Origin of the sequence: Mycoplasmopsis adleri (genome assembly GCF_045276205.1) — a bacterium.
Classification (GTDB): Bacteria; Bacillota_I; Bacilli_A; order Mycoplasmatales; family Metamycoplasmataceae; genus Mycoplasmopsis; species Mycoplasmopsis adleri.
In genome coordinates, this window is the sequence record NZ_CP174162.1 from 922743 (window position 1) to 980413 (window position 57671).

47 protein-coding genes, 2 tRNA genes, 1 rRNA gene and 1 pseudogene (2 of these 51 cut by a window edge) are annotated in these 57671 nt (G+C 27.3%); 27 read left to right on the forward strand and 24 right to left on the reverse strand.

The annotated features are described in order from the left end of the window. The 8 genes from ACJA22_RS03885 to ACJA22_RS03920 all read right to left on the reverse strand — a co-directional run. Positions 1-958, reverse strand: the 5' portion of a protein-coding gene (locus ACJA22_RS03885; RefSeq protein ID WP_406616948.1) for a DNA replication protein DnaD. 8 nt of this gene lie to the left of the window's left edge; the window shows 958 of its 966 coding nt (coding positions 1-958); its start codon is at positions 956-958; its stop codon lies off the left edge, out of view. A 51-nt stretch (positions 959-1009) separates the two neighbouring features. Further along, complete coding sequence (locus ACJA22_RS03890) at positions 1010-1582, reverse strand: dephospho-CoA kinase (protein WP_406616949.1); 573 nt, start codon at positions 1580-1582, stop codon at positions 1010-1012. A 112-nt stretch (positions 1583-1694) separates the two neighbouring features. Next, positions 1695-2072 (reverse strand): IMPACT family protein, encoded by a 378-nt coding sequence (locus ACJA22_RS03895; protein WP_406616950.1) that lies wholly within the window; start codon positions 2070-2072, stop codon positions 1695-1697. Between the two features lie 41 nt (positions 2073-2113). Then, complete coding sequence (locus ACJA22_RS03900; RefSeq protein WP_406616951.1) at positions 2114-3022, reverse strand: phosphatidate cytidylyltransferase; 909 nt, start codon at positions 3020-3022, stop codon at positions 2114-2116. 120 nt (positions 3023-3142) lie between these two features. Beyond that, positions 3143-3823: a hypothetical protein gene (locus ACJA22_RS03905; protein WP_406616952.1), complete on the reverse strand. Its 681-nt coding sequence runs from the start codon at positions 3821-3823 to the stop codon at positions 3143-3145. A 61-nt stretch (positions 3824-3884) separates the two neighbouring features. Next, positions 3885-4334 carry an MHO_1590 family protein gene (locus tag ACJA22_RS03910; protein WP_406616953.1) on the reverse strand — a complete coding sequence of 150 codons (450 nt, stop codon included), beginning with the start codon at positions 4332-4334 and terminating at the stop codon, positions 3885-3887. Next, positions 4327-5724, reverse strand: coding sequence for an MHO_1580 family protein (locus tag ACJA22_RS03915; protein ID WP_406616954.1), 1398 nt, complete (start codon positions 5722-5724; stop codon positions 4327-4329). Before ACJA22_RS03915 ends, ACJA22_RS03910 begins: the two co-directional genes overlap by 8 nt. After that, a complete protein-coding gene (locus ACJA22_RS03920; RefSeq protein WP_406616955.1) occupies positions 5717-6073 on the reverse strand; it encodes an MG284/MPN403 family protein in 357 nt (118 codons plus the stop codon). The genes ACJA22_RS03915 and ACJA22_RS03920 overlap by 8 nt, the downstream gene beginning before the upstream one ends. A gap of 263 nt (positions 6074-6336) precedes the next feature. Here ACJA22_RS03920 and rrf point away from each other — a divergent pair. The 5 genes and pseudogenes from rrf (at position 6337) to ACJA22_RS03945 (ending at position 14671) form a co-directional block, all read left to right on the forward strand. Continuing rightward, positions 6337-6442, forward strand: a 5S ribosomal RNA gene (rrf, locus tag ACJA22_RS03925). A gap of 589 nt (positions 6443-7031) precedes the next feature. Then, on the forward strand, positions 7032-12143 hold the full coding sequence (locus tag ACJA22_RS03930; RefSeq protein ID WP_406616956.1) for a hypothetical protein: 5112 nt from the start codon (positions 7032-7034) through the stop codon (positions 12141-12143). Between the two features lie 439 nt (positions 12144-12582). Continuing rightward, positions 12583-12882 (forward strand): 50S ribosomal protein L21, encoded by a 300-nt coding sequence (gene rplU, locus ACJA22_RS03935; RefSeq protein ID WP_406616957.1) that lies wholly within the window; start codon positions 12583-12585, stop codon positions 12880-12882. Positions 12883-12889: 7 nt separating this feature from the next. After that, positions 12890-13165 (forward strand): annotated as a pseudogene (rpmA, locus tag ACJA22_RS03940) (50S ribosomal protein L27); the annotation flags it as partial. Between the two features lie 225 nt (positions 13166-13390). Beyond that, the gene (locus ACJA22_RS03945) at positions 13391-14671 is read left to right on the forward strand and encodes an amidohydrolase (protein ID WP_406616958.1); all 1281 of its coding nucleotides are present in this window, start codon (positions 13391-13393) and stop codon (positions 14669-14671) included. Positions 14672-14710: 39 nt separating this feature from the next. Here the strand turns inward: ACJA22_RS03945 and ACJA22_RS03950 are convergent. The 4 genes from ACJA22_RS03950 to ACJA22_RS03965 all read right to left on the reverse strand — a co-directional run bounded on the left by ACJA22_RS03950 (position 14711) and on the right by ACJA22_RS03965 (position 17523). Beyond that, positions 14711-14794, reverse strand: a tRNA-Leu gene (locus ACJA22_RS03950). Between the two features lie 81 nt (positions 14795-14875). After that, a complete protein-coding gene (locus tag ACJA22_RS03955) occupies positions 14876-15325 on the reverse strand; it encodes a hypothetical protein (protein WP_406616959.1) in 450 nt (149 codons plus the stop codon). A gap of 138 nt (positions 15326-15463) precedes the next feature. Then, positions 15464-16483 carry an aquaporin gene (locus ACJA22_RS03960; RefSeq protein ID WP_406616960.1) on the reverse strand — a complete coding sequence of 340 codons (1020 nt, stop codon included), beginning with the start codon at positions 16481-16483 and terminating at the stop codon, positions 15464-15466. A gap of 2 nt (positions 16484-16485) precedes the next feature. Then, positions 16486-17523 carry a 2-hydroxyacid dehydrogenase gene (locus tag ACJA22_RS03965; RefSeq protein ID WP_406616961.1) on the reverse strand — a complete coding sequence of 346 codons (1038 nt, stop codon included), beginning with the start codon at positions 17521-17523 and terminating at the stop codon, positions 16486-16488. A gap of 214 nt (positions 17524-17737) precedes the next feature. On the opposite strand from ACJA22_RS03965, the gene ACJA22_RS03970 reads away from it, so the two are divergent. The 5 genes from ACJA22_RS03970 to ACJA22_RS03990 all read left to right on the forward strand — a co-directional run bounded on the left by ACJA22_RS03970 (position 17738) and on the right by ACJA22_RS03990 (position 22996). Then, positions 17738-18604 (forward strand): glucose PTS transporter subunit IIA, encoded by an 867-nt coding sequence (locus tag ACJA22_RS03970; protein WP_406616962.1) that lies wholly within the window; start codon positions 17738-17740, stop codon positions 18602-18604. A gap of 162 nt (positions 18605-18766) precedes the next feature. Continuing rightward, positions 18767-18898 (forward strand): hypothetical protein, encoded by a 132-nt coding sequence (locus ACJA22_RS03975; protein WP_406616963.1) that lies wholly within the window; start codon positions 18767-18769, stop codon positions 18896-18898. Positions 18899-18951: 53 nt separating this feature from the next. Next, a complete protein-coding gene (locus ACJA22_RS03980) occupies positions 18952-20604 on the forward strand; it encodes an IS1634 family transposase (protein WP_406616757.1) in 1653 nt (550 codons plus the stop codon). Positions 20605-20709: 105 nt separating this feature from the next. After that, the gene (locus tag ACJA22_RS03985) at positions 20710-21885 is read left to right on the forward strand and encodes an IS30 family transposase (protein ID WP_406616729.1); all 1176 of its coding nucleotides are present in this window, start codon (positions 20710-20712) and stop codon (positions 21883-21885) included. 322 nt (positions 21886-22207) lie between these two features. Next, entirely contained in the window at positions 22208-22996 is a 789-nt protein-coding gene (locus ACJA22_RS03990; protein ID WP_406616964.1) for a hypothetical protein, read from the forward strand. Positions 22997-23094: 98 nt separating this feature from the next. Here ACJA22_RS03990 and ACJA22_RS03995 read toward each other — a convergent pair. The 6 genes from ACJA22_RS03995 to ACJA22_RS04020 form a co-directional block, all read right to left on the reverse strand. Then, a tRNA-Gly gene (locus ACJA22_RS03995) sits at positions 23095-23168 on the reverse strand. Between the two features lie 259 nt (positions 23169-23427). Continuing rightward, positions 23428-24618 (reverse strand): restriction endonuclease subunit S, encoded by a 1191-nt coding sequence (locus ACJA22_RS04000; RefSeq protein WP_406616965.1) that lies wholly within the window; start codon positions 24616-24618, stop codon positions 23428-23430. 1 nt (position 24619) lies between these two features. Beyond that, on the reverse strand, positions 24620-26218 hold the full coding sequence (locus tag ACJA22_RS04005) for a type I restriction-modification system subunit M (protein ID WP_406616966.1): 1599 nt from the start codon (positions 26216-26218) through the stop codon (positions 24620-24622). A gap of 361 nt (positions 26219-26579) precedes the next feature. Beyond that, positions 26580-28340: a hypothetical protein gene (locus tag ACJA22_RS04010; RefSeq protein ID WP_406616967.1), complete on the reverse strand. Its 1761-nt coding sequence runs from the start codon at positions 28338-28340 to the stop codon at positions 26580-26582. A 174-nt stretch (positions 28341-28514) separates the two neighbouring features. Further along, on the reverse strand, positions 28515-29342 hold the full coding sequence (locus ACJA22_RS04015) for a glycosyltransferase (protein WP_406616969.1): 828 nt from the start codon (positions 29340-29342) through the stop codon (positions 28515-28517). Further along, a complete protein-coding gene (locus tag ACJA22_RS04020) occupies positions 29305-29841 on the reverse strand; it encodes a glycosyltransferase family 2 protein (RefSeq protein ID WP_406616970.1) in 537 nt (178 codons plus the stop codon). Before ACJA22_RS04020 ends, ACJA22_RS04015 begins: the two co-directional genes overlap by 38 nt. 230 nt (positions 29842-30071) lie before the next feature. On the opposite strand from ACJA22_RS04020, the gene galE reads away from it, so the two are divergent. Then, positions 30072-31073, forward strand: a complete 1002-nt coding sequence (gene galE / locus ACJA22_RS04025) for a UDP-glucose 4-epimerase GalE (RefSeq protein WP_406616971.1) — start codon at positions 30072-30074, stop codon at positions 31071-31073. 65 nt (positions 31074-31138) lie between these two features. Beyond that, positions 31139-32314: a UDP-galactopyranose mutase gene (gene glf, locus ACJA22_RS04030; RefSeq protein ID WP_406616972.1), complete on the forward strand. Its 1176-nt coding sequence runs from the start codon at positions 31139-31141 to the stop codon at positions 32312-32314. Between the two features lie 29 nt (positions 32315-32343). On the opposite strand, the gene ACJA22_RS04035 is transcribed toward glf, so the two are convergent. After that, positions 32344-33276, reverse strand: coding sequence for a glycosyltransferase family 2 protein (locus tag ACJA22_RS04035; protein ID WP_406616973.1), 933 nt, complete (start codon positions 33274-33276; stop codon positions 32344-32346). Positions 33277-33652: 376 nt separating this feature from the next. On the opposite strand from ACJA22_RS04035, the gene dnaK reads away from it, so the two are divergent. The 15 genes from dnaK (at position 33653) to ACJA22_RS04110 (ending at position 54230) form a co-directional block, all read left to right on the forward strand. Then, positions 33653-35506 (forward strand): molecular chaperone DnaK, encoded by a 1854-nt coding sequence (gene dnaK / locus ACJA22_RS04040; RefSeq protein ID WP_406616974.1) that lies wholly within the window; start codon positions 33653-33655, stop codon positions 35504-35506. Between the two features lie 153 nt (positions 35507-35659). Further along, on the forward strand, positions 35660-36880 hold the full coding sequence (locus ACJA22_RS04045) for an AAA family ATPase (protein WP_406616975.1): 1221 nt from the start codon (positions 35660-35662) through the stop codon (positions 36878-36880). Continuing rightward, positions 36873-37838, forward strand: a complete 966-nt coding sequence (gene pheS / locus ACJA22_RS04050; protein WP_406616976.1) for a phenylalanine--tRNA ligase subunit alpha — start codon at positions 36873-36875, stop codon at positions 37836-37838. Before ACJA22_RS04045 ends, pheS begins: the two co-directional genes overlap by 8 nt. Beyond that, positions 37828-38502 carry a uracil-DNA glycosylase gene (locus tag ACJA22_RS04055; RefSeq protein ID WP_406616977.1) on the forward strand — a complete coding sequence of 225 codons (675 nt, stop codon included), beginning with the start codon at positions 37828-37830 and terminating at the stop codon, positions 38500-38502. Before pheS ends, ACJA22_RS04055 begins: the two co-directional genes overlap by 11 nt. 2 nt (positions 38503-38504) lie before the next feature. Next, on the forward strand, positions 38505-40685 hold the full coding sequence (locus tag ACJA22_RS04060) for a phenylalanine--tRNA ligase subunit beta (protein ID WP_406616978.1): 2181 nt from the start codon (positions 38505-38507) through the stop codon (positions 40683-40685). Positions 40686-40699: 14 nt separating this feature from the next. Then, positions 40700-41965, forward strand: coding sequence for a serine hydroxymethyltransferase (glyA, locus tag ACJA22_RS04065; RefSeq protein WP_406616979.1), 1266 nt, complete (start codon positions 40700-40702; stop codon positions 41963-41965). Between the two features lie 14 nt (positions 41966-41979). Next, a complete protein-coding gene (pip, locus tag ACJA22_RS04070) occupies positions 41980-42948 on the forward strand; it encodes a prolyl aminopeptidase (RefSeq protein WP_406616981.1) in 969 nt (322 codons plus the stop codon). A 15-nt stretch (positions 42949-42963) separates the two neighbouring features. Then, complete coding sequence (locus tag ACJA22_RS04075; RefSeq protein ID WP_406616982.1) at positions 42964-44115, forward strand: aminotransferase class V-fold PLP-dependent enzyme; 1152 nt, start codon at positions 42964-42966, stop codon at positions 44113-44115. Then, the gene (locus tag ACJA22_RS04080; protein WP_406616983.1) at positions 44096-44533 is read left to right on the forward strand and encodes an iron-sulfur cluster assembly scaffold protein; all 438 of its coding nucleotides are present in this window, start codon (positions 44096-44098) and stop codon (positions 44531-44533) included. Before ACJA22_RS04075 ends, ACJA22_RS04080 begins: the two co-directional genes overlap by 20 nt. Further along, positions 44523-45770 (forward strand): Y-family DNA polymerase, encoded by a 1248-nt coding sequence (locus tag ACJA22_RS04085; protein ID WP_406616984.1) that lies wholly within the window; start codon positions 44523-44525, stop codon positions 45768-45770. Before ACJA22_RS04080 ends, ACJA22_RS04085 begins: the two co-directional genes overlap by 11 nt. Before the next feature lie 11 nt (positions 45771-45781). After that, a complete protein-coding gene (locus ACJA22_RS04090; RefSeq protein ID WP_406616985.1) occupies positions 45782-46876 on the forward strand; it encodes a nicotinate-nucleotide adenylyltransferase in 1095 nt (364 codons plus the stop codon). Beyond that, positions 46864-47613, forward strand: a complete 750-nt coding sequence (locus tag ACJA22_RS04095; protein WP_406616986.1) for a pseudouridine synthase — start codon at positions 46864-46866, stop codon at positions 47611-47613. The genes ACJA22_RS04090 and ACJA22_RS04095 overlap by 13 nt, the downstream gene beginning before the upstream one ends. A 518-nt stretch (positions 47614-48131) precedes the next feature. Beyond that, positions 48132-49274: an MAG0770 family lipoprotein gene (locus ACJA22_RS04100; protein ID WP_406616987.1), complete on the forward strand. Its 1143-nt coding sequence runs from the start codon at positions 48132-48134 to the stop codon at positions 49272-49274. Between the two features lie 1426 nt (positions 49275-50700). Next, positions 50701-52422 (forward strand): YbhN family protein, encoded by a 1722-nt coding sequence (locus ACJA22_RS04105; RefSeq protein WP_406616988.1) that lies wholly within the window; start codon positions 50701-50703, stop codon positions 52420-52422. A gap of 155 nt (positions 52423-52577) precedes the next feature. Next, a complete protein-coding gene (locus ACJA22_RS04110; protein ID WP_406616989.1) occupies positions 52578-54230 on the forward strand; it encodes an IS1634 family transposase in 1653 nt (550 codons plus the stop codon). Positions 54231-54384: 154 nt separating this feature from the next. Here ACJA22_RS04110 and ACJA22_RS04115 read toward each other — a convergent pair whose 3' ends face one another. From ACJA22_RS04115 to proS, 5 genes are all read right to left on the reverse strand, one after another. Further along, complete coding sequence (locus ACJA22_RS04115; protein WP_406616990.1) at positions 54385-55125, reverse strand: ribonuclease HIII; 741 nt, start codon at positions 55123-55125, stop codon at positions 54385-54387. Positions 55126-55128: 3 nt separating this feature from the next. Further along, a complete protein-coding gene (locus tag ACJA22_RS04120) occupies positions 55129-56055 on the reverse strand; it encodes a Cof-type HAD-IIB family hydrolase (RefSeq protein WP_406616991.1) in 927 nt (308 codons plus the stop codon). A gap of 52 nt (positions 56056-56107) precedes the next feature. Next, entirely contained in the window at positions 56108-56626 is a 519-nt protein-coding gene (locus ACJA22_RS04125) for a metallophosphoesterase family protein (RefSeq protein WP_406616992.1), read from the reverse strand. Between the two features lie 168 nt (positions 56627-56794). After that, positions 56795-57175: an MG284/MPN403 family protein gene (locus ACJA22_RS04130; RefSeq protein ID WP_406616993.1), complete on the reverse strand. Its 381-nt coding sequence runs from the start codon at positions 57173-57175 to the stop codon at positions 56795-56797. Positions 57176-57214: 39 nt separating this feature from the next. Further along, on the reverse strand, positions 57215-57671 hold the 3' end of the coding sequence (proS, locus tag ACJA22_RS04135) for a proline--tRNA ligase (protein WP_406616994.1). The gene runs 980 nt beyond the window's last position; 457 of the gene's 1437 nt are visible here — the last part of the coding sequence; its start codon lies off the right edge, out of view — the gene reads right to left on this strand; the stop codon is at positions 57215-57217.

Sequence of the window (57671 nt, forward strand, 5' to 3'; positions counted from 1 at the left end):
CATAATCATTTAAATTTTTAATGTGTTGAATATAAGTAGATTTATATAAATCTTTCTTAGAAACATAACTCTTGTTTTTGAATTTAGCTAATTGATCTAATTGACGTTCAATAACATCGAATGAAAATTCATCCTTTTTAATGTAATCACATATGATTTTCTTTACATAATTGTAGTTAATTCTATTATTAACTTCATATGCATAGTAAAAGATTAAGTTAATACATGCATCAGGCATACCAGCTAATCTAGCATCTTTAATTAAATCAACAATTGAATTACTTGGAATTTTTTTAGTTAATTGTGAATAAAATAATCTTGAATCAGATGAAATAATACCTTCATACGGGTTGAAAGCATCATATTCACCAAATTTAATACCATCTTCAATAGCTAGATAAACTTCTTGTGTATCTTGTTGATTATTATTATGATGTTCTAAATTTAATGAATAATTTTCAAACACTTGATTCATTTCAAATACTTCTTCAAAGGTCGCTGAAACATCTTGCTTGTAATTTTCGTTAGCAAAATAAATTTTCTTATCTTTTCCAACTAAATTTTGGAAGTTTTGTTCACCTAATATATTAGTAAGCATATTAGCTAATAAAACATTATTTTTAAGTTTTGTTTTATCTAATGGTTTTTCAATAATAAATAAGGTACGACTATTTTCAGTATCGATTAAAGTCGAAATTAAAGATACTGATTCAAGCTTAATTCTTGCATCATTTAATTCCTTTTTTGTCATTTTTAATAAATAAACTAAAGAATCATAATCATTAAAAGTAGACGGGTTTGAGGGTTCAAAAGCTAAGTCTCTTAAATATTCATATAAAAGAATAGAATTACTACCTAAAATTGGGGCGTAAAACTTACGCAAGTTTTTAAGATCTTCCCCGTTAATAACGTTAGGAACTTGAACTTGGAAATATGGAAATTGCAAACTTGCTATCATGGTCTACGCCTCCTTGTAAATGAGTAATTTTTTTAATTGTATATCTCTATTTTAATCATTTAAAGAAAGCAAAGATAAAAAAAGATCAATTATTTCATCATTTTCGCAGTTATACTCATAGATATTCACAATGGTTTTCCTACCAAAAAGTTGCTTTTTCATATAAAAAGGGTCGTTTTCTGCACTTATTTTATTTTTTAGAAAGTTATCCACACCCCTACTTTTTCATTTTTTTTGCTCTTTTTCTGTGGAATTCTCTATGCAAATAATGCCGCTGAACAGATTTGAAAAGTCACAATATTTACTAATTATTTTAGGTATTTCAACAAAATCAAAATGATGATTTTTCAAATATTCATAAAGAATTGGATATGTGTATTTTTCTAATAAGCCTAGGTGACTTTTGTTTTGGTTAATTCAACTTTTTATTTTTTCTTTATTTATACCAAAATCATCGTTTAAAAAATCTCCAATTTTTTCGTTAATTGCGTTATAAAAAAGACCATTTTTTAAATAGTTTTTTTCATAAAATTCATCACAATTAAATGTGGAAAAGTGTCGATTGTGCAAATTTTTGCATAAAGTTGTCTTTCCTGAGGCTATTCTTCCAATAATTGCTATCATATCTTCCTTCAATCTAAATTATAGTAAATTCATCATTAAAATTAAACATAGCTTGTTTAACTTTTAAAATTTAGATATCTTATTATATATAAGGTTAACTATTTTATTATTCTTATTTATTCTTTGTATTTAGTCATGCATCGATTGCTAAATTAGCTGACTTGCGATAAGCTTTTTGAAGACCTCCAAAACCTAGTTCGATACCGCCGAAGTATCTAACTACAAAAACTACAATGTTTTTTAAGTTGCGAATTTTAATTAAATTTTGAATAGGTCTTCCTGCTGATCCGCTAGGTTCTTTATTATCATCAAAACCAGAAGCTTCATAATTATCATCTTTTAATAAATAAGCTGAACAAATATGATTAGCTTTAGGATGCTCTTTTTTAAGTATTGTAAATAACTCTTTAATTTGTTCTTTGTTATCAATTTCAAATAGATAACTATAAAACTTTGATTTTTTGACTTCGTATAATTGAGGTTCTAACATACTTTATATTATAAATATAAATAAGGAAAATAAAAAGCCTTCTAAACGAAGGCATAAATAATGCTGGTTAAAAGAACTGCGAATGAAATACTATCGAAACGGTCAAGCAAACCACCATGACCAGCTAAAATTTTTGAATAATCTTTAACATCATTTAAACGTTTTAAATGCGAGTAATACAAATCACCGGCAGTAGCAGCAAAAGGAATTAATAAGAATAATAAAACTTGAGCCCAAATTTTTCCTTCTATCATATTTAATCCGAAGATCATACCGCCGCAGAAAATTCAGCCAGCTAAAATTCCAAAGATAAATCCTTCTCATGTTTTTTTAGGCGAAACATTAGGAGCAAATGGTTTATTAATTCATTTTTTACCAAATAGTTTGCCACCGAAGAAGGCTCCAATATCTGTTACAGATGGGGCAGCAATTAAGAAAATTGCTAAATATCAACAATAATATAATGAAATTTGAATAAATTTAATTGAAACAATTAAAGCGTAAAGTGAGAACCACATTAAGCAAAGTCTAATAACTCTATCACCTCAAGACATATTAACTAATGTGTTAAGTTCAATCAAGAAAAATGATAAAGAAACGACAGAAATAATAATTAAGGTTTCTCATGAAAATAATGCCCGTTTTAAAAAGATAAGATATTTTGAAGGAACAATATTTAAATCGGGTGAAGAGAGAGCGACGAGATTATCAATAGGCATAAAAATTGAAATAATGCTTATTGTGGTTAAAACCGTTGCATAATATCATTTCAATTTAAATGAAGTGAATAATTCATAAAGTAAAACTGAAAGCATAACGAAGGCATAAACATAACCATAAATTCTAGCTTGATAATGCTCGTTAGCAAAAATAGCTATCGGTACAATAAACACCGGCATAACAATAATTAAAATAAACGCTGGTAAAATTCTCTCTTTAAATAATTTCATAATCTATATTATTATAAATAAATATTGAAATATTAATAATTAAAAATATATTGGATTTTTTGACTTATTACATTGTTTTATAGTTAAAAAAGAAAAAAAGTTCAAGCGCCTTGAACTCATTTAGTAGCAGATTTTTATATTATCTAAATATTTTCTTTTAACTTTTAATAACACTGGATAAAGAGCAGACATTAATAATGCTCCAAAAATTGGTTCAGCAACAACATTAATAACATGTGTTGCTAATCAAATATGAATAGGTGGAACACCTTTGCCAACAATTGAACCCGCAATGCTTTCACGTATATATTGAGCTGTTAAAACTAAATATTGATTAAGCATAACTGCAAAAATACTTAAAAGCATTAATTTTCATAACTTTGGTTTTTTAAAAGCATTAAAAATATAGAATAACAGAAGGACGATTAAAGCCATCTCAACTCTTGGCAATACTGCAAGATCGAATAATTGATATTTTGGAATTCCATAAATAAAAGCGGCAATTCAGGATGATAATCCAAAAGCTAAACCGGTTACAATATTACCTAAAATTCCTAAATGGAATGTAGCCATTACAACAATTGCAGCTAAATATGTAATTTGTGTATTACCAATTGGAATATAGCCAACATAAATTGCAACAGTTGAAAGTCCAAATCATGCAACATAAACACTTAAAACGGCAATCGTTTGTACTAGGTTGCCTTTTTGCTTGAAGCTCCTAAATCTTAACGCTTGCAAAAATTTTTTAATTAATTTATTTCTTCTTGAAGCATTAATTCCTTCAGTCTGATTTTTCATATATAAAATAATAACAAAAAAGCACTTAAATTAAGAATGAAAAAGAAAAGAAGCTAACGCTTTATGAATTAGCCTCTTCTACATTAATTTTATTTTTCTCGTTTTCGTTATTTATTTTAAAAGTATATTTTTTAGCTTGTTCTTTGTTTCCAAAAACAATTTTGAATTTTAAAACAAGTGTTGTTTTATCAATAAATTTATAATCAAACTTAACTTCTTTATCATAATCGTTAATATTTGTTAATACATCTTTTACGATTGCTGAAACAATGCAATCATCAAAATATGCTTTTCCTTCATCGTTAATTCTAATAAATTGGTAATAATCTTTTGTGTTTAAAAATGGGAATGTACTGAAGCTTGACTTAGATGTATTATTACCATTATTAACTTTTTCGGCTTTCGCACTATTTATTTTCTTAGCAGAAACTAAAGCAACTGGTGCAATAATTGAAGCTGCAACTACTGTTCCCAAAATTGGAAATAAAATAAGTTTAGTTTTCTTAGTCATTTATTTTATAATCCTCAAACATTTTACTTGGATGATATGAATCATTTTTAATAAATCATTCAATTTGTTCTTTTGTAAATAAGTATTCATATTCATCATCATTTTCAGGAATTTCTTCTTTTAAATTCAACTTATAAATTCCTGAATATGGATCAAGTAGTTGATTTTCAATATTTTGTGTGTTATTAACAAGAATATTTGTAAAGTTATTTATATTATTTTTACCTTCACCATCAAAGAAGAATTTAAACTGTGTTGCATATAATCCTTTATAGTTATATGGAACGATTAATCCCTTTTGATTAGCCTCAGGTGTATTTTCTAATTGCCCTGTTTTATAGTTATATTCTACATAATTGTTGTAGAAAATTTCTTTTTCTTCTTCACCACTTTCGTAAACACTTTTTATTAGGTTGGTATGTAATCTGGTATCAATATTCGGTGTTACTTTATTTGAAAATGATGTTACTCCATAATTAGAAAGCGATTGATTTTTTAAAAAGTTGTGATCAGTTTTTACTAATTTATAATAAGTTTCAGATATTTCTTTTGGAGGAACTTCTAAATAATGCAATGCTTGATTATAATCCTTTATTGAGAATTGATTATAGTCAAAACTTTTTGCTTTAATTGAAATTAGTTTCGAAACTTTATTTACTTGACTGATTGGTGTAAAGTTTAAATTAAAATCAAAATTCCCTTGGAATGTATCATATATATTTCCTCATTCATCAAATTCATAACGATAATATTCTGGCACTGAAATAATTACTTTATTATCTTTCGCGTTTACTATGTAACTATTACGAGATAAATGTTCTTTTTTAATTTGTCAAAAATCTGGATCACTAAATGATGATTTATTAGCAAAACTAATTGTTAAGTTTTGAAAATCATTAAATTTTAAACCTAATTGTTGAGATGTTAATGTACATGAGAGAACATATGATTTAGTGAAAAATCTACGTTCTCCCTTTGCATCAACTTGGTCGCTAAAATCAAGCACATCTGAATAACCAAAGAATCCATTGTAACTTTGTGTAGCAAATTTGTTGTAATATAATCCTCCAACTAAACTTCTAGAAATAATTGCTGGATCAACAATTTTGTTATTAATTGTTCAAGTCATTCCTTTATATACTTCTTTATAAATAAACTCGGGAATAAATATTGTTGCTCTGATAACAAAGTTATCATCATTGAAAAATCTTCTTATATCTATGAATCCTCTTTTTAAAAAGAGACTAAAAATCCTACCTAAGTTTACATACGATTCAGGATCAAGATTTGATACTTTCTTAACTCCTGTCTCACTTCTCGAACTAAATTTATGTTCATCTAATACAACTTGATTAACAACTTGATTAGATTGATTGGGTTGATTATACATTAAGGTAATAATACAAAAACTCCTCTATAACTTTTTTTCTAGCTCGATAGTATGTGGATTTAGACATATTAAGATCATCATAATTTTCTTTCTTATTTCTACCTAAAAAACATTTTTTAAAAAGGTCGGCAGATTCTGGAGACATGATAGCAAGAATGCTATCAATTTTAGTTTTTGTTAATAAATTTTGCTTAGCATAATGATTTAAACCAAGCAAAGCATATCTATTAACTTCATTCTCCCTAGCTTTTTTATTAGCAATTTCTAATTTACATAATGATTTAATGGCTTCCATTTGCTCTTTAGCACTCAAAGCATCATTAAAATAATTTCGATATGTATAATTCATTTTCTCCTTTCACACTTTTATGACTTTAAGGGTATATGAGCCATAAAAAGTGGAAAAAAATAGGAAAAAACGCTGTTTTTTCTCTATAGTTATTGCAAAAGCATATGTTTTGTGTTAAAAATTCTGAAATTTTCTTATATAAAATATAATTTTTGTAACATTTTTGATTTTACGCAAAATTAGGACTTTTAAAATTGGAATTTATAATTGTAAAAATTTTTAATTATTTATTTTGTTATTATCAAAAATGGTTTAATATATATATCAGTGGTTATAGCAAAGGGGATCACCTGAATCCATTCCGAACTCAGTAGTTAAGCCCTTTAGTGCCGAAGGTACCAGAGATGGGAGAATAGGGAGCCGCATTTTTTTATTCTTTTTTTGAATGCATGATAATACAATTGAATAATGAATTAACTTGTTCTCGGAAGTTTAAATCGAGAACTATTTTTTATTCTCTGGAATTTAGGATTATGTTTTTGCTAGAAAGCGAGATTATTTAAAAATTTCAAAATAAAAATGCAATGATGTTTTACGAGATATATCAAAGCAATTTTAATTACTTATGGTTTTATTTTAAATAATTAGATTATTAACTATTTATTAGATTGTTATTGAATTTCTGAGAATAAAAATCTTTAAATTAAAATCACTAAACGGATGTTAATGCAAAATAATATTTAGTCATCTCTTTTAATTCTCTTTTGATAATTTAGCTATAAAACAGTGTTATATGGAAAATTACTGAGCTTTTTTAGAATGATTATTTGTGTCGTATTCGGCATAAAATATGCTTCATTTTTGAACTAAAAAGAATAAAAAAATATTTCTTTTATTGAATCTTACAAGTATAAATAATGAGCAATGAACATCATTTTTATAGGGGAAGCAGAATCAAAAATAAGTAATATAATTTAGATATAAATAATTATATCTAAATATTCGAGAGGAATTGATTATGAAAAACAAGAAAAAACTTTTATTAACTCTTAATACTTTGTCATTTTTAGCTATACCTTTTATTTCGGCAGGTTGCAAAACTTCGAAGGATAATTCAAATCCATTAGATGGTAAAAACTCTAGCACTGAAAATCCAAACAATAACAAAACTCCTGGAAAAGATGTTGAAAATAAGAAACCAGATCCTATAACACCTGTTGATCCCGTTACTCCTGTTGATCCTCCTGCAGATCCTTCAAATCCAACGACCGACCCAGAAAATCCAGATCCTAAACCTGAAGATAAATTCGACAAAGAAAAATGAATAAATAAACTTCAAGATTTAGAGAATTCGATTAGTGATTTAGCTAAAGAATACGAAAAAGATGCTGTTAATATCATTCTAAAAGATATTAACAATCTTAAAAATGCAATAAATAAATCACATCCTTCTGAAAAAATACTTGAACAAAAATGCAATGAATTACAAATTCAAATAAATAATTTAAACATTAAGAGCAAGGAAAAAGCTGACAAAATTAATGCAGATAAAATTAAAGTTGAAACTCGTTTGAAAGAAGTTGATGCATTACTTGCAACTTTAAATTCAAAGAAATCTGAATATGAAAAATATGAAAATGTTAAATCAGATTATGAATCAGCATTAAAAGAATTTTCAAAAGTTAGAAAAATTGTTGAAGATACTCCAAGCTTAAATGATGATGGGTTTAAGTATTACATTAATCAACTTAAAAATATAATTAAAGAATTAGACGGTAAATTACAAACTGAAGAAGCTAAAAGTAAAAATGATAAAGATAAAATTTATCAAAGTTTAATTGATAGATTAAATGCATTAGAGGAAAGATTAAAAGCAATAAGACCATTGGATTCAGATAATAGTCAATTCAGTTCGCTTTTACGCAACTACATCGATGTTTCTAAGGATCCTTCTTACAAAAATATCGAAAAAAATATTGCTGATCTTTTAAGCCAACTTCAAAACCAAAGTATCGAACCTAAAGATTTTGAAAATTCCTTCAAAGATATTTCGAATAATATTAAAAAATTAGAAGACAAAATTCATGATGTTTCAACAAAGTATAGTATGGTAGACTCATTTAATGAATTAATTAAAAATCTTGTTTCTCCGGCTAGAATCAAATTAATAGAATCTGATGCTGACTATATTAAATTCCTTGAAGAAAAAAATAAAATATCATCAATGATTACTGATGATAATGTTTCAATTAATACTCTTGAAGCCAAAATTAATGCTTTAAATAAAACATATATTGAAATTAATAAAAAATATGATAAAGATGAAGCCATAAGAGAACTTAAAGCAAAACGTGAAGAATTAATTCAAAAATTAGAATCTGTTATTACTATCAATAAGATAGAAGAAAAAGAAGAATCTTTTAAAGATAAATATAGTGATAAGTATCCATCAATTTATAGAAGATTAAATAGCTTTTGCTTTAACCTAAAATCATTATTTAATAGACTTAAAGATAAAATTAATACTGATACTTTTATTCTAAATAATGAAAATATTCAACCAGAATTAGATCATTTATCATCATTATGAAATGAATTGCAACAAGATGAACGCCAAGTCGATGAAGACATTAAAAACCAAGGTAATTTTAACCCTTCAACACCAGTTGAAAATAATGATATTAAAAATAAATTGGAACGATTGAACAGTCTTGTTATTTCAAGCGATTGAGCTGAAATTTCAATTTATTATCAATATTGTGTAGATCATCGCGGGAATAAGGCTTATAAAGATAATTATAATGATTTAGTTAAAACTATTAATCAAACGAAACAAAAAGTTATCGAAAATACAATTGATGATAACAACTTTAAAAATACATTTAAGGAGAGCGAAGCAAATATTCAAACATTAAAACAAGAAATTCAAAATAATTATTCAACTATTGGCGGATGATTCTATACGTCCAATGGTGGTAAGAACATAGAAAAATTCAACAGAATTCATCAAGTGGATCCTTCTTTAGTTGTAGATTTGATTTTTAGATATTGAAACTATTTTGATACTCTTTTAGCAAAAATCAATGAAAAAATAAATAAATTAGATGAAGAAGTTAACATAAAGCCCGACTCAAGATTTTATGCCTTTCAACAAAATAAAGCATATTCATCGTTGGCAAGAATCTTAAGTTTCGAAAAACTGCTTAGAATAGCTTATTTCAATCACGATTCTTATGGTACTATTTTAAAGGATCTGAAGACTTTCATTAAAGTTGTGGACAATCATCAAGGAGTCAACAATTTTGAAAATTATAAAAAGAACATTAATAATAATTATAACGATCTTAAAACTGTGATTGACAATGCATATAAACAAGCTACTACAGAGTATGAAAATTTATTAAAGTCCAATGATCCAAAAATTCAACTTTATAATCAAAAAAACAATTTTCTTAAAACTTTAAGTCTTGAATTAAATGAAAATATAATTTGATATTTTATTGGCGGTCAATATGAAAAATTAGCTGAGTCTAAATTGTTCAAACAAGATTTGTTCAATATAAGCTTAGAGGAATTTGAAAATATTGTAACGGAATTTTCTTTACTTGTACAAAATTGTTCAGAGCAATTAATACAATCTCAAATTAAGTTCGACTTAGATCACATTACAAAAAATGCTACACCTGAAAATTATACAGACTACAATATTTACGTACATTTTATAACTAAAATCTTACCTGATAGGCAACCAAAATATTCGTGATTAAATTTATTGGCTTTTTATAAGAATTTTTGCCCAGAAAGATATACTCTTCTCAAAAATACATTATTACTTTATTATGTAAATTATTTCTCGGACAATTTTGAAACAATTTATAATAATCTCCACAAAGTAGACTATCTTTTTAATTGTTATACCTATTCTACTACGGGTAGCCCATATGCAATTACACCGGACAATTTCGTTAATAATCATTTTACTATCTACGAAGACATTAAGAATTTTGTTGAAAATGCAGACACTATAAATATTGCTAAAAATGATTTAAAACTCAAAAATCTTTTAGATACTTTAAAAACCAAAAATAATAATATTAAAGAACAAATAGTTGAAAAATTCAATGATATTACTAACAACGGAATCAATAATAATAATAATTGTTTGGATGAAATTCGAGAGTTCGCAAACTTAATTTCTCGAAAAACTTATGAATTAGAACAATTACGAAAAGAATGCAATGAACGCATTGAATCAATTAAGAAAATTTCAAATATAACAAATGATGATATTGCTTTAAAAATAGACGGTTATATTAATGAATTAAACAAAATTTACGATAACATATTTGATTTCGATTTTCTTGAATATGAACAACTATGTTCAAAAATTAAAAACAAATGATCATCTTGAACATATGAAGAAAAAATAACTTATTATAGAAAACTTGAACAAACTACAGAATACTTAAGAAACAAATCTCATAAAACTAATATTGATAATAGTTTTAATCCTAATAAAGCAATCACTGGCTTTAGTCAATTGATTAATTATAAGGATATTGAACTAGATTACTTTATCAACTATAATAAATACTTTGAAGATATCACAAAATTAAATTCAGCCTTTTATTCAAAATTGCAATATGAATCTACAACAAAGAGTTTTGGTGATATGTACAACAAACTAATAATTGCTGGAGTTAACTCAAATCTTATAAATAAGATTAATGGTTTGAATTGATTTGATGTAAATAAAGTAAATTCAGCGAGTGAAAACTTACTTACATACAATGAAGCTAAAGAATTACAAGCAAGCATTAATACCTTGCTAGATTGAATTCAAAATAATCCAAAGAATTACTATGATTGAGTAAAAGAAACAGATAATATAGCTAATGACTTTGTTCTTATTAATAAAAATCAAAAAGATAACGAACAATATAAAGCAATTCCTGATTTTATTAAAGAAGCATATATTAATTTAGTTAACATTCATAGATTACAATCTGTTAATGATAAATCTAAATACGGCTCATTAGAATCACATATTAACCAATGAAACAGTGAAATTAGTAAATTGTTAGAACTTTTAAAAGATACTAATCATTATAAAGTTCAACGCATAAAAGCATCTATTGAAACATACAGAAAGATTATGCAATTAAAAGCTGATAATGCAAATACGCCATTATATAATTCAAAAGTTTCATTATTAAAAGCTCAAACAACTGCAGTACTTTATAACACATTAATTGATAGTAATTTAATTGATGACTTCCTAAGCTCATGAACTGAAGGAGCAAATAAATTCTTAAGTTCACTTGAAGAATTTAAGACACTTGAAGCTAAAGAAGTAAAAAATGCTGCATCCGTTAAACCACTTAAAGATGCTTGCGACAAATTCTTTGAACAATTTGATATCAACTTATTCCAATTAATAAATAATAGTAAGCTTCTTGATGAACCAGCATTGAATGAAAATAGTTTATTTAAAAATAATGAATTTGAAAAATTCTATTATGGATTAGTTCCTTCAAATCACCAAAGATTACTTTTAGCTAAAATAGCTGATAAAATCCAAATTATAATTATGAAAATTGATCGTGGTGAAATAACAGATGAAACAACATTATCAACCTACTTAAAGGATACATTCAAAGATGTCGTTGGACTTCAATCAACAGCTAGAGTTTTAATTACAAAGAAACTATGTTACTTTAACACTTTAGATGTTCAATATAAAGATATACTTCCTGGTTATCAAAAAGTTAAAGATAAAATCACAAGTGTTCTTGCTATATTAAATAACCGAGTATCAAAATTAGATGAAACAACATGCAAAACAATTAATGAACTTACACGCTTTATTGAATATTCATATAATTACTTGATTAGTAATATAGATAAATTCTTTAATAGTCTTAATGATTTAATTAAAGCTGAGAAAGATAAAAATATAAAAACACAATTAGAAAAAATTCAAAAGACATATTTACCTATATGAAACAAAGATTCAAATAACTTAAAACAACTAGAAGATAAATTATTTAAAGAAGAAAACTTAAAGGTATTTATTGACAAGTTAAATCAATTTAAAGATGTAACACAATATTTTGCATTAGTAATCTAAATTTACGAGTACATCGAATGATGTACTTTTTTTATTGCATCAAGTCCGCATTAATAGAGTTTCACAAAATTAAGGAATAATATATCGTGATGATCTTAATGAAGAAAATACTAATAAGTAGTTAACTAATTAAATAATAATTTATTGAGACTAATTTTAATTATTTGAAGTATCTATTAAATCCTTTAGTTTATGCATCTAAAAAATAAATTTGCACCTAAAATAAATGTATTGAATTTATGCCTAAAATTTTCCAAAAGTTCTTTTTTATAATGGTTTCCGGTTGCTCATTTTTTATAAAAAATGTTACCGTTATTTTATTAAATAAGAGTTATAATAAGTCTGTTACTTTTTTGTAACCATTCTAAACAGGTAACTAAGAATTATTTAGAATAAATAATCACCTTAAAGATGAGCCACAAATTCAGGAGGTAATGCTATGTTAGCAATTATCGAAACTGGAGGCAAACAAATTTTAGTTAAAGAAGGCGAAACAATTTTTATTGAAAAAGTTGAAGGAGCTGAAAACTCAAAAATCGTTTTTGATAAAGTTCTTTTAGTTGGTAAAAAAATTGGTAAACCTTATGTAAAAAGTGCAAAAGTTACTGGTATTATCCAAAAACAAGGTAAAGCAAAGAAAATCGTTGTTTACCGTCACAACGCTAAGTCTACACACAAACGTAAACTTGGACACCGTCAACCTTACACACGTGTTTTAATTGAAAAGATCGAAGGATAATTAAGATATGGCACACACCAAAGCCGGTGGCTCATCACGTAATGGACGTGATAGCCGTGGACAAAGACTTGGTATTAAATTAGGTGACGGTCAATTCTGTACAGCTGGATCAATCATCTTCCGTCAAAGAGGAACAAAGATTTTCCCAGGTACAAACGTTGGACGTGGTAATGACGATACTTTATATGCACTTATTACAGGATATGTAAAATTTGAACACATAAGAAATAGAACATATGCCTCAGTATACCCAGAAAGAAGAGTTCAAAGCAACGCTGTTGACGAAATTCTTATTGTAACAAAGAAAACAACTAAGAAAGATGTTGAAGCTGCTTTTGGTAAAAAGCCTGTTGCTAAAAAAACTACTTCTAAATCAACAAAATCAACAAAAACAACGAAATAATTTATTATATAGTTGTATAAACTAGTTAGCACAATATGTGCTAATTTTTTATTATAATTTTATTATTCTTATAATTAGAGTTCAATTTATACAAAAAGAGTTTATATGTCAATTTTAATTAAAAATGCAACTGTTTTAACAATGGATAAAAAAGATGAAATCTTAGAAAATGCTTGTGTTTATATCGAAGATAAATACATTAAGTATGTAGGTAAAGAAAATAAAACATTAAAAGCAGATAAAATAATTGATGCTAAAGGTAATTTAGTCATGCCGGGTTTAATTAATGCTCATACGCATGTTTCTATGGTTTTATTAAGAAACTATGCTGATGATATGAACCTTGAAGATTGATTATTTAAACATATATTTCCTCTTGAAGATAAATTAGAACCTAAAGATATTTATGATGGGGCAATGCTTGGTATAGCCGAAATGATAGCTTCAGGTACGACCTCATTTATTGATATGTACTTTTATGAAGAAGAAGTTGCTAAAGCAGCAATACAATCTAACGTTCGCGCTATGCTAGGTTGTGGCTTGCAAAGCAATAAAATTGATGAACGTATAAATAATATAAAAAGCCTACAAAACAGATATAACGGTAAAAATGATGGATGTATTAAAACAGTTGTTTCGCCACATTCAGTTTATACAAATACAACCAGTTCTTTATTAACTTTTAAAGAATATATTAAAGAAAATAATAACGCTTTTAATATTCACTTAAATGAATCTGAAACCGAAGTTAATAATTGTTTAAAAGAACATAAACTAACTCCAATTGAATATTTAAATTCTTTAGGTTATTTTGAACATCATGGAATTATTGCTCATGCTGATGTTTTGACTGATAAAGAAATTGAACTTCTTAAAAACAAAGATTTAACATTAGTGCATAATCCTTGTTCTAATTTAAAACTAGCATCAGGTATGATGTCTGTCCAAAAATTATTAGATAATAATATCAATGTAGCATTAGGAACAGACGGGGCTGCTTCGAATAATAATTTAGATATGTTTGAAGAAATGAAATTTGCTTCATTACTAGCAAAAATCGTAACTAAAAATCCTGAAGCATTAAATGCTTATGATACTTTAAAGTTAGCTACTGTAAATGGAGCTAAAGCTTTAGGCTTGGAAAATGAATTAGGTAAAATCAAAGAAAACTATTTAGCTGATTTAATCCTAATTGATTTAAATACTTTACATAATACACCAAGAACTAATTTAATTAGTGCTTTGGTTTATTCAATTAAATCTAGTGATGTTTATACATCTATTATTAATGGTAAGATAGTTTATGAAAACAGAAAATTTGTTTTTGTAGATCCAAAGCAAATCATCCTTGAAGCACAAAAGTCATTCAATAAAATTGCAAAATAAAAAAACTTGATTGCTCAAGTTTCGGTAATTAAAATTATATGGTCCCCAAGACAAGACTTGAACTTGCACGGATTTCTCCAGTGGATTTTGAGTCCACAGCGTCTACCATTCCACCACTTGGGGTTATATAAGCATTAATATTTTATATTAATTTTAGTATTTTAGCAAAACAAAAATAACATCTTCCGGGGAAGATGCTTTTTATTAAAACTTTTTGTTTTTACGATTTGAATTCATTTGATTTTTATAATCTCTATCTGCTGCCTCATCTTCTTTATATATTTCATACATATCGATTTTGGCATATCTTTTTAAAAAGACAAATTTAACAAGCATAGCAAAATTAATAATTAATCCAGTTTGTCCGAAAACTATCATAACAATTGCTTGAATATATGCAGCACTTCATTTAGGATTGTCTAACAACATTTTAATAGTTTCGCACATATATCATGGATATAATGCTAAGGTTGAAACTACTACTGCAGAACATAAAATGCTGATGTTTTTATAATAAAGCCCTTTTTCATTTTTCTTAAAGTATTGTTCTTTTGAACGTAGTGTGTATCAATAATAAATTTTAATAATGATGCACACTAATGCAAAAGCACCAATAAATGAAAAGCTAATATATTGTCTTGTTGTTAAATTCATTATGTTTATATAATATCTTATTTAATTTGAAATAATAAAATATTTTTGGATTCTTAAGGCAAAATTAAGTATAAAAAATATAAGTTTTTACACTTATATTCTCATTCAAAAATTTTCTAAAAGTTCTATAAAACAATATTATTCATTCTTTTGAGCTATATTGTTTTCATCTTGTTTTGCTTCTTCTTTTTTAGCTTGTTTCATTTGTTGTAAGTCGTAATTTGAAATCATATTTTGCATTTTGTTATTCTTGAATTGAATTGCTCCGTTAATAAATGGAACACCACATTTATCTGTAAAGCCTTGTACTAATGCGTAGAAGAATGGAGCTAAAAAGTCACCAACCATCATAGCAGCAGTAGCTGAATATAAATCAGCATATCTTTGTGGAACACCATGAAGGTGGCTTAAATCAGCTTGTATAGAAGCTGATGAACCTTCTTTAATTCCAAAGAATAAATCAGGAACTTGTTGAGCTAAACCACGAGCTGGATTAATAGCTGCTGAACCTTGTAAAATACCCATTCAAACTGATAATGAGATAATGAATAAAATCATTAAATCTCTATATTTAGCTTCGAATCTTGGTGAGAAAATTGGGAATAAAAGAATTGCTGTCATAACCATTTCACCAAAGAAGATTCATAATGATCCACCAATTATTGCTTGCTTACCAGCGTTATTAAATTCTAAGAAGTCTTTGTTGGCTGAAGCAGCAGCACTAATTGCTAAGTTTGAAGCTCGTCATTCAGCGCCATTATTTGTAGCATAACCAATGCCATAAATAATTAAACCAGCTAAAATACCACCAATCATTTGCATAATGATTTTTAAAATGGCATATAGGCTAGTATTTGTACCATTAATTCATCAATAGATGGTAACTGATGGATTTAAGTCACAGCTTCATCTAGCAAAAATAAATAAACAAGAACCAACAATAATAAAACCAGCAAAAAATCCAACTATAACATTGCTTAATAAAAACTTGCTTTCGAGAGCTTTACCGTTAATTAAAATTGATAAACCAGCTAAGCCTAGTGAAATTCAAATAGTACCAATTAATTCACTAAACATATGAGCTGTTCATGTCTTAGCATTTTTTGGTTGCTCCGCATGTTCTCTTTTTGCTTTTGTAAATTTAAAATAATTAAACATTTTTAACCGTTTAAAACCTTTCCATTATCTAATAATTTTAAAGCTTTTGAAAAATCACCTTTTTGAGCCATATCAGCGTTATCTAAAGTTATTCTTGCAATTTCTTCTAAAGCAATATCAGTTAAGAAAGCTTGGTGTGAAGTTACAATTACACGATTATTAATAATCAATTCTTTTCATTCTGGATCATTTTTAATATATTCTCTAGCATGTGCTGAGATATCTGAATAGAAACGACCTTCTTCTCTATCAAGCACATCACAACCTAATCCACGAATGATTTTTTGATCTAAACCATATAAAGCAGCAGGGATATCAATTAATTCACCTCTAGCTGTGTTAATGATAATTACACCTTTTTTCATTAAATCAACTGCATCTTTATCAATGATGTATTTTGTTGAAGGCAATAATGGAGCATGCAAAGAAATAAAATCACTTTCTTTTATTAATTTAGTAAAAGGTACAAATTCAAAACCCATTTCTTTTGCTAATTGTGGATTATGTGTTTCACAATAAGTATCAAAAACTAAGATTTTAGCTCCCATACCTTTCATAATCTTAATAAAGCATTGACCAATTTTACCTGAACCAATAACTCCAACTGTTGAACCATAAATTGCTTTTCCTTCAAGACCATCTAATGAGAAATTATAATTTTTAACTCTTTCAATAGCTTGTGGAATACATCTATTTAAAGTCATTAATAAAGTAGCAGCAAATTCAGCTACACTTTCGGCTGAATAATTTGGAACTCTAAAGACATGAATTCCTAATTCTTCCGCTTTAGCTAAATCGACTTTATTGTAACCCATTGATCTTTGCAATCAAACTTTCACATTGTTTTTAGCTAATAATTCAAGAATATACTTTTCGCCATATGTATTAACAAAACCACAAACTGCATCAAAACCTTTAGTTTTATCAACATTATTAATGTTGAGGTTTTCACTAAAATAAGTTATTTCATGACGATTGTGATTAAATTTATCGAAATACTTTTTATCATATTCTTTTGCGTCAAAAAAAGCTATTTTCATATTTTATCCTTTCATATCATAACTATAATTAAAGTTAATATAAATTATATTTATATGTAGGTAGTATGTTAATTTATATTGCGTATATTTTTATATTTAATGTAAATATTTACATATTAAAAGTATTTTTTAACTTTATAATGCAATACAACTAAATACATTTATAATATTATTTATTAATAATATAATAATTGAATTGTTATTAAGGAGAATTATGGGTTTTCGTGAATGATTAGCAAATAGAAAAAAACAAAAAGAAGCTAAAAAGCAAAAAAATGCGCCTGCTCAAGTTAGTGATAGAGTAAGGAATCTAGTTGATGCTTTTGGTGGAATTAATAATATTACCGGTTTTAATAACTGTGCAGCTAGATTAAGATATGATGTAAGAAACACAGCTTTAGTTAATGAACAAAAGCTTAAAAACTTAGGAACTAGTGAAATCATTTTTATTGGTAAAAAACATGTTCAAGCTAAATTTGGACCTGAAGCTGAACAACTTAACCTTGAAATTAAAGCTGCAGCTGATGCTTTAAAAGCTGAAAGCACAAACAATATTGAAAATAATAATGTAACTTTTGTTGATGACATTAAAGATAAGGAAGAACCAAAAGAAGATGCTTCAATTATTTATGCTCCTTGTCCTGGCTTAAGAATTCCTTTAAATGAATTAAGTTCAAAAGCTTTCGAACTTCTTGGATCGGGTTATGCAATTAGATTAGAAAAATCTACTGGTAAAATGAACATCTATTCACCTATTAGTGGAAAAGTAATTGTAACCTTCCCAACTAAACATGCTTTTGGAATTGTTTCGCCAGAAGGCTTAGAAGTTCTAGTACATATTGGTGTAGATACTGTTAAAATGAATGGACTTGGTTTTACTTCAACTATTAAGCAAAATGAAGAAGTAAAACACGGACAACTTTTAGCAACTATTGATCTTAAGAAAATTAAAGAAGCTAATGCAACTAGCGACATAATTGTTGTTGTTACAGATAGCGTAAATAAGAACAAAGAACTTAAATTACTACAACCAATTGAAATCAAACATGAAAACACTCCATGATTTAAAATCGTTGATTAATAATTATGTATAACATTATAAAACAGGCATTTTAGTCAAAATTGCTTGTTTTTTATTTTTATTCATTCCAGAAATAAAAGTCCCAACATTTGAAAATGTCGGGATTTTTCTGTCCTTTTGGTAAAATAAAAATGATAAAAAGAAAGGACAACATAATTATATATGAAAAACGATAAAAAAATTTTCTGTACTTTGGTTAGAAGTAAAAATGTGCATAACAAAATTCAAACTCCTGAGTTTCCAAGTTGGAGCTCTTTTTTATTACTTTTTTCAGTGTTATTTATATATAAATAAAAAAAAGTTATTTTTTTACATAATTACATTGTAATTTGTGGTATAATAAAGATATGAAAAAAGACAAATGACTATTAATTTCAAGAAAAAATAAGAACTCTACTTACTTATCTTTAGCACTTTCAGGAGGATTTGGCAAAGGTTATAAGAAATCTATCGGTATCGGTACAGTTGAAAAATGAGAAAAATATTGTTCTGATCCAGTAGAAAAAATTAAAAAACTATCTCAAAACTACAATACTGATTGAGATAGAAATATGATAATTAGACAATTAGAGTTAGATATAAGCAAGGTTAAAATTGAAACAAAACAGTTCAATTATGGATATGATTTGTTATACAGTTTCTTAGAAAAATTAAATCCTTTTAAAGATGCTAAAGTATCAAAATCCAAGTATTTAAATGATTTATTAAAATATATGATTTCAAATAGAATTGTAAATCCGGGTAGCATGCTTTCATCCTTTAAAAATAAAGACAAATTCAATATAAATTTAGAAGTTGAAAAGACGACATTTTATAATACTTTAGACTATTTAGCTGAAAATAAAAATAACATTTTAAAGAGTGTTAACGATACATTGATCAAAGATAAAAATAGAAAAATAGATATTATTTGATACGACTCTTCAACGGTATATTTTGAAAGTTTTGTAAGAGAAGGATTGAGATATCCAGGTTATTCTAAAGATGGAAAATTCAAAGAAGATCAAATTGTTTTAGGTTTAGCAACAGATGAAAACGGCATTCCAATTCACTATAAATTATTCAAAGGGAACACTGCTGATGCATCAACATTTATTAATTTTATTTTGAATATAAAATCACAATATGAATTAAACAAAGTAACACTCATTGCTGATAGAGGAATGAGTACAAATAGAAACATAAGATTCTTAGAAGATAACGATATTGATTACATTTTATCTTATAGATTAAAAGCGGCTTCAAATGACCGAAAGACCTTTGCAATAGATGAATCCGGCTATTTTGGAGACAATAATTTTAAATATAAAGAAACTACTTTTTATTCGTTTTGAAAGAATAGAAGAGCAAACGGACACAAGAGAAGATTGGTAGTGACATATAGTAAAAAAAGAGCATTAAAAGATAAAAATGATAGACAAATTTTAATCGATAATTTTATTAAAAGACAAGATAAAGACGGACTAGTTCATGATCAAGTAATGTTCGGTCAAAAGAAATTTAAATTCTTCGAAAAAGTTGGTGGTAAAGGTTATTACAAACTTAACTATGACAAAATTATCGAAGATGAAAAGTTTGACGGATATTATGCTTATGAAACCTCTAGATTTGATTTATCACCTGAAGAAATTGTGAATTTATATTCAAAACAATGACAAATAGAATCAAACTTTAGAGCTTTAAAAAGTGCTTTAGCTGTAAGACCTATTTATGTATGAAGTGAAAAGCATATTGAAGGTCATTTCGTACTTTGCTTCTTATCTCTTGTTTTATTAAATTTTGTTATTTATTATTTAAACAAAGGTTTGAAAGAACTCGGTGTTGTAGATGAAAAAATCACAATCAAAAAATTACAAGATGTAATAAAAGAAACAATCAAAACATGCAAGATTATTGACGGAAAAATTGAAAGTGAAGAATATATTATTAACGACAACAATAATCAAGCAATTCAAGATTATCAAACATATTTAAGAATTTTAAATGAATTAAAATTTTAAATTATTAAAAACAGCTCATCAAACAGATGAGTTGTTAAAAATTACATTGTAAAAGTTGGAAACTCGGGATAAAAATGATAAAAAGAAAGGACAACATAATTATATATGAAAAACGATAAAAAAATTTTCTGTACTTTGGTTAGAAGTAAAAATGTGCATAACAAAATTCAAACTTCACAAATTCATTTCGCTGTTGATAAGAATTACTCTGAAATTTTAAGCCGCTCGAAAAACTACTCGACACACAAAAACCATATCGGTTTTGCAGAAGTGTTTCAGATAATATATGGATTACTAAATTTTCAATCTTTAAAAGAAATATCTCAAAATATTGAAATATCGACTAAAGCGATTAAAAGGTTTTTATTTAAATATTCAAAAGGAATATATTTAGGCAAAGGCGATAGAAAAACCTGTGATTGTTGTGATGCTAAAATTAAAAAAGTTCGTTATTTAAATCTTGATGAATTTATGATAAATGTTGCTAATTTTGATAAAAGTAAAAGAATAGCATATTCAAAAAAGAAAATAGAACAATATCAAGATTTTAGAAATTTTTGAACAGAGCTTTTTGATGATTATACCCAAAATAGAAATAATAAAGATTTAGCAAAAAGAACGCCTAAGCTAAGCGCTAACGAAATATTAAGAAGATTTGAAGAAAAGTATCCAAACAGCTATAAACCTTCAAAATCTATGGTATATAATTTGATATCACAAAGAGTCTTTAAAGACCTTGAAATAGGCATTTTGGTCAATTTATCCACCAAAGGAATTAAACAAAAACGACCCCCAAAAAGAGACAGTCGAAAGCTTAAAAAGATTGGAGTTAGCATTGATCAACGCAGCACAGAAATCAATGAAAGACTTAGAGATAATGATTATGAATTAGATACTGTTATTGGTTCAAAAACTGATCAATGCTGTTTCGTAACGCTAATTAATAGAAAGACTAGACGCTTCTATTTTCATATGGTACGGCGGACTAGCACTGGTGTTAGAGATGGGCTGATATACCTAATGCAAAAATATAACTTGACAATAGATTCGCTAACCATAGATAATGGTAGTGAAAATGCGAAACTAGATGAAGTGCCAGGTATTAAGCAAATATATAAATGTCACCCATATTGTTCGGGAGAAAAAGGCTCTATCGAAAACTGCCACAGGTTATTAAGACGGTATTTTAAAAAAGGCAAGTCTATAGACCCTTACTACGGTCAAGATTTGACTCCTGTTATGGATTTTATAAATAATTACAAGAGAAGCATTCGCTTCTAATCCAAACTTTTTATGTGCTAAAAAGTTTGACAAAAAGGCACTTACTTTTTTGGAAAAAAAGTAAGCAAAAACTCAAGTTTTTTACAAAACTTGGTATTTTCGTTTAAATTTTTTTAGGATTTTAAAGCTTTTCTTGGTAATAATTTATAATTTTTGTAACATTTTTGATTTTACGCAAAATTAGGACTTTTAAAATTGGAATTTATATTTACCTAATCTTTAGGTTAATCATTCAAACATAGTATAATTTATTTATAAAATCATGTAATTTCTTGATTTTATATTTAGTAATATTTTTACAAAAGTGAAAGGTTCTAATTTTATGAATACAATGGCGACTAAAATTAGCAATATCTACAGAAAATTTCATCAGCTAAGAAATAAACAAAACTATACATTTTTAATCACTTCAATTGTATTAGCATCTATTTGCTTTGCATTATTATTAATTGCTTTTATTTATCCATTAGCTGTATCAGCTGATAAAGCGTTAGTAGGTTTTGTTTCAACAACTCTTACCTTTATAATTGTTTATATTATCTCATCATATGTTATGAGCGTCTTCTTCCATATAATGTCAAAGATGCTTCCTGATTTTGATAATGATAATTTTCCAAAGACCAATAAATATCTCACAATAGCAACAGCAATTATCTTTATTTTTTTCTTTACAATCGGAATTGCTGAACCTATTTTAAGCATAAACTTTAAATTGTCTTTCGGTTTATGAAGTAGTTTCTTATTTATTGAATATTGTTTAATTCAAGGTCTTACAATTTACTTTATTCATCTTGCTAGAAGAAGACTACAAGGTGAAAGTGAATTTAATGCTTTCTATAACGGTTTTAACTCCATAATGCTTGTTGTTCTTAATTTATTCGTATTAATTTGATATCTTGTAAACTTTCCATTTTCTGCTTTTGTTTACAATGGCAATAAAACAAGTTGAATTGTTGGTATATCACTTTTAACTTCTTTATTCATTATTATATGATATGTAGCAAGAGTTCTTATTGCTTACTTCTACATTAAGAAAATTCTTAATATGCAACTTTCTAAAAAATGAGAGGCTATTTTAATTTACTCACCATTTTGATTTACATATCATTAATAAACAAATTAGATGGTTATATGCCATCTTTTTTTATTACCTTTTTTTATAAGAAACAAAAAATGCTCTTGGTAGAGCATTCGGTGTATTTAAACAAATGGAGCAAATGACGGGAATCGAACCCGCATGACCAGCTTGGAAGGCTGGAGTTCTACCATTGAACTACATTTGCATTTAATGTGATTATTATACTCAAAAAAGTTTAAAATCGAAAAAATATTTTTTTATTCGTTCCAGAAGTAAAAGTCCCAACTTGGATCAAAAAATAAGATATTGTAATAAGCACTGATCTTTTAGAATCAAAAAAGAAAACACATTTTATAGACTAGATTCAAAATATCTATTTTTGTGTTTTCTTATTTAATTGTTATATATGGAAAAATTGATTGTTTATTTATTTAAGAATTTATTTTTATTATTGTTTTATAGTGTTATTCATCTTTTTTAAAATCTAAAAGTAAATCTCTATAATACTTAAATTGTTTGCTTCTGAGCCCAATTTCTGTTGGTAATCCAGAATTAATTTCTTGAGAGTATTCTGATAATTTTTCAAGAATTGAAACTATTTTCTTTTGTGTTTCTAGAGGAGGGATTGGGATAATTATTTTTGCCATTTTACTTTTAGATAAATTAAATCTAGTTACACCGTTTATGCATTTTAGAAGTTTCTCTCTAAAACTTTTACAATTGAAGAAATATTTAGAAAATTTCGGAAGAAATAAATTATTATCGTGAAAACGAAAAACAAATGAAAAACTATTTAAATACACTTGTTCTTGGCTTTGAACAGTATAAACAGAAGCATAACCAGTTTCTTCAAAGTTTTCAGAAGATCCGCAAAAAATAACATCTCCATATTGCAAAATATTTTGATTTTCATCATCATATATTTTTACAAAATTATTTGGTAAATATGATATTTCTCTGTTATTAAAAACATCTAAATATGAAACATATCTCTTATTGCCGTCTATAAAACTATTTTTATTTTTAGATTTCAAGCCAGAGATAAAAGAACCGAGTGATAAAATATCTTTTTTATCATCATTTGAAAAATTATTAAAATCTAATAATTTGTCTGCTCAATACTTAAATTGCTTCCTTCTTGCTTCCAACTCCGCTTTCAGCTCCGCTTCTAGTATACGAAATCTCTCCAAGATTTCGACAATTTTTTCTTGAATTTTTAAAGGAATTAAAGGTATTTTAATATTTTCTATATGTTTTCTGGTTAATTGTGGAATACCCGATTTTGACGAAGGACTTATATTCAAGTTTTTCAAAAAATAATAAATAAATTTACTATTATGTCAAGTTGGATGAATTGCCAGAAGTCTAATAATTGGGTAAAAAGGTTCATTTTGGTATTCACAATAGCCTATTGTTCCTCTTGCAGAAATTGTTATTGAATTACCAGGCACTACATAGGAATCGGTATATCCTTTAATATTATTTCCAAAAGATCCATTAGTTAAAATTTTTACATTGAAATTTTCATTTTTTGTTTCTGAAAAAGATTTTTTTGGTAAATCTCCGCCTACATAAATTTTAGTAATATCTTTTAGATCCTTCCACTCATATCCGTCAGGACAATACTTATTTATCAATTTTTCTAAATAAGTCATATTAATCCTCAATTTCCTTGATTATTTTATCTATTTCTTTTCTTAAAATGTCTATTTTATGGGTTAATTCTTTTAATTGAGCATTAACTTCAACAATATTTATTTTTTCTGAAGTATCTTCTGGTTTTACATAAGTAGAAACTGATAAACTATAATCATTTTCTTTAACTTCTTCATAAGGAACGTTTCTTGAGATGAATTCCTTGTCTTCTTTAAAACAATAAATATCTAAAATATTTTTAATATTTTTGTCACTTAATTTATTAGTATTCTTTTCTTTAACAAATTCATTTGAAGCATTAACAAAGAAAATGTTGTTGTCTCTTTTGTTCTTTCTTAAAATGATAATACATGTTGCAATTGAAGTTCCGAAGAATAAGTTTGGAGGTAATTGAATAATAGCATCGACATAATTATTATCTATTAAGTATTGTCTGATTTTTTGTTCTGCACCACCACGGTAAAGAACACCAGGGAATTCAACTATAGCAGCTGATCCTTTAGAACTTAATAGATATAAAATATGCATAACAAATGCTAAGTCAGCTTTAGATTTAGGAGCTAATACACCTGCTGGTGCAAATCTTGGATCATTAATTAAAGTAGGATTGTTGTCGCCATCTCATTTGATTGAATAAGGAGGATTAGATACTATTGCTTCGAAAGGAGCAACATTTTCAAAATAGCATGGATTATTTAACGTATCTCCGTGTTTAATAGAGAAATCGGCAAAATTAATACCGTGTAAAAACATATTGATTCTAGCTAAGTTGTAAGTAGTTAAGTTAATTTCTTGTCCGAAGAAACCTTTTGTAACATTTTCTTTACCTAAGATTTTTGCATACTTAAGTAATAAAGAACCCGAACCACAAGCTGGGTCGTAAACACTTTCAACTTCTTTTTTCAATTCTTTTTTGTCGTTGCTAAAATCTACTAAAGTTAAAGATGCTAAAAGTTCACTAACTTCTTGAGGTGTAAAGAATTCACCATCGCTTTTGCCGGCGTTAGCTGCATACATGGTCATTAAGTATTCGTAAGCATCACCGAAAGCATCAATGTTATGATCATGAAAAGCACCTAATTGCATTTCGTTAATGGCTTCTAAAATGCCACGTAATCTTTTGTTTCTTTCGATGACAGTATTACCTAATTTATCATTATTTACATTAACGTCATTAAATAAACCTTTAATATCATTTTCACTTGGTGTACCAACAGCTGAAGCTTCAATACTTTTGAAAATTTTATCTAATGTTTCATTTAGATTAGAATCATTACGACAATTTTTAGCGACATTTTTAAATAAATTACTTGGAGCAATGTAAAAACCTTTTTCTTGAATTAAAACGTTTTTTACTTTTTCAGCTTCTTCATCACTTAACTCTGCATAATCAAAATTTTTATCTCCCGCTTTTCATTCATTTGAATTAACATAGTTTGTTAAATTCTCAGAAATATAACGGTAGAATAAAAACCCTAAAACATATTGTTTAAAGTCTCATCCATCAACTGAACCACGTAAATCATTAGCTATTTTTCAAATAGTTTTATGTAATTCTGTTCTTTGGGCTTCTTTTGAACTATTTTTATTTGTTGCCATCTTTACTCCTTTTTTCTTATATGTTAGATTATTCATTTTTTTATTTTTTTGAAAGAATATCCTATTTTAATTTTGGTCGTATTTTGGATATCTTTCAATCTTATTATATACCATTTTTCTAACTGTTATAATTTTTTTAGAACGAAAAATATTTTTTCAGGTTTTGATTTTATCTCTATATGAAAATAATATATTAATTATAAATTAATGCTAATAATATAGATAACTTTAAACCAATTAATTAAATACCAAGTTCTATAGAACTTATATATATAAAAATTCATAATTTTCGTGCAAAAAACAAAAACCCAGCATTTTTCATGCTGGGAATTTGCTTGTAAAATAAAATATTTAAATTTAATTATTTCAATTTTGTTGGATCTAATAAATTATCAACAAATTTGCAGTCTTCCATAAGTTTGTATTTATAGAAAAACTTAATTGCATCTGCTTTGTTTTTTTCTTGCAAATTATCTTCAGGTTTTGAATCTTCGTCCATGAATTTATCAATTAAATAATGTTTTGGAAGAGGGAAGTTTTTAGGATTTACAACTTTTTCAGCAATTTCATTATTCGAACCAGATTCTTCGTAAACAAACATAAAAGTGGTTTGAGTAATTGTTGAGGTAGGAACTAATCCAAAGATTTGGAAATCTTCAAATAGGTTGTGATCTTTTTTAAATAATAAGTTTGCTTTTTGAGGATCTTTCTTAAATTTCATTAATTCACTAGTCATAATTGATTCTCAACCGTAACTACCTGTTAAAAGATTAATATCATTTTCTTTTAAAGCACCATCAGAAATTAAGTCAATATATTCAATGTTGTAATCTTTTTTGAATCTAGGGTGCATTTTGAAAATAATGTTATATTCTTTTGGATCATATTTTTGTAAAAATGCTTTAAAGATTTTTCTCTTTTCTGCTAAAACGTTTGGCATTTTTAACAATCTTGTATGAGGTTTTTTATCAGGACCAAGTTCACCTGGAAATTCTCTAAAAAACGAGTCTCCCATAAAGAAAGCATTTTTCTTATTAGGATCGAAATTAGGTGATTTCAATTCAAATAATTCTGTATTTTCATCAATTGTAACAATTGATTCAATTATAGGTTTAGCTTCTTCGTTTCAGTTAGCATATTCTCCTATGAAAATTGGTTGATATTCGGCTTTAGGAATACTTAAATTATTTAATTTATATGCTGGACTTTCTAAATAACTAACATCATAGTTTAAAAGAGAAATGAAAGGAGTATCATTAACATTCTTATCTAAATATAATCACATTAATTTATCATCTTTTTCAAATTCTTGATATGCCATGTTAAGTTGTTTAGGCGATTTTGTAGCTTTTTTATATTTTATATATTTATCTCTTATTTCTTTTTGAGTAAGGTTTTGTAAGAAATCTTTGCTTTTATCGAACATCTTATTAAATGTTGATGATTGAGCTGCACCATCAGAAATTAAATAAATTTTTCTTACGTTAAATAAAATGTCAAATAACATTCTGGTTTTGTCAGGTGTAGGGTTTTGAATGTAAAAAGCATAAAATTCTCATAATGTAATTGATAAATCAACTTCATCAGGATGTTCTTTAATGAATTGAGACATTTTTTTGTGATGAAAGTAAGAGCTTTCCAAAGCGTTAGATGGAACAACATAAATATTGCTTTTACCATTAGTTGATTCTTTAAATGATGAAGTATTTTCAAATTTAACAAAGTTATATTTTTTATCTAAAGGAGCATGATTATATCCTTTAATTTCATTTCATTTATCTGGGGTATTTAAAAATTGATTAGCAAAAAACATAATTTGTTTATTTTGTCCTTTGCTTTGTTTATCTAAATAAACTGATGTAGCAATTTCATGAGGGGCTGGGTATCCACCATGTTGCATATATAAAATTGTGTATTTAGCATTTTTAGCTGATTCTTCATAATTTTTCTTTATATCTTTATCAGTAAAAGTACTTGGTACAGAAGTTATATTAATTAATTCTTGATTACTATTACTGTTACTGTTGCTGTTGTTTTTGCCACATCCAGCAGATAATGCAACTGGCATCAAACAAAATGTTGAAGTAATTAAAGAATTACGAACAAATTTTTTAAGTTTCATTTCTTCTCCTTAATATTAAATATGTATTGATTATATCACAAAAAATTTTTGCATTTCTTTAAGATAAAAGGCACATTTTGAAGCATATATTATCCATTGATTTTCTCCATAATAGGCTGTTTTATAGATAAAAAAGACACTTTCTTTCGAAAATGTCTATGTCTTTTATTAAGGTTAATTAATTTTAGTATTCTTGGATCTTTCTTTTGGTGTATTAACGAATTTCATATTCATATGCTTTTGAGCATAAATAGAAATAGGAACATTTAAAAAGATAAAAATTGGATATGCGAATAAAGCTTTAATTTTACTCTTAACACTAATTCTTTTTAATTTCTTATGTTGCCGAATTAACACGAAAAGACCCATAAATCACGTCATGAAATAATATGATAGAAATACACATGGTAATGCTAAAATACCAAAAATTATAGATACCTGAGGTCCAAGATAAGCAACTAAGATACTATTTAATACTGTTGTTCCAAGGTTTAAAATAATCAATACTATAAATCATACTCATGCAGGGGTAAGGGTTGCAATAAAATCTAAATAATTAAATTTCTTTTGTGGCGCTTCGAATTTAAAGAATAAATTTTTTCAAAGAATCTTTTTAATATCTCTATTTAATTTGTAATTCCCAACTCATCATCTTGTTCTTTGTTTTCAAGAAACATCTCATTTGGTAGGTTGTAAATCGTAAAACTTAGCAGCATCTACATATACACCTTTATAACCATTAACTAATGCGTCAAATGAAAATTCTGTATCGTGAACCATTGAAGTATATTTTCCTCAATAGTCATTTTTTTCTAGAATATTTCATCTAACCATAAAGCCAGTTCCACCAACCATGTGTGGATTTTTGAATAATGATCTAACTGTAGCAACTTGTGATACTAATCTATAAAATTCAATTGAGTAACTTGCTGAGATTCAGTTATCATCAAAGTTTTGAGTATCTCTAAATGAAGTGAAATAATCATATTTTTTTAGGATCATTGAACGCATCATTCATTTTTGATAATCAATCAGGATCGACAATATTATCGGTATCAAATCATGAGAATGAATCGAATGGTCCGAATTCATCTTTAATTTTTAATAATGTTTTATGAACTGCAAAGTTTGGTCCAATTAATTCTTTATTGAATCTTTCATAAACTTTATCAGCTCCAGCTTCTCTAGCAACTTGAGCAGTATTATCCGTACAGTTATCAGCAACTACAAAAACTTTAAATTTATCTGCAGGATAATTCATTGCTTTTAGTGATCTAATCAAATCACCAACAATGTGTTCCTCGTTGTGTGCTGGAATAACAATGCAATGATTATTGCAAACATCGGATTTTTTAAATTTTTTATTTGGTACAAAAACAGCAAAAAATGTTGAAAAAATTTGTAAAAAGAACACTAGAAGGAACAACATCGAAATGGCAAATACTACTCAGCCATAAATCATTGTTCCATATACCAATTTGTCTATTGTTTCTGGTTTCATTGTTCTCCTATAATCAACAAAATATAAAATATTTTGTGTTTATCATCTATTATTGAAATAAATTAATAATAGAATTTTACTCTATATATTTGTTTTAAATAACATTTTTTAAATTTATAAATTCCTTATAAATTCCAATTGTGGAGTTTATATTTTTAATGTTGCAAGTTTAGCATTTGATATGTATAATTATTAAAAATATAATTAATATTATATAAATGGAGGTAAGAATGAATTATTTATTAATTGGTGGTGCTGGATATATTGGCAGCCATGTTGCTGAAGTTGTTAATAAAAATAAAGAAGATAATGTAATTATTTATGACAATCTTTCAACAGGATTTATAGAATTTGTTGAAAAAAGAAGCAAATTTATAAAAGGTGATATTTTAGATATTGAAACATTAGATAAAACATTTAAAGAAAATAAAATTGATGTTGTTACTTATTTAGCTGGATTAATTAAAGTTGGCGAAAGTGTTCAAAAACCATTAGACTATTATCAAACTAACATTCAAGGTTTAGTAAATGTTTTAAGAACAATGAAAAAATACAATGTTAATAATTTTGTATTTTCATCATCAGCAGCTGTGTATGGCAATAACTCAAGACATAATGGTTATTTCTTTGAAGAAGATCCAAAAGAACCATGCAGCCCATATGGTAGAACCAAATATTTCGGAGAAGAAATTATTAAAGATTTTGCAGTTGCAAACCCAGACTTTAGATATACCTTTTTAAGATACTTTAATGTTACTGGTGCATCAAAAAGTAAAAGAATTGGTTATTTAACAAAAAATGGTGCTGCACCTACACACTTAATTCCAGCTATTAGTTATTATGCTTTTGGTTTAACAAAAGAATTTCAAATCTTTGGAGATGATTATAAAACTGAAGACGGAACCTGTGTAAGAGATTACATTTATGTTTATGAATTGGCTGAATTACATGTTTTAACAGCACAAAAAATGATTAAAGAAAATAGATCTTTATACTACAACATTGGTAGTTCAAAAGGTTTTTCAAACTTAGAAATTGTTAAACAATTTGAAAAGACTTTAGGTATAGACTTAAATGTAAAAATCGGACCTAGAAGAAGTGGTGACCCAGATATGTTAGTTGCTTCAAATAAAAAATTATGTGAAGAACTAAATTATGAAATTAAGACAAATATTAAAGAAATTGTTGAAAGTGAAATTGCTTTTAGAAAAGAACATTTAAAGAATAAATAAAAAAGCATTTTTGCTTTATTTAACTATAAAACAATAGAATTAGTAAATTATTAAAGAGGTAAAAGATGAAAATTATTAAAAAGTTTCCGGCTGATATTAATAAATATGATTATGTTTTTATTGGTGCTGGTTTAAGTACAGCAGTTGTTATAAGTCAACTTCCTGCTAATAAAAAAATCTTAGTTGTTGAAAAAAGAAATACAATTGCCGGAAACATTTATGATTATTCAAAAAACAATATTTTAGTTCATTTATATGGCCCACATATTTTTCACACTAGTGATGAAGAAGTATATAAATTTTTAAAACAATATACAGATTTTAATTCATATAGAAATGTTGTTGAAGCAAACATTGATGGCACATTAATTCCACTTCCAATTAATATTAATTCAATTAAATTATTATTCCCAAATGAAGCTGATGAATTCATTAAATATTTAAAAAATAGATTCCCTAATCAAGAAAAAATTACAATTTTAGAACTATCTCAAATTGATAAATTTAGACACATTTATAAAGATATTTACAATAAAGTTTTTGTAAGCTACACTGTTAAAATGTGAGACAAAAAAGTTGAAGATCTTGATGTTTCAGTCTTTTCAAGAGTTCCTATTTACATGAGTGAAAGAAATACATACTTCACAGACCCATATGAAGGCTTGCCTACAAAAGGTTACACAACTATGGTTGAAAACATGTTAAAAGGTAAAGACGTTGATGTGCTATTAAACACAAATATTAAAGAATGCTTACAAATCAAAGACTCAAAAATTTACATTAACAAGCAAGAGTATAATAAACCTGTAATTAACTGTGCTCCAATTGATGAAATTTTTGATTATAAATATGGTAAGTTGCCTTATAGATCATTAAACATTAAATTCGAAGAATTAAATGTTCCTCATTTCCAAAAAACTGCTGTTGTGAACTATCCTCAAGACCCAACCATGACTAGAATTAGTGAATATAAAAACTTTTACCCAGAATTAAAAAACGAAGAAAATACAATCATTTCAAAAGAATACCCTGGAGCATTTAATGAAAATGATGCTGTATTCAATGAAAGATATTATCCAATTCCAAATGATACCTCTAGAGAACAATATAACAATTATGTTGAAGAAAGTAAAAAAGTTAAGAACTTATACAACTTAGGTAGACTTGCAACATATCAATATATTAATATGGATCAAGCTGTTAGAAAAGCTCTAGATTTCGTTAAAGAATTAAACAAATAATAAAAAAGCTGGCTTTGAATAGCTGGCTTTTAATTATCTCTTTTACAAATAGTAGTTTCTTCTTTGGTGAAAACAACTGATTTGTTTTTTATTGACAACTTAATACGATTTTTGAAAATCATTTTGAAGAAGTGAGAAGAGCATTTTATGACTTTTTTATAGTCGTTTTCGTTAATTTTTAAAACTAAATTTGCTTTGCTTAAGCCTGGTAAATAACCTGGCAATAATACTCTAGCAGCAAACAAGAAATCATTGCCTTGTTTTCTAAGTTGATCTAATAAAATCAATTCTTGTGATAATCTTTTTTCACCTCATGGTTTAGTCATTGTGTTTCCAGGTCTTGAATATCAATATAAACCTAGAACTCTTGAAATTAATTTAGTCTTTTTAGATCTTGAAAGCATATCACAGAACATTGGGTAATCTTGATATGAAACTCCTTCAACTAAATCATTTGATTCAAGCAGTAATTTAGTTTTGAAAACTATTGAACAAGGTATTAAAACAGGCACAAAAGGTTTTTCTTGATTTTTTGTAAATCATTTTGGGTTAATGATTACCGATAATTTTTTATAGTAATAAATTCTGGTGTTAAAGACAGCAATATCAATATCTTGTTTTTGAACAATATCAACTAACATTTTTGAAAACTTTCTCGAAATCGTATCATCAGCATCTAAAATCATTGTGTATTCCGAATTCAAAACATTATTATGCTTTGCATAATTGATTACTGATCCTCAGTTATTATTTTCTTTATTTATTAAATAGATACCTTCATGTTCTGAAGCCATTTTTTCAACTACTTTTTGTGTATTATCTGTTGAACCATCATTAATAACAACAATATTTATATATTTAGCATAATCCTTGTTAGCAATAACTGAAAATAAAGTTCTCTTAATGAATTTTTCCATATTATAAGCTGGAATTATAATTGTGCAAACTTTCTTTGGAAACATAATATTACCTACCCGTTTTCTTTTTCCTATCTATTATTATTTTAAACTATTGCTTTTAATTTTAAAATCCTAGTTCAAGTAAAAATAAAAATGTTTTCAAAATTATAATCCTTTGTTTATAAAAGTGGCGCTTTTAACAAATTCCCTGGGTAAATTTGCTCTTTTACAACCTAAAAATTTAAAAAACCACTCATTTTATCAACTTTCTTCTATATAAATATATATAAATAATATGCGAGCATTTACCTTATATATTAATAATAAGGTGCCCAAAAAAATTTAGCACTTTTGTTATGCGAGTGCTAAAAGTTATGATAAAATAAGATTATTAAGACATAAAAAATCTAGAATGTGAGAATAAAAAAGGAGAAATATTATGGCTAAAGAAATTATTTTAGGTATTGACCTTGGTACAACAAACTCTGTTGTTTCTATCGTTGATAATGGAACACCTGTTGTTCTAGAAAACTTAAATGGTAAAAGAACTACACCTAGTGTTGTAAGTTTTAAAGATGGTGAAATTATTGTTGGTGATAACGCTAAAAACCAAATTGAAACTAACCCAGATACAGTTGCTTCTATTAAAAGATTAATGGGTACAAGCAAAACTGTTCATGTAAATGGTAAAGATTACAAACCAGAAGAAATTTCAGCTATTATTCTTGAACACTTAAAGAATTACGCTGAAGAAAAAATCGGACACAAAGTATCAAAAGCTGTTATTACAGTTCCTGCATACTTCGATAACGCACAACGTGAAGCTACAAAAATCGCTGGTAAAATTGCTGGATTAGATGTTTTGCGTATTATTAACGAACCTACCGCTGCTGCTTTAGCATTCGGTTTAGACAAGATTGAAAAAGAACAAAAAGTTCTTGTATTCGACCTTGGTGGTGGTACATTTGACGTTTCAATCCTTGACTTAGCGGGTGGTACATTCGAAGTATTATCAACCGCTGGTGATAACAAACTTGGTGGTGACGATTGAGATAATGAAATAGTTAAATGATTAGTTGCAAAAATCAAGAAAGAACACAACATTGATGTTACAACAAACAAAATGGCAATGGCTCGTCTAAAAGCTGCTGCTGAAAAAGCTAAAATTGACTTATCAAGCTCAATGACAGCTACAATTATGCTTCCATTCTTAGTGTTAGTTAACGGAAATGAACCTATTAACGTTGAAGCTACATTAAAGAGAAGTGAATTTGAAAAAATGACTGCTGGCTTAGTAGAACGTTGCAAGAAACCTATTGAACGTGCTCTTGCTGACGCTAAACTTAAACCATCAGATCTTGACGAAATCTTATTAGTTGGTGGTTCAACACGTATTCCGGCTGTTCAAGAATTAGTTGAAAAAGTTTTAGGTAAAAAACCTAACCGTTCAGTAAACCCTGACGAAGTTGTTGCTATGGGTGCTGCAATTCAAGGCGCTGTTTTAGCAGGTGATATTGATGACATCTTACTTGTTGACGTTACACCTTTAACTTTAGGTATTGAAACAGCAGGTGGTATTAGTACACCTCTTATCCCAAGAAACACACGTATTCCTATTACAAAGAGTGAAATCTTCACAACATTTGAAGACAACCAAACAGATGTTACAATTAGAGTTGTTCAAGGTGAAAGACCATTAGCAGCTGAAAACAAGACTCTTGGTCAATTCAACTTAACAGGTATTAGACCAGCTCGTAGAGGTGTTCCTCAAATCGAAGTAAGCTTTAAAATAGACGCAAACGGTATTACAACTGTTTCTGCTAAAGATAAAGACACAAACAAAGTTCAAAGTATTACAATCCAAAACTCATCAAAATTAAGTGATGCTGAAATTGAAAGAATGATCAAAGAAGCTGAAGAAAACCGTGAAGCAGATAACAAACGTAAAGAAGATATTACAGTTATTGTTAACGCTGATTCATTAGTAGGTAAAATTGAAAGTCAATTAAATGACGAATCACTTAAATTAACAGATGAACAAAAAGCACCTATTCTTAAATACATCGAAGAATTAAAAGAAATGATTGCTAAGAAAGATGCTGAAGGATTAAAGACAAAGATGCAAGAAATGCAACAAGCATTCGAAACTCTTCAACAAGCACAACAAAACCAAGGCGAAGGCGATGGTGATGGCGATGGCGGAGAAGAACCACTTCTTGATGAAGATGTTGTAGATGCAACACCTCAAAATGGTGACGAAGTTCCAGAAGATGATGTAGAAACATTTGAATAAGAGAATTATTTTGAAAGACGAAATCAGTAAAATGGTTTCGTTTTTTATTATTTTGTGCAATTTTTATCATAGATAAAGGGCACTATTTAAGAAATTTTGGGAATTTTTGAAAATTATTCAAAAATAAATTCATTTTTGAATTAAAATAGTATTATGAAGAATCTAGCTAATCAATTAAGACCGCAAAATCTTGATGATATTATTGGTCAAAAAAATGTTATTGATCTATTAAAAACTGTAGTCAAAAACCATATTCTTTCTAGCTTTATCTTTTTTGGAGAAGCAGGAACTGGTAAAACATCAACTGCTAATGCATTAGCAAATGAACTAGAACTAAAGCATGCAACTTTTAATGCAAGTGTTGGTTCTAAAAATGAGTTAGTAAAACTTTTACAAGAAAACGATGTTGTGATTATTGATGAAATTCATAGACTAAACATTGATAAACAAGATATTTTGCTTTCATATTTAGAGTATGACAAAGTTATAGTTTATGCAACTACTACTGAAAATCCTTACTTTAGAGTTAATCCAGCTTTAAGAAGTAGAATGCAAATCTTGCAATTTACAAAACTAAGCGAAGAAGATCTGTTTAAAGGCATCAAAATGAATATCACAAAGCATTTTCCGGATTTGATTATAGATGATGATACTATTAAGCAATTTGTGAAAATTTCTAATGGTGATTATCGTTCTTGTCTTAACAATTTACAGATGCTAGCATTAATTCATAAAAAGGACAAAGTCACTTTAGAAGATATCAAAAAGATATTGCCTAACATGACTTTCTATAGCGATTTTAACTCAAGTGCCCATTACAATAACCTTTCTGCTTTCCATAAATCTTTAAGAGGTTCAGATGTAGATGCAGCTTTATATTACGGATCATTAATTACAAAAACTGGAGATTTCCAAGGATTATTTAGAAGATTATTATGCTGTGCTTATGAAGATGTTGGACTAGCTGATCCAACACTACCACAAAAAATTCATATCGCTTTAGAAGATGTAGAAAGACTAGGATTTCCAGAAGCTAACCTGCCTATTACATATGCAATTATTATGGTGGCTTTAGCGAAGAAAAGCAACACAGTTTATAAATCATTAACAAATGTTAGCTCATTTATAGACCAAGGAAATGTTTATGAAGTACCTAAACATTTAAGAGATTCTCATTATAGTTCAGCTGCAAAATTAGGCGATGGAATAAATTATAAATACCCACACGATTATCCTTATTCCATTGTAAAACAGAACTATTTGCCAAAAGTAATACAAAATAAAAAGTTCTTTAATTATTCAGATAATGATAATCGTAAGTTTATTGATTATTATCTACAATTACAAGAAATCAAAGGAGACAAAGATGAGTAAAATAGATATCGATTGAGATGCAATTAAAACTTTTGAAGAATTTAAACTCGTTAAAAATAAGATATATTCAAAAGATAGTGAATTTGCACAATTACAAAATCAAATTAGAACAGCTTCGCCAGAAGAAAGAAAAGCAATCGGTCAAAAAATGACTGAAATCAAAAATTATTATGAATCAAAATTAAAAGAAGTTGAACACAGACTTGAAAGAATGAAAGTTGATGAATTAATCAACAAAGAATTTATTGATGTAACTAAACCTGTTAAAAATATTGGTTCATTACACCCTATCTCATTAATCGAACAAAGATTAAGAGAATGATTTACTCAAAATGGATATTTTGAAAGTTTTGGTGGTGAAATTGTTGATGATGAATACAACTTTACACGTTTAAACATTCCAGAAAGTCACCCAGCTAGAGCAATGCATGATTCATTATATATAAATAGTAAATTATTGCTTAGAACACATAACACTGGTATAACTGCTGTTGAATTAGAAAAAAATGCTAATATGCCTATGAACAACTTCGCTATTGGTAAAGTATATAGAAATGATGAAGATGATGCTACTCACTCACACCAATTTACACAATTAGATTTTGTTAGTGTTCGAAAAGTTAGCTTCCCAAACTTAATTTGAACTTTAAAATCACTTCTCTCATATGTTTTTGAAGAAGACTTAGATTTAAGATTAAGACCAAGTTATTTCCCATTTACTGAACCTAGTGTTGAAGTAGATATTAACTATAAAGGTAAATGAATTGAAGTATTAGGAGCTGGTATGCTTCACCCTGAAGTTATGAAGAGAGCTGGTTATAATACTAAGAAATTTAATGGATTTGCTGCCGGTATTGGTATTGAACGTTTAACAATGATTAAGTACGGAATTAAAGACATTAGAGAACTTTACAAAAATGATCTAAGAACTCTTACACAATTTAAAAATGAAAACTAAATTTTTTAATTTTATAGAAGCAGAAAAACAAAAACCTTACTTTCAAGAATTAATTTCAAAAATTAAACACGAAAGTATGAACCATTTAGTTTTGCCTGCTGAAGATAAAGTTTTTGAATGTTTTAAATATTTTGAACCTGAAGAAACAAAAGTTATTATCATTAGTCAAGACCCATATGCAACTAAAGGTGTAGCTGATGGCTTAGCATTTAGTACTCAAAAGACAATTTGCCCAAAAAGCCTACAAAACATTATTAAAGAGATAAAAAGAGATTATCCAAATGCCAAGGTTAAAACAAATAGTTTAGTATCTTGAGCTAAGCAAAAAGTGTTATTGCTTAATACAACTTTAACAGTTAATGAAAATCAACCTAATAGTCATAAAACTTTCGGTTGAAAAATCTTTGTTAATAATGTTTTGGATTATATAGCTACTAATAACCAAAAATTTATATTGGTATTATGAGGCAATGAAGCATTAAATAATATGAAATCTTTCATTAAAAGAAATCATATTTCTGAAGAAAGAATCATTTATGCTTCACATCCTTCGCCTTTAGCAAATATAAAAATCAATGATAAGTCATTTGTAGGTTCACATATGTTTAAAAGAATAAATGATTTATTAGACGAAAAAATTAATTTCGATCTAAGAAAGGAATAAACATGTTAATTTCATTAAGAGAATTAAATAAACTTATACCTAATAGAACACTTGATGTTTCAATTGAAAAAGACATCAATAATTTAGGCTATGAAGTTGAATCAGTAACTAAGTTTTCAAATGTGCAAGGTGTTAAATTTGGAAAAATTGTTGATGTTCAAAAAAATCCTAATAGTAAAACATTAAACATTGTAACTTTACAAACTAATAAAGGTATTAAAACCATCCAAACAACAGCCTCTAATCCATGTGTGGGTTATTATACTGTTTACTTCCCTGTGGGTTCAACAATTGGTGATATTACAATTGGCGAAAAAGAAATGGCTGGCGTTGTTTCTGAAGGCATGATGGCTGGTTTTAGTGAATTAGGTTTCAACCCAGATTGCTTACCTTTTGATCCCGATGGCATTGTTTTATTGAACGATCCGAAAATTGCGCTAGATTTAGATCCAATGGAATTCTTAGGTTTAAACGACTACATTATTGATATTACTTTACCAGCAAATAGACCTGATGCAAATAGTTATTATGTACTTGCTAGAGAACTAGCTGCATTCTATAAAACTAAATTCCAATGACCAAATTATAATTCGGACATTAACAGCTTACACTTTAAGAGTAAACTTAAAGTTGCTAGAAAAGACGCTACTGAATTAGCTTTCCTTGAAAGTAAAATTACAAATAATGAAACTTCAATTCAAGATATTTTATTCTTAGCTAAACATAATTATTCAGCTAAAGGTATTTATTCAATCGATATTACAAACTATGTTTTAATTATGACTGGTACTCCAGCACACGTTTATGATAAAAGCACTTTTGACGGTCACATCTCATGTTCAACATATACTGGTGAAGTTAAACTTTTAGGTAATAAAGTTGTACATGTTGAAAATGTGCTAGCTATTAAAGATTTAAGAAAAGTGCTTTCATTAGCATGTGTAATGGGTTGTGAAGATACTTCGGTAACTAAAGATACTATTAACGTTGCTTTTGAAATTGGTGTATTTGATCCACTTAAAATTAAAAGTGCTGCTAAACAAATTAAAATTGATTCAAACTCGTCAATTCAAGGTGCAAAAGGTGTTAAAGATTACATGTGTTATAATGCTATCTTATTCCTTAAACACAAATTGAGTGAAGATAACCAATTAACAAGTCAAATTATTAATTTACCTAAACCTAAAAAAGGAACCTCAGTTCTTAAAAACCGTAGAAAACTTGCAATTTATGCTAACTATGAATTAAAGGACTTAAAACTATTCAAAGATACTGAAGCAGCTCTTACTGCCTTAGGTTTTAAAATTAATAAAAATAGAATTATTGCTCCAGAATATAGAAGTGATATTAAAACATATGAAGATGTAATTGAAGAATACTTCAGATTTTATGGTTATTCAAAATTCAAACCAGTTGCTCCATTCTTAGAACCATTTAAAATTAATCACCAAGGTAATAACAAAAATTGATTTAAAGCAATGGGCTACAATGAAATTAGAACATTCACTTTAGTAAGTCATGAAAATAACTTATTAAATCCATTTAATTTTGCTTCATCAGTTGCTCTTCAAACATTCGTTTCAAAAGAAAGAGAAGTAGTTAGAAACTCAATAATTACTTCAATGCTTGAAAGTGCTGAATACAACCTTAAGAGAAAAATGAACACAATCAATTTCTTTGAAACTGGTATGATTAACAACAACAATTTCGTATATGGTTTAGTTTCAAATACTAAAACATTTGATGAAATGAAACAAGACATTTGCAACTTCTTAAGTGATTTAGAATTAACCTTTGTGCCATTTAAAGACAATGAAAATGTACATCCAAATGTATCTGCTAAAATTTACTGAAAAGACAATTTTATAGGTTGATTAGGAAAAGTACACCCATCAATTTCTAAACTAGATTTATGAGTAGCTGAATTCGTAAATGTTCATGAAAATCATTTTATTCAATTCACTCCTTATGATCCAAGTCCATTAAAAACTATTGACTTGACATTTGAATTAAATGCTAAAGAAAATATCCAAGTTAAAATTCTAGAAATAAATAAAGTTAGTGAAACATTTGAAATTAAACAAATTGACGAATTCAAACATGATGATAAAAGAAATGTTACATTACGTATTACTGGAACTAATGAACAAATCAATTTAATTAACGAACACTTTAATAAATAGTTGAGGTAATAATTATGTACAAAAAAATTAAATTAGATGATATTGAAATCCAAAATGCTATTAATGCCGAAGTAGATAGACAAAATACTCACATTGAATTAATCGCATCTGAAAACTATGTTAGTGAAGATGCGCTTAAAGCAACTGGTAGCATTCTTACTAATAAATATGGAGAAGGCTATCCATATAAAAGATATTATGGTGGTTGCGAAAATGTTGATGTTATAGAAACCTTAGCAATTGAAAGACTTAAAAAATTATTTGGTGTTAAGTTCGCTAATGTTCAACCATATTCAGGCTCAGTTGCTAACGCTGCCGCTCTTGCTTCAGTTGCAAAAGCTGGAGACAAAATTATGGGTTTAAGTTTATCAAGTGGCGGTCACTTAACTCATGGTTTTAAAATTAGCTTTAGTGGAATCTTTTATAACTCAGTATCATATGATGTTGATGAAAATGGATTTTTAGATTATGAAGCTATTAAAGAATTAGCTATTAAAGAAAAACCAAAAGTTATCATTTGCGGTTATTCTGCTTATCCAAGAATTGTTGATTTTGCTAAATTTAGAGAAATAGCTGATGCTTGTGGAGCAATTTTGATGGCTGATATAGCTCACATTTCAGGTTTAATTATTGGTGGTGTTCACCCTTCACCAGTTGGTTATGCTGATATTATTACATCTACAACTCATAAAACATTAAGAGGTGCTCGTGGTGGGGTTATTATGACTAATGATCCTGAAATCGCTAAAAAAGTTGATAGATGAGTATTTCCGGGATATCAAGGCGGACCATTATTCCATGTAATAGCTGGTAAAGCAGTAGCTTTTGGTGAAGCTTTAAAACCAAGCTTCAAAAAATATGCTGCCCAAATAATTAAAAACGCTAAAGTATTTGCTAAAGCATTTTTAGATAGAGGCTGTTCAATTGTAACTGGTGGTACTGATAACCATTTATTTACAATTGATGTTAATAAAACTTATGGCATTACTGGATTAGAAGCTGAAAAATTACTAGGTGAATTTAATATTACTGTTAATAAAAATACAGTTCCATTTGATACACTTAGTCCTTCAATTACATCAGGTATTAGAATTGGTGTTCCAGCCATGACTTCAAGAAACTTTACAAAATGAGAAGAACTAGCTGAAATTATTCATACCATTTTAACTAATTACCATAGATTTGCTAATAAAGAAAAAGAAGCAAAAAAAGAAATTAGCGAACTTAAAAAACAAGTTAAAAATCTTTCAAAAGAATTTCCAATTATTGCAAAATACTAAGGAAAGGAGATGATATGAGTAATGAATACTTTAAATATTTATATCCAGAAATAACACCTTATGAAACTGGTTATCTTACAACTAAAGATAATTTACACAAAATTTATTATGAAGTTTGTGGAAATCCAAATGGTGAACCTGTACTATATGTACATGGTGGACCTGGTGGTGGAATTAGTGAACCATGCAGACGTTATTTTGACCCAAAGTTCTATAAAATAGTATTATTTGACCAAAGGGGATGCGGAAAAAGTACTCCATCAATGTCGCTTGAAAATAATGAAACTATGTTTCTTGTTCAAGATATGGAGCAACTTAGAGAACATTTAAAAATTAAAAAATGAACACTCTTTGGAGGTTCATGAGGTTCATCATTATCATTAATTTATGCTATTAATCATCCTGATAGAGTTAATAATTTAGTATTAAGAGGTGTATTTTTAGTAAGAAAACAAGATATTGATTGACTTTATCAAGATGGATCTAATTATTTCAACCCAATTGACTTTGAAAGATACCAAAGCATTGTACCAGTTGAAAAACGTAATAACATGGTGGCTGCTTACCATGAACTTATGCACTCAAAAGATGAAAAAATTAGATCAAGAGCTTTAATTGAATGATGTAGATGAGAAGCAATTAATGTTCAATTAAAAGATAATCATTTTGACGAAAACGACGATTTAAAAGGCACATACGAAATCGCCTTAATAGAAAATCATTACTTCTTTAATAATAGTTTTATTGAAGAAAATTACATTTTAAATAATGTAGATAAAATTACAAACATTCCAACATTTATTGTACATGGTAGATATGATTTGATTTGCTGGCCTATTGATGCTTACTTATTACATAAAGCATTAAATAAATCAGAACTCTACTATATTCAAGATGCTGGGCATACACAAAGGGAAGTAGGTACAACAAAACAATTAGTTGAAATTACAAATCAAATTAGAGATAAGATTTTAGCTAAATAGTTTTGCAAAATTAACATGAAAAACATTAGAAAAGATTTCAATCTAGCAAATAAAATTACATATTTGGATAACGCTGCATTAGTTTTAAAACCTAATGTAGCTATTGAAGCGTCTAATGATTTTTATATGAATTATTCAGTAAGCACAAGAACATCTGATTCACCATTAGGCATTAAAATGGCTCAAACAATTGATGAAGTTAGAAATAAGATTGCTAAATTAGTTGATGCTAAAGAAGATGAAGTTCTATTCACTTCAGGCACAACCGATTCATTAAATAAAATTGCCTTAATGCTTAAGCCATTAATAAATAAGGATGATGAAATCTTATTAAGTGCTTATAATCACTCATCTAATTTTGCTCCATGAATTGAAATTGCAAATGAATGTGGAGCTAAAATTGTAGTTGCTGAAGACTTAATAAGCAAAATTAATTCAAAAACTAAAATTGTAGCTTACGCACAAATGAATAATTCATTCAATGTTAAAATTGACCCTAACCTTTTATATAAAACAGCTAAGAAATTTGACGCAATTGTAATTAATGATGCCGCTCAAGCTATTTCATATGAAAAAGTATCATTAACTAATTGCGATGTTATAGCTTTTAGTGCTAACAAACTATATGGACCAACTGGATTAGGTGCTTTAGTTATTAAAGATTCATTATTAAAACAACTTAAGCCTTCAACGTTTGGTGGTGGAGCAGTTGCTGAAATTAATAATCAAAATCACTTAACCTTACAGTGTGGAATTAAAATGTTCGAGCCCGGCACTCAAAACTTAGCTGGTATTTATATGTTTAATAAATCTTTAGATTATTTTATGAATGAGTTAAATTATGCTGATATTCAAGCATATTTAAAATCATTAAGCAATTATGCTTACAAAGAATTATCTAAAGTTCCAAACATTAAAATTTATTCAGAACCTAATGATCACATCATTTTGTTCAATATCAAAAATATAAATTCACAAGATGTGGCTCATTATTTAGGCATGCATGATGTCTATGTAAGAGCTGGTGTATTTTGTGCTCAATATCTTAAGAACTTTAAGAATGATTATTCATTCGTTAGAATATCATTAGCTCCTTATAATAATAAGGAAGATATTGATAAATTAACTAAATTACTTAAAGAAGGAGGTGATTTCCTTGTCTTATAATAACATGCAAAAAAGAGATATTATTATGTCTCACTATCTAAATCCTTCCTTCAAAAAAGAAGAGATTGAAAACAAAATAGTTAAGCATGGTGAAACATGTGCTGACTATTTAGAATTTGAATATGAAGTTAAAGATAATAAAATTGCAAACATCCATTTTAATGGAAAAGGTTGTGCATTTTTCATAGCTTCAACTGACATATTATGTTCATATTTGGAAGGTATGAAAATTGATGAATTGCCTTGTTTTATAGAAAAATATGAAAAATTACTTAATGGTGAAATTACTGATCAAAAAGAACTGGAAGAACTTGGTGAGTTGGCTGTTTTTGATAATGTTAAACAGCATTATAATCGTTTGAATTGTGCTTTAATGTTAATTAAATCTCTTAAAGAAAGAACTCAAAATGAAAAATAGAAAGCTAATATTTCATATTGATTTTGACTCATATTTTGTAAGTGCTCATCGTTCTACTAATATTTTTCTAAAGCATAAACCAGTAGCTGTTTCGCACAAGCCATCTAACTCGATTGTTTCAAGTATTTCTTATGAGTTAAAAAATAAAAAAGTTAAAGTAGGTACTCCAAAATATTTAGTTGAAAGAGTTGAACCAGATACTATTTTTGTTGAACCGGATTTTAATTTATACATCACGCTTTCAAATAAAATTTTTGAATACATAGCAAAAGTGTTTAGTAAAAACATTGAAGTTTATTCAATTGATGAATGTTGGTTAGATGTAACCGAAGAAACAAAAGATCTTAATGTATTTGCTTTCGCCCGTGAAATTCAACAAAAAATTTTATTCGAATATGATATTCCGGTTTCAATTGGTATTTCGCATACCAAATGATTAGCTAAAATGGCAACAGGACTTAAAAAACCTTTTGGGATTAATTATATTGATACTTTTGAAGATGTGAAAAATACAATTTATCCTTTACCAATTGAAGAATATTTTGGAATTGGCAAATCACTTGCTGCAAAACTTAAAAAAGTTGGTATAAATACAATTGGAGATTTAGCAACATCAAGCTTAACAAATCCAGATTTATATAAAATTTTTCGTTCTAGATTAAAAAGCTATATTGATGATCCTAATGGCGAAGGTTCAGATAAATTAACTTATGAACATAACGAGTTAAAAGGTATTGGTAATGAAGTTACATTTTCAGCAGGCGCTCTAGATAATAGACATGATATCTATGCAACATTAAAAATGCTTGCAAATAAAGTTGCGTTAAGAGCACAAAATAGAACCAAAGTTGCTAAAACTATTTCAATAGTTGTAAGAAGCGTTGAAAAAGCTTGAAAAAGTAAACAACATATTTTAGAAATGCCCACAAATGATGAAGCAGTTTTTTATGACAAAGCTGTTGATTTATTTGAAAGTGTTTGAAAAGAAGAACCTATAAAAGGAATAGGCATTAGACTTACAAATTTAATTAGTGAATTTGATGTCTTTAGACAATTAACAATATTTGAAGATGATTTGCCACAACAACCAAGCAAAAATAAAGTTGACAACATCATCGATAAAGTAAATAAAAAATTACATAAAAAAGCATTAAAAACAGGGTACCAAGTTTTAAGAGAAAATACAGCAAAAGGTATCCAAAGTCGATATATTCAAGATGACCTTAAAAAGTCATAGAAGAGGTAAATATGAGAATTGGTTTGTTTGGTGGATCATTTAATCCAGTACATAATGGGCACATTAAAATTGCTGAATATGCCTATAAAACACTTAAATTAGATAAAATATATTTTATTCCGGCGGCAAAAAATCCATTCAAAAAAGATGATAAGATAGCATCAAGTGAACATAGACTTGATATGTTAAATCTTGCTCTTAAAAATTTTAATGGTAATGCTGAAGTATCATTATTTGAAATTAAAAGAGGGGGAGTAAGTTATACATTTGAAACAATTAGATATTTCAAACAACAATTCCCTAATGATGAATTATTCTTTATAATGGGTTCTGATCTACTTCCAAAATTTAATAAATGAGAATATGCTGATGAAATTACACAAACAGCAAAATTTGTGGTTTATAAAAGAAGTCAAAATATCAACAAGCTTAATGCAAAAAAATACAATATGATGATTATAAATAATCCATTATATGAAGAATCTTCAACTGCGATAAGAGAAGGGAACCTCTCATATACTCCAGAAAGTGTGAATGAATATATTGGCAAAAACTTTTTATATGCTAAAGAAATCATACATTCATTATTAAGTGCTAAAAGAGCAAAACATTGCGTGGCCGCTGGTGAATTTGCTGCAGAATTAGCAAAAACCGTGAAATATGATGCAAAAGTTGCTTATTATGTCGGTTTATTCCATGATGTATGTAAAGAATTAAGTGAAGAAGACTCAAGAGCGTTTATAGCTCAATTTGACAAAAATGCCTATAATAAAGTAATATTCCCAAAACATAAACTTCATCAAATTTGTGGCGCTTTATGAGTTAAATATATTTATATGAATAATAACGATGATATCTATCATGCTATAAAAGTTCATACAACATTAGATTTAGAACTTAATACATTAGATAAAATAATCTTTATTGCTGATAAAATATGCGATGGAAGAGCATTTGAAGGGGTTCAAAAGCTAAGAAAACTAGTTTTAGAGGACTTTAATGAAGGATTTAAAGCGGTTGTTAAAAGAGCTTATGACTTTAATATTAATAAAGGAGTCACTTTTGATAAAGAACAAGAAGAAATTTATCAAAAATGAATGAAATAATGAATGAAAAAATAAGATTACAAAAACTAATTTCAATGGTGGGTTTTTGTTCTAGAAGAAGAGCAGAAGAATTGATAAGTCAAGGCAGAGTTTTGCTCAATAAAAACGTTGCAAAATTAGGTGATAAAGCAGATCAAAATGATGAAATTAAAATTGATGGAAAACTCATAAATTTAACTAAACCAAATTTCCTTTATTACCTATTAAACAAGCCTAAACAAACAATTTCGACTGTCAAGGATCCATTAAAAAGAACCACTGTTGTAGACCTTATTGACACCAATGAAAAGATAGTTCCAGTAGGTAGATTAGACTACAATACAACAGGCGTTTTATTACTCACAAATGATAATGAATTAGTTAATAAATTAACTCATCCAAAGTATGAAATTGAAAGAACTTATCGTGTTAGAATAGATGAACCATTAACTTTAAAAGAATTTAAAGAAATTAATAAGCCTGTATTAGTAAATGGTAAGTATTCTAACCAAATTGTTGATCAAGTTGACACAAAAAGTTACTTAGTTACACTACATGTGGGCTCATATCACCATGTTAAAGAACTTTTTAAGGTATTTAATAGAAAAGTTTTAGGCTTGAAAAGAATTTCATATGCAAATCTAACGGTTGAAAAGCTTCCTGAAGGTGCATATCGTGAATTAACTTTAAAAGAATTAAAAGATTTGAAAACAATTATTGCTAAAAATGAAGCAAAAATCAAACAAAATAATGAATAAATTGATGCTTTTTCGATAAAAGCATTTTTTTATAATTTTGCTGTTTTGTAGTGAAATTTGGAGAACTTTAATAATTGCAAGCAGATTGACTGTAAAACGGAAAAAGTGAGTTTTTGCACAAAAAACGTTAAAAAATAAACTTTTTAATTATTTTGTATCAAAATAAAAACATGTATAATTAAATTGATATTCAAATGAATATCAGAAAAAACGACTTATGATATGTGTGGTGGTATAGCCAAAAATAATGATTGAATAATCTAGTGGTTCTCTTTTTTAATTTTCTTCCATCCCTTTTCTGAAAAATCTAATAATCTAAAGGACTTTTATAATATTTGTTCCTTTCAGTTCACTTATATATCTATCTCTCTTGGTTTCTCTTTTAGAAATTATTTAGGTTATGCCCCTTTTATCGTCTTAAATGTTACGAAATCCTCGCTACTGGTTACGAGGATTTCTTTTTAATACAAATAAAATTGATAAAATAAAATAGTAAAGTAGATCGAGTAAATATTCGCATGAAATTAAACAAGAAACAAATAATCATAGCTTGTGGTACTATTACACCACTTTTACTTCCAGTTATTTCTTCAAGTTGTCATTGAGGAAGTTTTTATAATACTAAAAAAGTTTATGAAGCTAATTATGTTAAAGATTTAAAAGAAGCATATAACAACTATCTTGCTTCATATAATAAAATGTATGCTTTTGTTTCTACTCCTGATGATTATAAGAAGTTTTATTATCAAAATTATTTATATGTTAATGAAGCTAGTATAAAATGAAATGAACTTTTTAAGGAACTTGATAAATATTTAAATGCGGGTAAAGACAATAAACCTGAACATGAAATTTTATTTGGTTATAAAAACTCCTTGAATGAATTCGTCAAAATGAATAATGGTGATTATCTTGACAATAATCCAATAAACTTATATGAAGAATTAAAACCTAATAGTAAAAATCCAAATATTAGGACACAAATTAAATTTATCACATCGCTTAACAATGAAATTAATTCAATCTTAAATGATTACATAAATGAATTAGCTGATCAAAATCGTTCACCTTATTATGACTTTTTAAAAATTTTTAATTTATATGAACAATGACCTTTATTTGAAAATTCAAAAAATGTTAAAGAATTAAAGGCATTATTTGCTGAAGACCTAAGACAACAATATAAACAATTACAAATTAATTACAATCGAAAATATTATGATCCAAGCAGAATTAATATTGATTATAACAACTTAACAACTTCTAACCCTGAAGATGCTAACTATCATACACACGCTATTTATAATTTATGACAAGAATGAAATACCATTATTATTCCTCATGATTCAAGAGAAAAAAACCGTTTACAAAAAGTGGCTGACTTTTTCGAAACAATCTATAAAACAAATGAAAAAGTAAAATCAAAGTATAATTCTGAAATCTGAATTAAAGTAGGTGATTCATTTTTCAAAAGTTTCGACGAGTTATTTATGCCATCAATAAAAGTTCTTTTTAAAAATGAAAAAACTTTTGAATTAAAAGTTACTTATAATGTTGAAAATAACCCAGCTGTTTTTGGTGACTTTTGAAAAGATAGATTAAATAATTTGGTATTAAAAGCTAAGAATATTGTAGACGTTGTTGATGAATATAACGAATAATTTTCAAAAAGAAATATGAGCACAAAAAATTGTGCTTTTTTATTCTTAAAATTTTGTTAAGCAAATTAATTAAAAGTATTTCTTAGTTCTATATTATATTTATACCTAAGTTTAATATTCTTATTTAAAATTAAAGATTTAATATAATAATTACACTACTAGAGATTAAACGAAAGGAAAGAATGGCTGTAAATCCAATATACGATAAGTGAAGTAAAAAATCATCTTGGGATGTTTCATTTACCGAGAAACTTTTAACATTTGGTAAAAATAATTCTGAAGAAGAAATTGATAAAGCTTTTTCCGGAAATATTAAATTCATTGATAACAAATTAATCTCTTCAATTGGTGTTGGTACCAACTTAATTAACGAATATACAATCACTGCTTTAGCTTATGCTTTTACTAGTTTTATGAAAACTCAAAAAGAAAATGGTGCCCGTGTATTTATTTCAATCGATAATTCTTTTAATGCAAATTTATATATGAATATTTTTGCTCGTGTTTTAACCGAAAGCAACTATCAAACAGTTATATATGAAAATTCTGCTGAAATTCCTAGAGTGTATAAAACGTTAGCAGTTCAATCATCAAATTGCGATTGAATTGTATCGCTAGAGCATTTTAATAATGATCCTAAATTAATGAAAATAAGTTTTAATTGAGGCGATGGAGCTCCTTTAAATCATGAAGAAATGGCTAGAATTTCTTGAAGTTTAAAATCAACTGATTACTTAACAATTGAAATTCCAACTAAATCCGTTAGTTTTGAATATGACAATTCTTTTAAACAATATCAAAAAGAAATAATGACTAGATATTCAAAATCTCCATATCTTAATAAAGATAGCATCTTTTGTGGATTAGATATAAGCGATCCTTTACTTAAAAGTTTCTACCTTAACAATTTAACACGTATGCAAATTCCCCATTTCTCAATTTTAAGAACTAAGTTAAAAACTTTATATGATGCTAGTGATCAAAAAAATCTTTCTAGAGTTTATTGAGAATCATTAAGTAGAAAATCTAAAATTAATTTTGATATTAATAATGATGGAACAGGAATTAACTTTAATGTTAAATATAAACATATTTATAAATACTTTAAGCCTGATGAAATAGCTGCCTTATATTTAAACTTTTTATTAAATGATGATGAAACTTTTAACCGCGAAGATATGACTAAATGCTTCATTGGAAAAACAGTTCAAATAGGTACATTAACACAACAAATTGCCTTGAAACATAACATTGAAGTGCGTTCATTTAATAACCGCTCAGGTGTATGAAAAGAGCTACAAAATAGTGATAAGGACTACTTTTTGCTTACACTCAAAACAATGAATATGTGCCATATAAACGTTTGTTTAATGGATATGATGCTAATCATTTCATGTATGAAATTATTAGAATGGCTACATATTATATGAATGTCAAAAAGAAAACTTTATTTGAAGTTTTACAAGATATTTTTGAAGAATATGGATGTCATCAAAGCACGATTAAATCATATGCAATTGAACCTGAAATTGCTTCAAGATTTTTCCAAAGAATTATGAACGCTGAAAAAATTAATAATAAATATAAAGTAGTCAGAGTTCAGGAAATTAGCAAAAGCGGATCTTTAAATCAGAAAATTATTTATAAAGTTTACTTTGAACACGGTGAAAACGTTGTTTTACAATATTCACAAATTACAAACCAGCTTGTTATTTATTGCGAAACAATGGAACAGAAAAATGAAGATAGAAAAGAATTAATGATGGTGGTTAGAAACCGTGAAATTTTCGATGGTATTTTAGACTTAAAAGAAGATACTAGGGTTTCTAAAGTAACCTTCTGGTCATTCTTTAAATACTTCTTCTATTTTGCACTTTTAGTTGGAATTATCGTATTCTTATTCTATTCAGTTTATAAACTTAAAATTGATGGAGTAGAAAGTACTCCAAAAGAAGTTTTTAAAGCTTTTGGCAGAAAACTTTATACTGAATATGATGTTGTAGGACACAAAAGATCAATATCAACAGGTTATGCAGTCCGGTCTGCGTTTCTGTTAATGGTATTTTCAATGTTTATATATTGTGGTTTACAAGCTATGTTATTCAAGCGAGCTATCTCACTTCAAGGGCATAAGGCTAAATGAGGCGACTTATATATAGGTTGCATCATTGGATATGTTATTCAAACTATTACGCCTAAATCAATTGGTGGCGATATTGGAACTTATTGATATTTAAGAAGAAGGGGCTTGCCTCGTCCAGTATTATTCTCAGCAATTATTGTTAATACTTTCTTATGACAAGCATGTAATGTTTTATTAACAATTTGTTTTGTTCCAGCAGGTATTTATATTTTTAAATCATTCTTTGCTGAAAAATCTGCATCTTCAATTATATTCATTGTTATGCTTGTTTTAGGTTTGATTTTTGATAGTGGATTTTCAGTTTTATTAGTAATGGTTGCTTTGAACAAAAAACTCCAAAAAGCCTTAATTAAAAGCACTTTGGCAATTATTGAATGAACTCCATTTATTAGATCATATGATTCATTTAGCATTAAAGCTAAATACGAATATGAGATATATAGCTTAAATGCTAGCTTAAAAACATGCTTTAAAAATGGCTGAACTTTTGCAGCATTATTCTTATATAAATTAATTCCTGCTTTCATTACAACAACTGCTATTTTTGGTAAAGCAATTAATATTATTCAACCAGATGTAAAAGCTGGTTACTACATGAACCTTACAATCCAAAATACGATGATTAGAATTTCAAATGCTATAAGCTTGACGCCTGGTGGTACTGGTACCGCTGACTACTTATACAAAAACCTTATTAATCAATCATTACAAAGTACATCGTATGATGGTTTAAGCCAAATTAACAATGCTTCAATCTTTACAGCTTTAGGAACCTTTGGAACTATTATTATTCCATCAGCAATTTCAGCCATCTTACTAGTAATAGTTTATATTGGTGAAAAACGTGTTGATTACTACCAAAGAAAAAATAAAAACTTAAACTTAGTAAATAACAACAATATTTCAAAGCAAGTTAAAACAAAGACTAAATATTATAAAATTACTTATCCAATATTCTTCTTAACTTTACTTGCTGGCGGATTAGCATTTATCTTTATTCATTAATTTACACTACACATTTTAATCTTAAGATGTGTAGTTTTACCTGAGTTTCCAAGTTGGAGCTCTTTTTTTATTACTTTTTTCAGTGTTATTTATATATAAATAAAAAAAGTTATTTTTTTACATAATTACATTGTAATTTGTGGTATAATAAAGATATGAAAAAAGACAAATGACTATTAATTTCAAGAAAAAATAAGAACTCTACTTACTTATCTTTAGCACTTTCAGGAGGATTTGGCAAAGGTTATAAGAAATCTATCGGTATCGGTACAGTTGAAAAATGAGAAAAATATTGTTCTGATCCAGTAGAAAAAATTAAAAAACTATCTCAAAACTACAATACTGATTGAGATAGAAATATGATAATTAGACAATTAGAGTTAGATATAAGCAAGGTTAAAATTGAAACAAAACAGTTCAATTATGGATATGATTTGTTATACAGTTTCTTAGAAAAATTAAATCCTTTTAAAGATGCTAAAGTATCAAAATCCAAGTGTTTAAATGATTTATTAAAATATATGATTTCAAATAGAATTGTAAATCCGGGTAGCATGCTTTCATCCTTTAAAAATAAAGACAAATTCAATATAAATTTAGAAGTTGAAAAGACGACATTTTATAATACTTTAGACTATTTAGCTGAAAATAAAAATAACATTTTAAAGAGTGTTAACGATACGTTAATCAAAGATAAAAATAGAAAAATAGATATTATTTGATACGACTCTTCAACGGTATATTTTGAAAGTTTTGTAAGAGAAGGATTGAGATATCCAGGTTATTCTAAAGATGGAAAATTCAAAGAAGATTCAAATTTTTTAGGTTTAGCAACAGATGAAAACGGCATTCCAATTCACTATAAATTATTCAAAGGGAACACTGCTGATGCATCAACATTTATTAATTTTATTTTGAATATAAAATCGCAATATGAATTAAACAAAGTAACACTCATTGCTGATAGAGGAATGAGTACAAATAGAAACATAAGATTCTTAGAAGATAACGATATTGATTACATTTTATCTTATAGATTAAAAGCGGCTTCAAATGACCGAAAGACCTTTGCAATAGATGAATCCGGCTATTTTGGAGACAATAATTTTAAATATAAAGAAACTACTTTTTATTCGTTTTGAAAGAATAGAAGAGCAAACGGACACAAGAGAAGATTGGTAGTAACATATAGTAAAAAAAGAGCATTAAAAGATAAAAATGATAGACAAATTTTAATCGATAATTTTATTAAAAGACAAGATAAAGACGGACTAGTTCATGATCAAGTAATGTTCGGTCAAAAGAAGTTTAAATTCTTCGAAAAAGTTGGTGGTAAAGGTTATTACAAACTTAACTATGACAAAATTATCGAAGATGAAAAGTTTGACGGATATTATGCTTATGAAACCTCTAGATTTGATTTATCACCTGAAGAAATTGTGAATTTATATTCAAAACAATGACAAATAGAATCAAACTTTAGAGCTTTAAAAAGTGCTTTAGCTGTAAGACCTATTTATGTATGAAGTGAAAAGCATATTGAAGGTCATTTCGTACTTTGCTTCTTATCTCTTGTTTTATTAAATTTTGTTATTTATTATTTAAACAAAGGTTTGAAAGAACTCGGTGTTGTAGATGAAAAAATCACAATCAAAAAATTACAAGATGTAATAAAAGAAACAATCAAAACATGCAAGATTATTGACGGAAAAATTGAAAGTGAAGAATATATTATTAACGACAACAATAATCAAGCAATTCAAGATTATCAAACATATTTAAGAATTTTAAATGAATTAAAATTTTAAATTATTAAAAACAGCTCATCAAACAGATGAGTTGTTAAAAATTACATTGTAAAAGTTGGAAACTCGGGATTAATTTACACTACACATTTTAATCTTAAGATGTGTAGTTTTATTTGCGTAAAAAATGTACAGTTATTTAACTGTACAAATTTGATTAATCTGAAAATAATTTATAGCAACCAGTATCATCATCATTAATTTTCATCTTGAATGAAGACTTGCAAACCTCATTGATTAAATTTGGATCATTATTATGTTTATCAAAAAACTTTTTAGCAAATTCTTTAACTTTTTTGCTTGAACCAAATGGAAATTCAATGTGATATTTTTCATTCATTTCATCCATTAATGATAAGAACTCAGCACGTGCTAAAACACTTGCAGCTGCTACACTTGGACATACTGATTCAGCATTATGAGCCAGTAAAATTTCTGAATTAATTTCGGTTAATTTAGCTCAATTATTTGCGTAAATTAATTCTTCATAATATTTTTCTATGCTTGTTTTATTGGCGTATTGGTCAATAAAGACATAATCATAGGAGGTTAATTTTTTCTCTAAATTTGTAAATGAATTAAGATGTGTAAACATCTTTAAAACATTAGCATTATACTTTTTATTTAATGAGTTATATCCCTTAGGAGTTAAATGATGAATTGAATACATTATTAGTCCACTAGATTTTAATTTCTCAGCAATTTCTCTAACTGCTTTATCAGTTAATTTCTTGCTATCCTTAACACCTAGTGCGACAACTTTATTAACATTTTGATATGGAATTAAGACAGCAGCACTGCATAAAGGACCGAAATAGTCACCTACTCCGGCTTCGTCAATTCCAATAATGTTCTTTTCTTTTAAATTAATAGAAAAATTGTATTCAATAAACTTCATATTTTACTCTTCATCATCATCTTTATATTTGTTCATTTTTTCAGCAGAAGCTTTAGCTTTTGCTATTTCTTTTTCTGGGTTATCTAAGAATTTGTTGATGTATTCACCAACTGCGCCTTGTTGATTTGTTTTCTTAAGTTTAATTGTAGCGTGTTTTTTAACGGCATCTGAAGCATTACCAACAGCAACTGATACACAAGCAACCTTAAACATAGGAACATCGTTAAATCCGTCACCAAAAGCAACTGTGTGATCTAAATCAACACCGTAGTACCTTGTTAATAGTGAAAGTGCTCTACCTTTGTTAACAGTTACGTTTGTAATATCAAACACAGGTGTTAAGCCTTCACCTTTTGATCAATATGAGAATTCACCTAAGTCACCATATCTAGCTCTTAAGTATCTTCTAAGTTTTTCAACATCAGTTGTTGGTTTAACATCAAAAATAATACCTGTTGGTCTAAGTGGAAGTTTGTTAAAGTTTAATCCAACAACAAATTTGCTTGCTGAATTAAATCCAAAAACACCTTCTAAGTCTTCATCTCTATGTTGTAATTGAACTCATCCTGGTCCTTCAATAGCGATGTTTGAAATTTCTTTTTCAACAACTGGATCACCTAAAATATAAAGCATATCATTTAAGTTTAGGTATTTAATATATGGAATGAAGTTTTCATCTTTAGGGTGGTGAATTTGAGCACCGTTATAGTTACATACAACAGTGTCTAAACCTAAAGCTTCATAAATTGGTTTAGTACTTCTTCATGGTCTACCGGTGATAGCACACACATAGTGTCCTTCCCTTTGCGCTCTTTTTATAGCATCATAAGTAACATCATGAACTGTACCATGTTTGCTAGATGAAAGCATTGTTCCATCTAAGTCAATAGCGAATAAATATTTTGGTTTTGTTTCTTTGTTATCTGACATATGTAAATCCTTTTATTAAAATAATAAATAATAAATATAAATTTAAATCTGACTATAAAGTCATAGTTTTAAATAATATATTTCATATTTTACCAAATTTCTCACTAATTTCAATTAAGCAATAACTTGGGTCAGAATTAAGATTTTTATTACGACTAATAAAAGGCAATCCAGCTGATCCTGGATTAATTATGTATTTAGTTTTCCCATTTTTAGTTTCATCTATAAATAATTTTGCACAGTGTGAATGACCATATAAAATTAAATCAGCATCTATTTCTTTTGTTAATTCTTTCATTCTTTCTTCACTCATCAAATCACTATATGAACCTAATAAATGACCGTGTGTGATATAAACTTTTTTATTTAAAATATCAAAAGTTTTAAAGTCAGGGAGCTCGCTATCAAAGTCATTATTGCCTCTAATTGCATAATTAAAATTAGCATCTACTCATGCGTCGCTAAGTTCAGTGTCTCCTAAAGAAATAGCCAAATCATAATCTTCATTTTTTAAAATTTTTTCGGCTAGCATTTTATTTCTATGTATATCACTTAATACAATTATTTTCATATTTTAAATTATACTAACGCTTTAATTTATAAAGCCAAAAAACAAAAAGTATATGGAAAAACTTTTACATTTATTTCATGTTTATTTTTCTTTATTAGCCTGTTTTATAGTCCAATTAAGCAATTAACCTATGAAAAACAGAGCCTCATAAGAGACCCCTTGAAAAGTTTATAAAGAATAATTAATATAATATGAAAGGAATTCGTTTACAGCCTTTTTTCTTTTCTTGTAATAGGTTGTTTTTGAATAAAAATCTTCGTATCAAAAGTTATGTTTTGGCTTAATAAATTCCATAAAAATAATGTGCTTACTGTCATCAGAAAGGCACTCTAAAATGTTTTTAAATTTATCAGAAAGAAAAATATTTTCTTTATGAAAAGGCTGATTATCTAAAAGTGAAGAAGAACTGCTTCTGCTTTTAAAACCTTCTTTAGCATTAATTCTAGCTGATGCTTTTTCAAGTCTACATATTGCTTCAACAGCTCTATATTTTTCTAAGTCACTAATTTCGTAAGTATCAATTAGTCTCGCGAATTGTTCTAGGATCATACCACTCCTAAAAATAAAAAAGAAGCAACGAAAGTGCTTCTAGTAAGCTTTTGCAAATATTACATATCTATTTGTTTTTTGTTTACATTCGGGTCAAATACATTTGTGTTCGTCTAAAGGTTTATCCATTTTTTTAGGAATACATCTAGTAGATGCTCCTGTTTCTTCTTTTATTCTTTTTTCAACAGAATCTAAACAACAAAATGGGGCTATAACAAATTTATTTTGTTTAATGGCTTCTTTAAATTCATCATATGTATAAGCAAAAACAGTGTTAGAATTTAATCTTTCTTCAGCTTGTTTATATAAATTATTGTGGATATCATCAAGTAAAGATTGAATACAATCTTTTACTTTATCGACATTAACTTGTTGTTTTTCTAGTGTATCTCTACGTACTATTGTAACAACATTGTTTTCTAGATCTCTAGGACCAACTTCAATTCTTAAAGGGGTACCTTGAATTTCAGAATTAGATGCTTTAAATCCTGGTTGT